The sequence below is a fragment of the Halomonas sp. NO4 genome (assembly GCF_010994375.1).
GTDB lineage: Bacteria > Pseudomonadota > Gammaproteobacteria > Pseudomonadales > Halomonadaceae > Halomonas.
In genome coordinates this window covers 101,217-158,686 of the sequence record NZ_WHMA01000004.1, presented here as the reverse complement: position 1 = coordinate 158,686, position 57,470 = coordinate 101,217, and the positions used below count along the sequence as shown (strand labels likewise).

Genomic DNA, 57,470 nt, shown 5'->3' with positions numbered 1-57,470 from the left:
CCCTCGCTCCAGTGTCTGTCAGAACGAAGGCACGCGAGCCGCGCACAGGCGATGGCAGTCCAGGCGACAACAGCGCTGCACCCTCGACCCTGAGGCCGCCCCGCGGTCTGCGTCCGTCAGCCACGACCCGCGGCTGGTCACGTCGAGCGTCGAGTTCGCCACCCGTCGGTCATCGCACTGAGTGGATGCCTTACCGGGTTCTGAACGCACCCATGCGGCGTACCGTTCTTCATCTCCCGTCGTCACCCCGGCGCCGTGCCGTCACGCTGATATGAGCAACCTCCGAACACACCGATGAATCTTACCGAACTCAAGCAAAAGCCCGTTCCGGAGCTCCTGGATATCGCCCGGGAAATGGGCATCGACAACCTGGCCCGCTCGCGCAAGCAGGACATCATCTTCGCCATCCTCAAGAAGCACGCCAAGAGCGGCGAGGCGATCTACGGGGATGGGGTGCTGGAGATTCTCCAGGACGGCTTCGGCTTCCTGCGCAGCGCCGACAGTTCCTACCTGGCCGGGCCCGACGACATCTACGTCTCGCCGTCGCAGATCCGCCGCTTCAACCTGCGCAAGGGCGACTCCATCTCCGGCAAGATTCGTCCGCCCAAGGAGGGGGAGCGCTACTTCGCCCTGCTCAAGGTCAGCGAGATCAACTTCGACCGGCCGGAGAACGCCAAGCACAAGATACTCTTCGAAAACCTTACGCCGCTGTTCCCCCAGGAGCGGCTGCGCATGGAGATCGGCAACGGCTCCACCGAGGACATCACGGCGCGGATCATCGACCTGGTGGCCCCCATCGGCAAGGGCCAGCGCGGCCTGATCGTCTCGCCCCCCAAGGCGGGCAAGACGCTGATGCTGCAGAACATCGCCACCTCGATCACCCGCAACAATTCCGAGTGTCACCTGATCGTGCTGCTGATCGACGAGCGCCCGGAAGAGGTGACCGAGATGTCGCGTACCGTGCGCGGCGAGGTGGTCGCCTCGACCTTCGACGAGCCGCCGGCACGCCACGTTCAGGTCGCCGAGATGGTGATCGAGAAGGCCAAGCGGCTGGTCGAGCACAAGCGCGACGTGGTGATCCTGCTCGACTCCATCACCCGCCTGGCGCGCGCCTACAACACCGTGGTGCCGAGCTCCGGCAAGGTGCTCACCGGCGGCGTCGACGCCCACGCCCTGGAAAAGCCCAAGCGCTTCTTCGGCGCGGCGCGCAACATCGAGGAGGGCGGCAGCCTGACCATCATCGCCACCGCCCTGGTCGACACCGGCTCCAAGATGGACGAGGTGATCTTCGAGGAGTTCAAGGGCACCGGCAACATGGAGGCGCACCTCGATCGCAAGCTCGCCGAGCGCCGCGTCTATCCGGCGATGAACATCCGCCGCTCCGGGACCCGCCGCGAGGACCTCATCGCCTCCGACGAGGAGATGCAGCGCATGTGGATCCTGCGCAAGCTGCTCAATCCCATGGAGGACACCGCGGCGACGGAGTTCCTCATCGACCGCCTGAAGGATACGAAGACCAACCTCGAGTTCTTCGAGGCCATGAAGCGCCGCTAGTCGGCATCGGGCGGTGAGCGAAGGGGCGGCGTGATATGCTGCCCCTTTCGTTATGGCAGAATCGGGAAACCCAATGAAGTACAAGGATCTGCGTGACTTCATCGCGGCCCTCGAGGAACGGGGCGAGCTCCAGCGGGTGACCGCCGAAGTGGATCCCTACCTGGAGATCACCGAGATCTGCGACCGCACCCTGCGCGCCGGCGGGCCAGCGCTGCTCTTCGAGAACGTCAAGGGCCACGCCATGCCGCTGCTCGGCAACCTGTTCGGCACGCCCCAGCGGGTCGCGCTGGGCATGGGCGAGGCGTCGGTCGAGGCGCTGGGCGAGGTGGGCAAGCTGCTCGCCTTCCTCAAGGAGCCCGATCCCCCCAAGGGCATGCGCGATGCCTGGGACAAGCTGCCGATCTTCAAGCAGGTAATGAGCATGGGGCCCAAGCGGGTGCGCTCGGCGCCGGTGCAGGAGCGGGTGTTCGAGGGCGAGGCGGTCGACCTCGACCGCCTGCCCATCCAGCACTGCTGGCCGGGCGATGCCGCCCCGCTGGTCACCTGGCCGCTGGTGGTGACCAAGGGGCCGCACAAGACGCGCCAAAACCTGGGGATCTACCGTCAGCAGAAGCTCGGTCGCAATCGCCTGATCATGCGCTGGCTCTCCCACCGCGGCGGCGCACTGGACTTCCAGGAGTGGCAAGCCGCCCATCCCGGCGAGCCCTTCCCCGTGGCGGTAGCGCTGGGCGCCGACCCGGCCACCATCCTGGGGGCGGTGACCCCGGTGCCGGACACGCTGTCCGAATACGCCTTCGCCGGGCTGTTGCGCGGCTCGCGCACCGAGCTGGTCAAGTGTGGTCACGCCGACCTGGAGGTGCCGGCCTCCGCCGAGATCATTCTCGAGGGCTTCATCTACCCTGACGACATGGCGCCGGAAGGGCCCTACGGCGATCACACCGGCTACTACAACGAGGTCGACGAATTCCCGGTGTTCACCGTGACGCGCCTGACGCAGCGCCGCGATGCCATCTACCATTCGACCTACACCGGAAGGCCGCCCGACGAGCCGGCGATACTGGGCGTGGCGCTCAATGAAGTGTTCGTGCCGATCCTGCGCAAGCAGTTCCCCGAGATCGTCGACTTCTACCTGCCGCCGGAGGGTTGCTCCTACCGCATGGCGGTGGTGACCATGAAGAAGCAGTACCCCGGCCACGCCAAGCGGGTGATGATGGGCGTGTGGAGCTTCCTGCGCCAGTTCATGTACACCAAGTTCGTGGTGGTGCTCGACGACGACGTCAGCGCGCGCGACTGGAAGGACGTGATCTGGGCCATCACCACGCGCATGGACCCGGCCCGCGACACCGTGATGGTGGAGAACACGCCCATCGACTACCTGGACTTCGCCTCGCCCGTGGCCGGACTCGGTTCCAAGATGGGGCTCGACGCCACCGCCAAGTGGTCCGGCGAGACCGACCGCGAATGGGGCACGCCCATCGTCATGGATGAGGCCATCAAGGCCCGCGTCAGCGAACGCTGGAACGAGCTGGGCATCGCGCTCCCCGACACACACGACAAGAGGCATTCATGACGGCAAGGACCCTGACCTGCCAGGTGACGGCGGTGGAGGACCTGACCCCCGACGTGTTCCGGGTGCGCCTGGAAGGGCGCGCCGAGGCCATGGCCCACGCGCCGGGCCAGTACCTGCAGCTCAAGCTCGACGACGACACCTGGGTGCCGTTCTCCATCGCCAACGCCCACGCCGGCGACGGCACCCTGGAGCTGCACATCCAGCACTGGCCGGAGCGCGGCAACTCGGCGCGCCTGCGCGAGCTCGTCCAGGTCGCCGAGCGGCTCACCCTGCACCTGCCTGGCGGCGACTGCGTGCTGGACAGCGAGAGTACGCGCCCGCTGCTGCTGATTGCCGCCGGCACCGGCTTCGCCCAGATGAAGGCGATCATCGAGGCCTCCCTGCACGAGGCGCCCGAGCGCCCCATCGAGCTGTGGTGGGCCGCCCGCGAGCGCCGCGACCTCTACCTGGAGAGCCTGCCGCGGCAGTGGGCCGCGGAGTACCCGACGTTCCGCTTCCATATGGTGACCGAACGGGCCCCGGAGACCCCGGTCGCCGGCGAGCGGGTGATCGCCCACCGCGGGCGCATCGACGAGGCGCTGGCCCTGGATCTCGCCGATGCCGGCGACCACGACGTCTACCTATCCGGCTCGCCGGGCATGGTCTACGCCTGCGTGGACGTGCTCGCTTCGCTCGGTCTCGAGGCCTCGCGCACCTTCTCCGATGTCTTCGCCTACGCCCCGCGCCGCCCTCTGGTGCCCACCGTGGGCAGCCTCAAGCGGGAGACCGGCTCGTGAGCGCCGCGCCGATTCTCATCACCGGCGGTGCCCAGCGGCTGGGCCGCCACTGCGCCGAGCGCCTCATCGACGACGGCCATCCGGTGATCATCAGCTACCGCCGCGAGCGGCCCGCACTGGACGAACTGCGTCGTCGCGGCGTGGTCACCCTGCAGGCCGACTTCGCCACGGAGGCGGGCATCCTCGACTTCCTCGCTCGGCTCAAGGCCGAGACGGGGGCGCTGCGCGCCATCGTGCACAACGCCAGCGACTGGGCGCCGGACTCCGTCGGCGACGAGGCGGGCGCTAACTTCGAGCGGCTGTTTCGTATCCATATGCAGGCGCCCTACCTGATCAACCTCCACGGCCGCGAGCTGCTCGAGGCGTGCCGCGAGCCCCAGCGCGATATCGTCCACCTGACCGATCATGTAGTGCAGAAGGGCTCGAGGAAGCACGCCGCCTATGCCGCTACCAAGGCGGGGCTGGCCAACCTGACGCTCTCCTTCGCGGCGATGTACGCCCCGTCGATCCAGGTCAACGCCATTGCCCCGGCACTGATCATGCTCAACGAGGGTGACAGCGACGCCTACGTGGCCAAGGCCAAGGCCAAGTCGGCCATGGAGATGGTCCCCGGTCCCGGGGTGATCTACCAGAGCCTGCGCTACCTGCTCGACAACCGCTACGTCACCGGCATCACCCTGCCGGTCGACGGCGGGCGCCACCTGCGCTGATTGCCCAAGGCAATCGCAAGTTGGTCATGCCCTGACATGGCCAGGCAGCAGGAGTGGGAGGCCGGCTCTGCCGGGCGAAGGCGCCGAAAGGCGCCCCGTTTGGGCAGCGCTGCGCGCTGCTTCGCGAGCTGAAGCTCCCTCCCACACTATCTATGATTGCCTCTGGGTTGCCGCCCCATGCGGTCGATGGCCGGCGTCGCCTGCGGTAAACTGATGCCCCTGACGAGAAAACGAGGTATTCCCCATGGCGCATCATGACGACTTTCGTGACGACAGCGGGCTGCTGTCGCTGGTGCTGGGTCTGGTGGTGGTCGTCGGCATGGCTGCCCTGCCGGCGACCATCGGCTGGGTGCAGGTGGTCAGCGGCTAGCCGCTCTTGCCAAGCCCGCGGCGATGCGGCACGATGAAAGCCGACTTCAGGAGAGTGCCATGACCCGACAGCGCCCTGCCAACCCTGCTTCCCTCGCCGCCTCGTGTGGCGTAGAGGCCGTGGCCGGTCGCGGTGGAAAGGGCATGCAGGGCGTGTCACCTCGTGGCTATTGGTTCGGCTACTGGTTTATGACCGGTGTGCCGGCGGCCATGTCCTGAACGCAAGACGCGACATCGCCGGGAGGCACACCCCACCAGGGCCGCCTCCGCAGAGAACCCCCGGACGGCCGCCCGCCCGGGGGTTCTGCGTTTCCGGCCGCCAAGCAACCTGAAGCGAGACACGACAATCAGGAGAAGCACCATGACCGCACCCATCGCCGTCGCCCATCGCCCGCAGCCCGGTTTCGCTGGCTACTACGGCTATTGGCGATTTAGCGAGCCGCGGTCGGTCCAGTGCGCCACCTCCGACCGTGAGACTGCCGGTGGCATGACCTCGACACGATGTTTGCCGACCTCACGGAGTTGATTGCCATGAATGCCCCGCTTTCCCTGGCCGAACGCCAGCCCCTCGACACTGCCACCGACACCGGCCGCGAGACGCGGCTGCCCACCCCCGCCGAGCTGCATGCCCGGTTGCCCCGCTCGCCCCAGCTCGCGTCTCAGGTCGCCGCCCAGCGCGACGCCGTCAAGCGCATCCTCAGCGGCGAGGACGATCGCCTGCTGGTGGTGGTGGGCCCCTGCTCGATCCACGACCCGGCGGCGGCCCTGGCCTATGCCCGACGCCTCGCCGAGCTGACGTCCGCCGTTTCCGACCGGCTGTTGCCGGTGATGCGCGTCTACGTCGAGAAGCCGCGTACCACGGTGGGCTGGAAGGGGCTCGTCTACGATCCCGATTTGGACGGCAGCGGCGACATGGCCCGCGGCCTGGCCCTGTCGCGCCAGCTGATGCGCGAGATCGCCGCCCTCGGCCTGCCGGTGGCCACCGAGCTGCTGCAGCCGATGCTGGCGCCTTACCTGGAGGATTTGCTGGCCTGGGTGGCGATCGGCGCGCGCACCACCGAATCGCAGCTGCATCGTGAGCTGGCCAGCGGCCTGGAGGCCGCCGTGGGCTTCAAGAACGCCACCGGCGGCGATATCGGCGTGGCGCTGGACGCCATGCGTGCCGCCGCCCACCCCCATCAGCACTTCGCCCTGGACGCCGCCGGCCAGCCGGTGGTGCGCGACACCGCCGGCAACGCCCATGCCCAGCTGGTGCTGCGCGGCGGCCACGGCGGCCCCAACCACGATGCCGCCTCGGTGCGCGCGGCGCGCGAGGCGCTGGAGGGCGCCGGGCTCCGCCCGCGCCTGATGGTGGACTGCAGCCACGCCAACGCGCGCAAGGATCACTGTCGCCAGGCGGCGGTATTGCGCGACGTGCTCGCCCAGCGCCGGGACGGGGAGACGGCGCTGGCCGGGGTGATGCTCGAGAGCCACCTGAACGCGGGCAAGCAGCCGCTGGAGCCCGGTGCGTTGCGCTACGGCGTCTCCATCACCGATGCCTGCCTGGGCTGGGAGGAGACCGAGGCGCTGCTGCGCGAGGCCGCCGAGCAGTTGCGCTGAGTCGCCACCGCTGTGAGCGGCGCCGGGAACAGGCCAGAGGGAAGGTCCGACGCCAGGGATGGCGTCGGTAGCGTACAGGGAGGTATTCACAGCGCCTCCCCGTAGGCCTGTTGCCGGAGCCAGTGGTTGGCCCTGTACCCGGGCGGACGATGTCGGGATAATCCCGCCAGTCCCGTCCGCCCGAGGAGCCCCGCATGCCGTTTCACTTCGAACACCACGACCCGGCGACCTACCGCCGCAAGGCGCGCATCATCAGCGTTGCCATGGCCGGCCAGCTGATCGTCTTCGGGCTGGTGTTCGCCCAGTTGCTCACCGCGACGTTCGGCTCCAGCCTGTGGCTCAACGCCCTGGGCGTGCTGCTGGGGCTGATGGCCACCAGCCTGGTGTTCGCGGTGCTGCGCGAGCGCCCCTGGATGGCGGAGATGCGCTACGTCTGGCAGCTCAAGCACCACCTCTCGCGGCTCAGCGGCTACCTCTCGACCCTGCGCCAAGCCGTGGACGAGGGCAACGACGTCGCCCTGCATCTGCTGACCGCCTACCACCAGGGCATGACGCAGCTCGCTGAGCTCAACGGCCGTACCCTCGACGACGACAGCGAGCGGGCGGCCGAGCGGGTGCGGGTGCGTCAGCTGCGCCGCGACAAGGGGCTGCCCGAGCAGGTCGAGGGCTTCGATCCCGAGGATCTGCGCGCCTTCCGCAAGAAATGAGCATCACGCCTTGGCGGCATAGGCGTAGAGCAGCGTCTCCTGGGCGCTGATCGGCGCGCTGTCGCCGCGCTCCGGGCGGTGGTAGGTGCCGTCGGGCTGCAGTAGCCAGCTCTGGCAGTTGTCCACCAGGTATGTCTCCAGGTCCTTGCGCACTCGGGCGGCAAGCTTCTTGTCGCGCAGCGGGAAGGCGGTCTCCACGCGGTGGAACATGTTACGCGCCATGAAGTCGGCACTGGAGCACCAGGTCTCCGGCTTGCCGTCGTTGTGGAAGTGGAAGACCCGGGTGTGTTCCAGAAAGCGTCCCACCACCGACCGCACGCGAATGCTTTCCGAGATGCCCGGCACGCCGGGGCGCAGGCAGCACATGCCGCGGATGATCAGGTCGCATTCCACCCCCGCCCGGGAGGCCCGATAGAGGGCCTGGATCAGCTTGGGCTCGGTCAGCGAGTTGCACTTGATGATCAGGCGCGCGGTGCGCCCGCGACGGGCGTGCTCCGCCTCGCGGTCGATCATCGCCACCAGCCGTTCGTGCAGGGTGAAGGGGGCGTGCAGCAGGCGGTCGATGTGCCGCGCGCGGCCCATGCCGGAGAGCTGCTGGAAGACCTTGTGCACATCGGCGCACAGCGTCGGGTCGGCGGTGAGCAGGCTGTAGTCGGTGTAGAGCTTGGCCGTCCGGGCGTGGTAGTTGCCGGTGCCCAGGTGGGCGTAGTGGCGCAGCTTGCCGCGCTCGCGGCGAACGATGTGCATCATCTTGGCGTGGGTCTTGTAGGCCATCACGCCGTAGATGACGATGGCGCCCGCCTCCTGCAGCCGCGAGGCGAGTGCCAGGTTGTCGGCCTCGTCGAAGCGTGCGCGCAGCTCGATCACCACGGTCACTTCCTTGCCGTTGCCGGCGGCTTCCACCAGGGCGCCGACGATGGCCGAGTCGGCGCCGGTGCGGTAGAGCGTCTGCTTGATGGCCAGCACGTCGGGGTCGCGGGCCGCCTCGCGCAGCAGGTCCTCCACCGGCGAGAAAGCCTGGAAGGGGTGGTGGAGGAGGATGTCGCCGCCGGCGATGGCGGCGAACAGGCTCTCCTTGCGCAGCAGCGACTTGGCCATGCCCGGGGTGAAGGGGCGGTAGAGCAGGTCGGGGCGGTCGACCTCGCTCAGCACCGACATCATGCGCGTCAGATTGACCGGCCCGTGGACCCGGTAGAGGTCGCTCGCCTCGAGTTCGAACTGCTTGAGCAGGAAGTCGGCGAGCTCCTCGGGACAGTTGTCGGCCACTTCCAGGCGCACCCCGCTGCCGTAGCGCCGTGCCAGCAGCTCGCCGCGCAGCGCCGAGGCCAGGTCGGACACCTCCTCCGGATCCACCGAGAGGTCGGCGTTGCGGGTGAGGCGGAACTGATAGAGGCCGCGCACAGCCATGCCCGGAAACAGTTCCTCGGCATGGGCGTGGATCATCGAGGAGAGGAACACGAACTCGCGAAAGCCCGCTTCGCACAGCGCCTCCGGCAGGGCGATCACCCGCGGCAGCGAGCGCGGCGCCGGGAGGATGGCCAAGCCCCCTTCGCGCCCGAAGGCGTCCTTGCCCTCGAGCTCGACGATGAAGTTGAGGCTCTTGTTGACCAGCCGCGGGAAAGGGTGGGAGGGATCCAGGCCGATGGGGCTGATCACCGGCATGATCTCGCTCTCGAAGTACTCGCGCACCCAGTCGCGCAGGGCGTCGTTCCATTCGCCGCGACGACGGAAGCGCAGCCCCTGGCGCTCCAGGGCGGGAATCAGCGACTCGTTGAGGATCTGGTACTGACGCGCCACCTGGGCGTGGGCCAGTTGGCTGATCTCGGCAAGCACCGAGCGCGGCGAGCGCCCGTCGGCGCCGGTCGACTCGTCGCCCAGGGCGATCTGGTGCTTGAGGCCGGCCACGCGGATCTCGAAGAATTCGTCCATGTTCGACGAGAAAATCAGCAGGAACATCAGCCGGTTGAGCAGCGGGTGGGCCTCGTCGAGGGCCTGCTCCAGCACACGGATGTTGAACTGAAGGTTGGAGAGCTCGCGGTTGAAGTAGAGGCTCGGGTCGCCGAGGTCCGCCTCGGGGTCGGGAATCGCCTTGGGCTTGATGCCGGTTCCCGTCTGGTTGAGGCGCGGAGTGACGGCGTCGCCGGCCGGTTCGGCCGGCCCACGGCTCTCCCCCTCCGGCACGCTGCCGGAGGGGGGGGGTGTGGACGCGCGGCGGCTGTGCGAATCTTCCATGGTCTCTCTCTGTTGTCGGCGGACCGGAAGGGCACAGCCCTCCGGTCACTGGGCGAGCAGTCGAGCGGCCCGCTTGGCGAAGTAGGTCAGCACGCCGTCGGCGCCGGCGCGCTTGAAGCAGAGTAGCGATTCGAGGATCACCGTGTCGGCATCCAGCCAGCCGTTGTCGAAGGCAGCCATGTGCATGGCGTACTCGCCGCTCACCTGGTAGGCGTAGGTGGGCACCCGGAGCTCTTCCTTCACGCGGTGCACCACGTCCAGGTAGGGCATGCCGGGCTTGACCATCACCATGTCGGCCCCCTCGGCCAGGTCCAGGGCCACCTCGTGCAACGCTTCGTCGCCGTTGGCCGGGTCCATCTGGTAGGTGCGCTTGTCGGCCTTGCCCAGGTTGGCGGCGGAGCCCACGGCGTCGCGGAAAGGGCCGTAGTAGTGCGAGGCGTACTTGGCGCTGTAGGCCATGATGCGCACGTTGCTCAGGTGCTCCTGCTCCAGCACCTGGCGGATCTCGCCGATGCGACCGTCCATCATGTCCGAGGGGGCGACCACGTCGGCGCCGGCCTCGGCGTGGGAGAGCGCCTGCTTGAGCAGCGTCTCCACGGTGCGGTCGTTGAGCACGTAGCCGCGCTCGTCGACGATGCCGTCCTGGCCATGGCTGGTGTAGGGGTCGAGTGCCACGTCGGTGATCACGCCGAGCTCGGGCAGCGCCGCCTTGAGGGCGCGCACGCTGCGCTGAACCAGCCCCGAGGCATTGTAGGCCTCCTCGGCCAGCTCGCTCTTCTGCGCGGCGTCCACCACCGGGAAGAGCGCCAGGGCGGGGATGCCCAGGTCGAACGCCTCGCGCGCCTCCTCGATCAGCAGGTCCAGCGACAGCCGCTCGACGCCGGGCATGGAGGGCACGGCCTCGCGGCGATTTTCTCCCTCCAGGACGAAGACCGGCCAGATCAGGTCGGCGGCGGTCAGGGTGGACTCGCGCATCAGGCGGCGCGAGAAGTCGTCGCGGCGCATGCGCCGCATGCGCGTGGCGGGATACTGGCGCGGGGTCATGAAGCTCAAGGTGTCTCTCCGGCTGGGGCCATGATCGCCACCCGACAAGCTTAGCCGTGGCGGATGACGGTTCGATGACAGGGTGGATGCTTTCCCCGAGTATATCAGTGTCGTGCGGTGCCGGAAGCCGCGCCTTGTCGCACCCGTCGGGACTCTCTACAGTGTTGCCTTTCAGGCGAGAGGCGCGGGCCTGCCACGGGCGGGCCGCTCATTGGAGGAGAGAGGCATGAGTAAACAGGTGGCGGTCATCCTGTCGGGCTGCGGCGTCCAGGACGGCTCGGAGATCTACGAGACCACGCTGACCCTGCTGCGGCTCGATCAGCTGGGCATCAGCTATCGCTGCTTCGCCCCGGATATCCCGCAGCACCACGTCATCGACCATCACAGCGGTGCCGTGGCCCCGGGGGAGAGGCGCAGCGTGCTGGTGGAGGCCGCGCGACTGGCGCGGGGGGACATTGACTCCCTTGAGGGGCTGGACGCCGACGACTTCGACGCGGTGATCCTGCCCGGCGGCTTCGGCGCCGCCAAGAACCTGTCGAACTTCGCTGAGGCCGGCAGCGACATGGTGGTGCACGACGGCCTGGTCGAGGTGGTGGGGGACTTCCACTCGGCACGCAAGCCCATCGGCCTGATGTGCATCAGTCCGGCGCTGGCGCCCAAGCTGCTGGGCCCGGGCATCGCCGTCACCGTGGGCCACGACCCGGGGGTCGCCGGTGCCATCAGCGCCATGGGCGGCCTGCACCGCAGCTGCGGTGTCGAGGATATCGTGGTCGACTTCGAGAACCGCGTGGTGTCGACGCCCGCCTATATGCTCGCCACCCGCATCAGCGAGGCGGCCACCGGCATCTTCAAGCTGGTCGACCGCATCGACGAGATGATGGACCTTTGATCTCGCTTCGTCGGGAGCGGCAAGCGATAACCACAACGCCGCCATGGCAGGGCCATGGCGGCGTTCTCGAGCTCGCTGATTTTCAAGCTTGAAGCGTCGCGCTTACGCCTCGCTGTCCTCGTCCTCCGCGCTCCTGCGGCGGTGCCGCACCAGCCGGCCGAACAGGATGCCCACCTCGTAGAGCAGGTACATGGGCACCGCCAGCAGGCTCTGCGAGATGACGTCCGGCGGGGTGAGCAGCATACCGATCACGAAGCAGCCTAGAATGATGTAGGGGCGCTTCTTCGACAGGCTCTCCACCGTGGTGGCGCCCGAGGCGATCAGCAGGAAGGTGGCGATGGGGATCTCGAAGGCCACGCCGAAGGCGAAAAACAGCTTCAGGACGAAGTTGAGGTACTGGTTGATGTCGGTCATCACCGCCACGTCCTCCGGCCCCGTCTGGGTGAAGAACTCGAACAGCAGCGGAAAGACCACGAAGTAGGCGAAGGCAGCTCCGGCATAGAAGAGCGCCACGCTGGAGGCCAGGATCGGCATGGCCAGCGCCTTCTCGTTGTCGTAGAGGCCCGGGGCGACGAAGGCCCAGGCCTGGTGCAGCACGTAGGGGATAGCGGCGAAGACCGCCACTACCAGGGTCAGCTTGAAGGGGGCCAGGAAGGGCGAGGCCACCTCGGTGGCGATCATCTGCGACCCCTCGGGCAGCAGCGCCATCAGCGGCTGGGCCACGAAGGTGTAGATGTCGTTGGCGAAGGCGTAGAGCGCCAGGAAGATCACCAGGATGGCCACCACCGCGCGCAGCAGGCGCGAGCGCAGCTCCACCAGGTGTTCGATCAGCGGGGTCTGCGCCATTTCCGGCTTGTCATCGGAGTCGCTCATCGGGAAGCGGCATCCCTCTTGTCGTCAGCGGAAGCGGTGTCGTCCTTGACGGTGTCATCCTTGACGCTGGCCAGGGCGTCATCGAGGCGCGCCGAGGCCGGCTTGGGGGTCTCGGCGTCGGCGCCGGATGCCGGGGCGTCGCGCTGCCGCGGGGGCGTCTCCTCCTCGGCGAGTCGCTCCACATCGCGCTTGGCCTTGCCGAGGCTCTTGTCGAGCTTGGTCTGCTGCTCCTTGAGCTTCTGGCGCAGCTCCTCGGCCTCGAGCTGGGCATTGATTTCCTTCTGCATGCCCGAGACGGTGCGCTTGACCTTGCCGATCCAGAGCCCGAGCGTGCGCGCGGCCTTAGGCAGCCGTTCGGGGCCGAGCACCAGAAGGCCCACGACCCCGAGCAGGAGCAGTTCGAGAAAGCCGATATCGAACATGGCGGCTTACTTGCGCTCTTCCCGATCCTCGACCTTCTCCTCGCGCTTCTCTTCGGCGCGCACATCGTAGGTGTTGGGCGTCTCCTCGTGGGAGACCTTGGCCTGGGCGTTCTCCTCCTTGTCCTTCGCCTTGTCTTCCTCGTTGACGGCCTGCTTGAAGCCCTTGACGGCGCCGCCCAGGTCGCTGCCCACGTTGCGCAGCTTCTTGGTGCCGAAGATCAGGATGATGATGCCGAGTACGATCAGCAGCTGCCAGATACTGATACCACCTAACATGAAGGTTACCTCTGGTTCGGGTTTCCGGATGCGCCGGAATGTCGCGTTCACTTTGACCTTGCGGCCTTCTCTTCGTGCCCCGAAATGCCGAAGCGGCGCCCCAACTCGTCGAGCACGTCGCGGTGGTCGAGCCCCAGATGCGAAAGCATCACCAGGCTATGAAACCACAGGTCGGCCGTCTCGGCGATCAACGCCTGGCGCTCGGCATCGCTGCCGCCCTCGGCATCCTTGGCTGCCAGCAGGGTCTCGGTGGCTTCCTCGCCCACTTTCTCGAGTATCTTGTTCAGACCGCGGTGATGCAAGCTGGCCACGTAGGAGTCGGCAGGGTCGGCGTGGCGGCGGCTGGCCAGCACGTCGAAGAGTTCGTCGAGAATATCACGCATGACGGGCGCTCCGATTGCGGTGGATCAAGATCAGTGCCAGAGCAGCAGGGCCAGGCCGATGGCGCCCGCGCCGAGCACCGTCCAGGGTTGATCGCCAGCCCACTGGGTGAGCGGCTGCCAAGCCAGGGCGACGGCGATGAGCAGCAGGCCCAGGCGCAAGCGGCGCCGGCTGCGCCGCCCCTGTTCGAGCTCGGCGCCGATGCGGGTCACCGCGATCGCCTGGCGGCTGCGCTGGCGCCGCTCCTGGTCGACCTGGCTGAGTGCCTGATGGGCGAGCACCGGCAGCTCGGGCAGTTGGCGCGACAGCTCCGGGGCCTGGCGCTTGAGCGACTCCCAGAGCCCGCCGGCGCCGGCGCGCTCCTTCATCCAGCGCTCCAGGTAGGGTTTGGCGGTGGTCCAGAGGTCGAGGTCGGGATAGAGCTGGCGGCCCAGCCCCTCGATGTTGAGCAGGGTCTTCTGCAGCAGCACCAGCTGTGGCTGCACTTCCATGTTGAAGCGTCGTGCGGTCTGGAAGAGCCCCAGCAGCACCTGGCCGAAGGAGATGTCCTTGAGCGGTTTCTCGAGAATCGGTTCGCACACCGTGCGGATGGCGGCGGCGAACTCGTTGGCGCGGGTCTCTTCGCCCACCCAGCCGGATTCGATATGCAGCGCGGCGACCTCGTAGTAGTCCTGGTGGAAGAAGGCCAGCAGGTTGCGCGCCAGGTAGTCCTGGTCCTCCCGGGTGAGACTGCCGACGATGCCGCAGTCGATGGCGATGTACTGCGGGTCATGAGGGTGTTCGCGGGCGACGAAGATGTTGCCCGGGTGCATGTCGGCGTGGAAGAAGTTGTCGCGGAACACCTGGGTGAAGAAGATCTCCACGCCGCGCTCGGCGAGCTTCTTGAGATCGGTGCCCTGGGCCTTGAGCGCCGCGGTGTCGGCGACCGGGATGCCGTAGATGCGCTCCTGGACCATCACCCGGCGGCGCGTGTGGCTCCAGTGGATGCCGGGCACGAAGAGCAGGGGCGAATCCTTGAAGTTGCGCTTGAGCTGGGAGGTGTTGGCGGCCTCCTTGTGCAGGTCTAGCTCGTCGAACAGCGTCGCCTCGTAGTCGCGCACCACCTCCACGGGGCGTAGCCGACGCGCCTCGGGGATATGCGCGACCACGGCGGCCACGCGATACATCAGCGCCATGTCCTGGCGCATCACCCGCTCGATGCCGGGGCGAATGATCTTGACCACCACCTCCTCGCCGCTGTGCAGCCGGGCGGCATGCACCTGGGCGATGGAGGCGGACGCCAGCGGTTCGGCCTCGAAGTGAGCGAATGCGAGGTTCAGCGGCAGTTCGAGCTCTTCCTCCACCAGCGCCCGCGCCTCGATGCCGGGGAAGGGCGGGACCTGGTCCTGGAGGCGCCGGAGCTCGTCGGCGATGTCCTCGGGCAGCAGGTCGCGGCGCGTGGAGAGCAGCTGGCCGAACTTGACGAAGATGGGGCCGAGCGCCTCCAGTGCCAGGCGCAGGCGCTCGCCGCGCGAGTGGCGCCCCAGGGGTACCAGGCGCAGCGGCGAGAGCGCGAAGAGCAGGCGCAGCAGCCAGGGCAGGCGCGCCAGTGGCAGCAGGGTGTCGAGGCGATAGCGGGTGATCACCCAGAAGATGCGCACAAGTCGCAGGGCCATCATCACGAGGCGGTCTCGCTCTCCAGGCGGCGACGCAGCCGAGCCAGCCGGGCCTCCAGGCGGTCGGTGGTCACCTCGAGTTCGGTGAGGTGGTCGCGCAGGTTCTCGAACTGGTGGCGCCCGGGGAGCAGGCGCGCCTCCTCGAAGACGTACTCGGCGAGGTCGGCGGTCAGCTCGTGGCGGGCCCGCAGCCCCCAGCGCGCCATGCGGCGCAGCCCCTCGGCCAGGCTGTGGGCCGGCATGTCGCCGAGCCACTGGGCCAGTTCGCCCTCCCAGTCCAGGTCGAGGTCGAGGAACAGCTCGCGGACCGCCTCGAGCAGATGAACGCGGCCGCGCACCGCGAGCCGCCCCTGGAACATCAAGCGCTCCACTGAGGCGCCGCCGAGCAGTTCGCCCAGGGCTTCGGCGTCGACTTCCACCACGGCGTCGGCGGCCGGGTCGTCGCCGTCGTCGAGGCGCAGCAGGTCCACGCCCTGGGCGTGGAAGGAGAGCAGCAGGGCCAGGGGCGGGTGCTCGAGGCGCAGCAGCACGCGGCTGCCGGCCAGCCGGGCCAGTCGCGAGGGGGCCGCTGGGTCGCGGGCGAGCAGGGCGTTGAGCGTGCGCTCGATGGCGGCTAGCACTAACATTATAACTTGATGCCGCGGTGCAGGGCGACGATGCCGCCGGTGAGATTGGTGTACTCCACCCGCTCCAGGCCGGCTGCCTCCATCATGCCCTTGAGGGTCTCCTGGTCGGGGTGCACGCGGATCGACTCGGCCAGGTAGCGGTAGCTGTCGGCGTCGCCCGCCACCAGCTCACCCATTTTCGGCAGCAGGCGGAAGGAGTACTCGTCGTAGGCCTTGGAAAGCAGGGGGTTGACGGGCTGGGAGAACTCCAGCACCAGCAGGCGGCCCCCCGGCTTGAGCACGCGGGTCATGGAGCGCAGGGCGGCGTCCTTGTCGGTGACGTTGCGCAGCCCGAAGGCGATGGTGATGCAGTCGAAGGTGTTGTCGGGAAACGGCAAGGTCTCGGCATTGGCCTGGACATACTCGACGTTGCCGCCCACGCCGTTGTCGAGCAACTTGTCGCGGCCCACCCGCAGCATCGATTCGTTGATGTCGGCCAGCACCACGCGACCGCGCGGCCCCACCAGGCGCGAGAACTTCAGTGTCAGGTCACCGGTGCCGCCGGCGATGTCGAGCACGCTGTGGCCGGGGCGCACGCCGGCGCGCTCGATGGTCAGCCGCTTCCACAGGCGGTGGATGCCCAGCGACATCAGGTCGTTCATGACGTCGTAGCGGGCCGCCACGGAATGGAAGACATGGGCCACTCGCGAGGCCTTCTCCTCGACCGGAACTTCCTGGTAGCCGAAGTGGGTGGTGCGCTTGTCGCTGGGGCTCATGCCGTGGGCTCCCGAATCGCTGCGGTGATCGACAGGACTGCCTGCCTCGAATGCGCGATATTGTAGCCTTCCCCGGCGGCGATTGTCTTGACGGGAGTGGGGGCGGCGCCCCTCGCGGTGCGCTACAGCTGCTTGATCTCGATGCCCAGCGGCTCGCGGCTGGCGCCGGCCTCCTCCAGGCGGTGCAGATAGTCGGCCCAGTTGGCTTCGCGATTCTCGATCAGCCACCACAGGTAGTCCCAACTGAACAGGCCACTGTCGTGGCCGTCGTCGAAGTGCAGCTTGAGCGCGTAGCGCCCCGTGGGGGTGATGTTCTGGAGCCCCACGTACTTCTTGCCCACCTGCAGGGTGGCGCTGTCGGGGCCGTGGCCGCGCACCTCGGCGGAGGGCGAGAAGACCCGCAGGTACTCCACCGGCAGCCGGTAGCTTTTGCCGTCCGGGTAGGTGAGCTCCAGCTCGCGGGCCTGCTTGTGATAGTGGACGTTGCTGGGGATGGGGGCGGTCATGATGGCCTCCTGTGTTGCATCATCGCTGTGGGAGGCCGGCTCTGCCGGGCGAAGGCGCCGTCAGGCGCCCGGGCTGCTGCTTCATCACGAGCTGAAGTCGAACCGCCTCCCACAGGGCCAATCAGCATGGCCTCATGCTAGAGGATATACCGCGACAGGTCCTCGTCCATGGCCAGCTCGCCGAGCTGCGAGTCCACGTAGGCGGCGTCGATGGTCAGAGGGTTGCCAACGCCGGTGCCCTTGAACGACGCCTCCTCGAGCAGGCGCTCCATCACCGTGTGCAGGCGCCGGGCGCCGATGTTCTCGGTGCCCTCGTTGACCTTCCAGGCGACCTCGGCGATGCGCTCGATGCCGTCCTCGGTGAACTCGACGTCGAGCCCCTCGGTGGCGAGCAGCGCCTGGTACTGCTTGGTCAGCGAGGCGGACGGCTCGGTGAGGATGCGCTTGAAGTCCTCGGGGGAGAGCGCATCGAGCTCGACGCGGATCGGCAGGCGACCCTGCAGTTCCGGGATCAGGTCGGAGGGGCGCGAGAGGTGGAAGGCGCCCGAGGCGATGAACAGGATATGGTCGGTGCGCACCATGCCGTGCTTGGTGGAGACCGTGGAGCCCTCGATCAGCGGCAGGAGGTCGCGCTGCACGCCCTCTCGGGAGACCTCGCCGCCGCTGGACTGGCCGCTGCCCTTGGCCACCTTGTCGATCTCGTCGAGAAAGACGATGCCGTGCTGCTCCACCGCCTCGATGGCGCGGTGCTTGATCTCCTCCTCGTTGACCAGCTTGGCGGCCTCCTCGTCACGCAGCAGGGCGAAGGCGTCCTTGACCGCCACGCGGCGGGTCTCGGTCTTCTGCTTGCCCATGCCGGCGAACAGGCTCTGCAGCTGGCTGGTCATCTCCTCCATGCCGGGCGGGGTCATGATGTCGATGCCCGGGCCCTGCGGGGTGATCTCGACGTCGATCTCCTTGTCGTCGAGCTGCCCCTCGCGCAGCTTCTTGCGGAAGGTCTGGCGCGTGGAGCTGTCCTGGCGCGGCTGGTCTTCCTGGCCGCGAGGCGGCGGCAGCAGGGCGTCGAGGATGCGGTCCTCTGCGGCGTCCTCGGCGCGGTGGCGCACTTCCTCCTTGGCCTGCTCGCGCACCAGCTTGAAGGCGGCCTCGGTGAGGTCGCGCACGATCGATTCCACGTCGCGGCCCACGTAGCCCACCTCGGTGAACTTGGTCGCCTCCACCTTGATGAAGGGCGCCTTGGCCAGCTTGGCCAGGCGGCGGGCGATCTCGGTCTTGCCCACCCCGGTGGGGCCGATCATCAGGATGTTCTTGGGCGTCACCTCGGCGCGCAGGTCCTCGTCGAGCTGCATGCGCCGCCAGCGGTTGCGCAGGGCGGTGGCCACGGCACGCTTGGCCTCCTGCTGACCGATGATGTACTGGTCCAGGGCGTGGACGATCTCGCGGGGGGTCATCTGGGTCATGATCAGAGCTCTTCGAGGGTGACGTGGTGGTTGGTGAACACGCAGATGTCGCCGGCGATCGCCAGCGACTTCTCGGTGATCTCGCGGGCCGGCAGCTCGGTGTTCTCGAGCAGGGCGCGGGCGGCGGCCAGGGCGTAGTTGCCGCCCGAGCCGATGGCGATGATGCCGCGCTCGGGTTCCACCACGTCGCCGTTGCCGGTGATGATCAGCGAGGCGTGCTTGTCGGCCACCGCGAGCAGCGCCTCGAGGCGGCGCAGGGCGCGGTCGGTGCGCCAGTCCTTGGCGAGTTCCACGGCGGCCTTGACCAGGTTGCCCTGGTGCTTCTCGAGCTGTGCCTCGAAGCGCTCGAAGAGGGTGAAGGCGTCGGCGGTGCCGCCGGCGAAGCCGGCCAGCACCTGGCCGCGGTAGAGGCGACGCACCTTGCTGGCGTTGCCCTTCATCACGGTATTGCCCAGCGATACCTGGCCGTCACCCGCCAGGGCGACCTGGTCGCCGCGGCGCACGGAAACGATGGTGGTCATGGAGAGAACTCCTTGAGGGAGCAGGGAAGAGCGCGCTCCCGATGACTTTCGGCGCCCGAGGGCGCCGTGAATGAGCTGGTGAAAAGGTGCGGGCGCCCCGGGTGGAATTCAAGGATATGCGCCATTCGAGGCGGCCGGCGATCAGGATAGCGAGGTTCGTTCCCGACGAACCTACGCACTTCTCGCGTCCTTGTGGGTCGTCGAGCGCCGCAATGAATCAGTGGCTTCCTAGTTCTGCAGGCGGATCAGCAGCGGCTCGATCCCCTGTGTCACCATCAGGTCCTGGGCGCGGTTGAGCTCGCGGGTGTCGTCGTAGGGGCCCACCTGCACGCGGTGCCAGGTCTCGCCGCCGCTGGTCTGCACCTGGCTGACCTGGGCCACCAGGCTCAAATTACGCAGGCGGCTTTGCAACTGCTGGGCGTCGCTGGGCTCGCGGAAGGAGGCGGCCTGAAGCATGTAGCGGGTTCCCGCTTCGCTTGCGGTCTCGGTGGCCGCCGCGGGGGGCTCGGCATCCGCCGCCGAGGTATCCGTCACCTGGTTGGCGGCGATGATCCGGGCGATGGGGTCGTCGCCCGGGGGCTGCTCGCCTGTGTTCGGCGGGGGCGACGGGGGTGCGGGAGCGCCCACCTCACCGCGCGGGGCGATCACCTCCGACTCCGGCAGCAGGGTGTAGAACTCGAAGGTGGGCATGCGCGGCTCTGTCGGCTCCTGCTCCTGGGGGCGTGCGGCAGGCTCGGGCGCCTCCGGGGGCGCCGAGCGGGGCAGCAGGGTGGCCAGCGGCGAGTCGCTGCCTTCCTGCCAGGGCGCCGTGCCGTGCTGGTGCTGGGCGAGCAGGAAGCCTGCCACCAGCCCGCCGATGCCCCACAGCCAACCGGGCAGGCGGAACCCGTCGCGACGCTGCGGGGTGCGCCGGCGGGTGCTGGCGCCGCGCTTCTTGGGGGCCGGACGGCGAGCCATGGTTTACATCTCCTCGGGTGCGCTGACGCCCATCAGGTCGAGACCGTTGCGCAGTACCTGACGGGTGGCCAGGCCCAGGGCCAGGCGGGCGTTGCGCAGTTCGTCATCCTCGACCATCACCTTCACCGCGTTGTAGCAGGTGTGGAAGTCGGCGGCGAGGTCGAGCAGGTACTGGGCCACCTGCTGCGGCTCCCGCGCGGCGGCGGCATGAGTCACCACCTCGGGGAAGCGCGCCAGGCGGTTCATCAGCGCCTTCTCCTGGTCGGCGTCGAGGCGTGCCAAGCTGACCATGGCCAGGTCGGCATCGAAGGGCAGGCCGTCGCTCTCGGCCTTGCGCGCCATGCTGCACACCCGGGCATGGGCGTACTGCACATAGTAGACCGGGTTGTCGTTGGACTGGGAGCGGGCCAGGTCGATGTCGAAGGTGAGCTGCGAGTCGGCGCGGCGGGCGGCGAGGAAGAAGCGCGTGGCGTCGCGACCCACTTCCTCGATCAGGTCGCGCACCGTGACGTAGCTGCCGGCGCGCTTGGAGAGCTTCACCTCGACCCCGGAGCGGGTCACCATCACCATCTGGTGCAGCACGTAGTCGGGCCAGCCCTGGGGAATGCCCGCTTCCAGCGCCTGCAGGCCGGCGCGCACCCGGGTCACCGTGGAGTGGTGGTCGGCGCCCTGTTCGTTGATCACGGTGGTGAAGCCGCGCTGCCACTTGTCCAGGTGGTAGGCGACGTCGGGCAGGAAGTAGGTGTAGCTGCCGTCGGACTTGCGCATCACCCGGTCCTTGTCGTCGCCGAAGTCGGTGGTGCGCAGCCACAGGGCGCCGTCCTGCTCGTAGGTGTGGCCGCCGGCGATCAGCCGCTCGACCGTGGCCTCGACCTTGCCCTCCTGGTAGAGCGAGGACTCCAGGAAGTAGACGTCGAACTCGACGCCGAAGGCCTTGAGATCGAGGTCCTGCTCGCGACGCAGCCAGGCCACGGCGAACTCGCGGATGGCCTCGAGGTCGTCCGGGTCGCCCTTGGCGGTCACGTGGCGGTCGTCGGCGTGCACGGTCTGGCCGGCCAGGTAGTCCCTGGCCACTTCGACGATATAGTCGCCGCGGTAGCCGTCGGCGGGCCAGGCGTCGCTGTCGGGCTCGATGTCCTTGGCGCGCGCCTGGACGGAGAGCGCCAGGTTGGCGATCTGGGCGCCGGCGTCGTTGTAGTAGAACTCGCGGGTGACGTCATGGCCGGTCGCCTCGAGCAGGCGGCACAGACAGTCGCCGATGGCGGCGCCGCGGCCGTGGCCCACATGCAGCGGGCCGGTGGGGTTGGCGGAGACGAACTCCACCTGCACCTTGCGGCCCTGGCCGGTGAGGCTGCGCCCGAAGGCGTCGCCGGCGTCCAGCACCTGGCGCACGACCTGGGCGGCGGCGTCGGTGGCGGCGAAAAAGTTGACGAAGCCGGGGCCGGCGATCTCCACCTTGGCCACGGCGTCGCTGGCGGGCAGCGCCGCGACTAGCGCCTCGGCCAGGTCGCGCGGTTTCTGGCCGGCCGGCTTGGCGAGCATCAGCGCCAGGTTGGTGGCGTAGTCGCCGTGGGCCTTGTCCTTGGTCGGGTCGACCTTGATGGTCGGGGCGGTCTCGGCGGGCAGCGTACCCTGCTGCTTGAGCGTCTCGAGGGCGTCCTCGAGCAGTGCAACGATGGTCTCTTTCATGAAGCGTCCGGTATCGGGTGGCGCGGGTCGCCCTCGGCGTCCGCTTGGCATGGCGGGGTATTATCGGCAATCGGGCGCGGGCTTTAAAGGTGTGTGGCGCAGGCCATAAGAGGGCCGGCTCAGGCCAGCGTCTGTGGGTCGATATCCAGCGACCAGCGCACCCGGCGCGCCGCGGGCGTGGCCTCGAGCCAGGCGGCGAGCCAGGCGGTGGCCTCGTGGAGCCGGCTGCGGCGCTCGGCGGCGAGCATCAGCTGCAGATGGTAGCGCCCCTGGCGTCGCTCCATGGGCGCCGGTACCGGCCCCAGGCAGTCGACGGCCAGGGCGCGCTCGGCCAGCCAGGCGCGCAGCGCCTCGGCGGCCTGCCGGGCGAGGTCGACGGCGCTCTCCTCGCGCGGGCTTTCCAGGCGCAGCAGGGCAAGGAAACGAAACGGCGGCAGCCCGGCAGCGCGCCGCTCGGCGAGCAGTTGCACGGCCAGGGCGTCGTAGCCCGAGTCGGCCAGCAGGCGCAGGTGCGGGTCGTCGCCGTGCAGCGTCTGCACCAGCACCCGGCCCGGGTGGCTAGCCCGCCCGGCGCGCCCGGCGACCTGCTCGAGCAACTGGGCGCTGTGCTCCAGGGCGCGGAAGTCGCTGGCGTAGAGGCCGGCGTCGGCATTGACCACCACTACCAGGGTGACATGCGGCAGGTGATGGCCCTTGGCCAGCATCTGGGTGCCCACCAGCAGGCAGGGTTCGCCGCGGCGCACTTCGCCGAGCATCCGTTCCAGGGCGTCGCGGCGCCGGGTGCTGTCGCGATCGATACGGTGCACGGGCACCTCGGCAAAGTGCGCGGCAAGCGTCTCCTCGGTGCGCTCGGTGCCGCTGCCCAGGGGGCGCAGGTCGGCGCTGCCGCAGCTCGGGCAGGCGGCAGGCAGGGGGCGGCGCCGGTCGCAGTGGTGGCAGGCGAGCATGGCGGGCTGGCGGTGCAGGGTCAGGCGCGCGTCGCAGGCCTCGCACTCGGCCAGCCAGCCGCAGGCGTGGCAGGCCAGCGTCGGGGCGAAGCCGCGGCGGTTGATGAACACCAGTACCTGGTGGCCGGCGGTGAGGGTCTCGCTAATGGCTGCGAGTACCGGCGGGATCAGCCCGCCCTGACGGGGGCGGCCGCGCAGGTCGACCAGCTCCAGGCGTGCCGGGGCGTGGCGGGTGGCGCGGCGGGTGAGACGCAGGTGGCGGTAGTCGCCGCCCTGGGCGCGGTGCAGGCTCTCCAGCGAGGGCGTGGCGCTGCCCAGCAGCAGCGGGATGGCGTGGCGCTGGGCGCGCGCCACGGCCAGGTCGCGGGCGTGGTAGCGCAGCCCCTCTTGCTGCTTGAAGGAGCCGTCGTGCTCCTCGTCGACGATGATCGCTCCGGGCCGGGCCAGGGGGGTGAAGATCGCCGAGCGGGTGCCGATGACGATGGGCGCGCGGCCGCTGGCGGCGGCTTCCCAGGCATCGAGGCGCTCGTGATCGGTGAGCCCGGAGTGCAGGGCGACGATGGGCACCTGGAAACGGCGCCGAAAGCGCGCCAGGGTCTGGGGGGTGAGGCCGATCTCCGGCACCAGCACCAGCGCCTGGCGGCCACGCGCCACCACGGACTCGATCAGCTGCAGGTAGACCTCGGTCTTGCCGCTGCCGGTGACGCCGTGCAGCAGGCAGGGATGGAAGGCTTCCAGGCCCTCGTGGAGCGCCGCCAGGGCCGCGGCCTGTTCGCGGTTGAGCGGCAGGGCCGGCTCGCCGAGCAGGTGCTTGCCGGCCGGGGAGTCGGCCGCCGTGCGTGGCGTCTCGCGGCGCGCCACCAGCCCCTTGGCGGCCAGTGCCTTGAGCTGCTCGCGGCTGTAGCCCTGGGCCAGCACCGCTTGGGTGGCCAGCCCGTGGGGGTGCTGGGCGAGCATTGTCAGCAGCTCGGCCTGGCGGGGGGCGCGCTTGAGCCCCTCGGCATCCCCAGAGCGAGCGCTGTCGGTGAGCTGCCACTCCTCGCGCACCCGGCCGGCCAGCGGGCGGCCCTGGCGCAGCAGCACCGGCAGGGCCTGGTGCAGGGTGTCGCCGAGGGGGTGCTGGTAGTAACGCGCCGTGAAGCGGCACAGCCACAGCCAGTCGGTGGGCAGCGGGGCCTCGTCGAGGCAGGCCGCCACCGGCTTGAGCTCGCCGAGAGGCAGCTCGCCCTGCTCGCGGCACTCCACCACCACGCCGACGACCTGGCGGCGCCCGAAGGGCACGCGCACCCGCAGGCCCGGCTGCCAGCCGGCCGCCGGTGGGGCGATGGCACGGTAGTCGAACAGCCGGCGCAGCGGCGTGGGGACGGCCACGCGCAGCACGCGAATGGCGCCAGGGGAAGGGGTGTCGTGCAATTGGCCTCCGGCCCGGGGTCTGCTAGAATGCTTCGCCGCCGTGGCGCCTGGGGCGCTTCGTCGGCTACCGGTTAGCATGTACAGTTACGACGGATTAACCCGTATGCGGTGCCTGGCAATGGATCAGGTGGCGGCATACCGCTCGAGAGGCTCAAGATGAAACAAGGTATCCACCCGGATTACAAGATGGTCACTGCAACCTGCTCCTGCGGTGCGACCTTCGACGTCGGCACCACCGCCGGCCAGGACCTGTCGCTGGACGTCTGCTCCCAGTGTCACCCCTTCTACACCGGCAAGCAGAAGCAGGCGACCACCGGCGGTCGCGTCGAGCGTTTCAACAAGCGCTTCGGTGCCGCCCTCAAGCGCGGCTGAGGGCTTGCCCCCGGCCGGCGGTGTCCGGTTCATTGCGAGAAACCCGCCACTTGGCGGGTTTCTTGCTGTCGGGCCAGTGCCCGCCGGCGATAAGTCAAACGTTATACCTGGCCTTTCAAATATAAGTTACAGCAAATGGCGGCGATCATCCGGCAACGGTCGTGAAAGAGGCATGAAATGCGAGTCGTTGAGGTATGGAAGGTTTTTCTATACTCTAATGTGCCCCGCTCGTTTTACGTTCTGACACAGATACCGGATCACAGCATGACAGACGCCAAGAAGCAGGCCGCGCTGGACTATCACGCCAAGCCCATTCCCGGAAAGCTCTCGGTGGAGCTCACCAAGCCCACGGCCACCGCCCGCGACCTTTCCCTGGCCTACAGCCCGGGCGTGGCCGAGCCGGTGCGCGAGATCGCCCGCGATCCCGAGAACGCCTACCGCTACACCGGCAAGGGCAACCTGGTGGCGGTGATCTCCGACGGCAGCGCCATTCTGGGGCTGGGCAATCTGGGGCCGCTGGCCAGCAAGCCGGTCATGGAGGGCAAGGGCGTGCTGTTCAAGCGCTTTGCCGGTATCAACTCGGTGGACGTCGAGGTCAATGCCGAGAGCCCCCAGGCCTTCATCGACACCGTGGCGCGCATCGCCGATAGCTGGGGCGGCATCAACCTCGAGGACATCAAGGCGCCGGAGTGCTTCGAGATCGAGCAGACCCTCATCGAGCAGTGCAGCATTCCGGTCTTCCACGATGATCAACACGGCACTGCCATCGTCACCGCAGCGGGCATGCTCAATGCCCTGGAGATCGCCGGCAAGCGCCTGGAAGAGGCGAAGATCGTGTGTCTCGGTGCCGGAGCGGCGGCCATCGCCTGCATGAAGCTGCTGGTCTCCTGCGGGGCGCGCTCGGAGAACCTGGTGATGCTCGATCGCCGCGGGGTGATCCACGCGGGGCGCGAGGGGCTCAATCCCTACAAGGCGATGTTCGCCATCGATACCGACAAGCGCACCCTGGACGACGCCATCGACGGGGCCGACGTCTTCATCGGCCTCTCCGGCCCGAACCTGATGACCGCCGAGCATATCCGCAAGATGGCCGACAACCCGGTGGTCTTCGCCTGCACCAACCCCGACCCGGAGATCCATCCCGACCTGGCCCACGAGGCGCGCCCGGACGTGATCATGGCCACCGGCCGTTCCGACTACCCCAACCAGGTCAACAACGTGCTCGGCTTCCCCTTCATCTTCCGCGGGGCGCTCGACGTGCGCGCCACGCGCATCAACGAAGAGATGAAGGTGGCCGCGGTGCACGCCCTCAAGGACCTGGCCCGCGAGCCGGTGCCCCAGGCGGTGCTCGACGCCTACGAGAAGGAATCAATGGCGTTCGGCCGCGACTACATCATTCCCACCCCGGTGGATGTGCGCTTGCTCGAGCGGGTCCCCTCGGCAGTGGCCCAGGCGGCGGTGGATTCCGGCGTGGCGCGTCGCCCCTACCCGGCGCACTACCCGCTGAAGACGGTGGACGACGTCTACGGCGGCTGACCGCTCGGCGCCGCATCGCGGTAGACATGACGCCGCCGGCCTTCGGGCCGGCGGCGTCTTGCCGTGGGGTTCACCAGCTGTAGAGCAGCGAGGCGCTGGTGGTGTGATCGGTGTGGGCGTCGGCGCTTTCCGGCGGTCGTGAATTGTGCTTCACCTCGTGGGAGAACTTCAGTGCCAGCCGCGAGTTGAGGCGGGCGGTGAGCGCCGAGAGTGCGCGCGAAGTGGTATTGTCGTCGGTGGCCTCTACCGACAGCTCCTGGTCGAGGCTGGCCGACTCGGAGACGTTCCAGCGATAGTCCAGAGCGCTGTAGGCTACGGCAAAGGTCTCGTCCGCGGCGTCGCGAATGCGGTCGTTGCGAAAGCCGGGGCCGGCCTCGAGGGAGAGGCGATGACGCTCGCCGTCGATGAGCTGCCGGCCGTAGCCGCTGATGGCGGTGAACTGCTGGTCGTAGCCGCTGAAGCGATCCTTTTCCCAGCGGGCAAAGCCGAACAGGTAGTGGGGGCCCTGGAAGTCGTAGCGCTCCCGGGCACCGAGCAGGTAGTGCTCGGCGCTGGTCTCGCCGTGGCGCGATACGTGGCGTACCTCGCCGCGCAGGGTGTGCATCCACTCGCCGGTCAGCCAGGTGAGCCGGGTCTTGCCGATCAGCGTCTGGCTGTCGGTGTTGCCGGCGAGGTGGGTATAGCCGAGCTCGGCATTGCCGGTGAAGGTCTCGGCATCCGCGGCGGGCGGGGGCGGTGCATAGAAGGGGCTGGCCGACGCGCTCCCGACGACTGCCAGCAGGCCATAGAGCGGCAGCCGCAGAAGTCCCCGGCGGCGGGTCGCTGGATAGCGCATGTCGGACTCTCGCGTTACGCAGTGGCGGGCATCGCCGGAACCGACGGTGCCGGGCCGGGCGGCGCGGCCGGCCGCCCGGTCGTTGCCGTTGATTAGAAGATCGCCTCGTAACTGCCGGTGCCCTGGGAGCCGCTGCGCTGCTCGACCTCCTGTTCGATGCGCCGCGGTTCGCGGTCCGGCAGGTGGTCGGGGTGGAAGATCTCGGTGATCCCGCCGGGCTGGTCCTCGGCGAGCAGGCGTCCCGTGCGGGCGTCGACGCGGGCGCGCACCAGCTCTTCGGGGGGCTCGGGCATGGCCTCGGGGCGGTCCGCCAGGGCGCTGCCCATGAAGTCGATCCACACCGGCAGGGCGGCATTGGAGCCGTACTCGGCAATGCTGTCGTTGTCGTCCTTGCCCACCCAGACGGTGGCCACCAGGTCGCTGTTGAAGCCGGCGAACCAGGCGTCGCGTTGGTCGTTGGTGGTGCCGGTCTTGCCGACCACGTCCTGGCGGTCGAGCGACAGGGCGGCGCGGCCGGTGCCGTTCTCGATGACGTCGCGCAGCATGTCGCGCAGGATGTACACCGCCGTGGAGTCGGCGACGCGCGGCGCCACGGGATAGCGCTGGCCATTGCGCTCTATCGTCTCTTGGTCCGACGCGCAGTCGCGACAGGCGACGGCGGGGCGCGCCTGCTCGATCACCTCTTCGTCACCGCCGCGGGTGATGCGTTCGATGAACCAGGGCGAGACCTGGAAGCCGCCGTTGGCCAGCACCGCATAGGCGTTGGTCATCTCCAGCGGGGTCAGGCTGGCGCTGCCCAGCGCCAGGGAGAGCCCGTTGGGCAGGCGGCTCTCGGCGAACCCAAAGCCCTGCAGGTAGTCGATGGTGGGCTCCAGACCCAGCCGCTGCAGGATGCGGATGGTGACCAGGTTGCGCGACCGCGCCAGGGCCTCGCGCAGCCGCGTGGGGCCGAGGAAGTCGCCGCTGGAGTTCACCGGGCGCCACAGCTCGTTGCTGCCATCCTCGACCACCACCGGGGCGTCGTTGACCACGCTGGAGGCGGTCATCATGCCGCTGTCGAGTGCCGCCAGGTAGACGAAGGGCTTGAAGATGGAGCCGGACTGGCGTTCGGCCTGCACGGCGCGGTTGAACTTGCTCGCCGAGAAGCTGAAGCCGCCCTGCAGCGCGAGGATGGCGCCGCTGTCGGGCTCCATCACCACCAGCGAGCCTTCGGCGCCGGGCCGCTGGGAGAGGCGCCAGCTGCCCTCCTCGGTCTCGAGGATGCGGACCAGGTCGCCCCGCTCGGCGATCTCGGCGGCGGCGCTCGGTTCGGGACCGCGCGAGCGTGGGCTGCGGTAGGGGTGCGCCCAGGCGAGCCCCTCCCAGCCGAGGGTGTGCAATTCACCGCCGCGGGTCATGACGCGCATTTCGCGGCCTTCGCTCTCTACCACGATGGCGGGCTGAAGCGGGCCGTAGCCGGGGGTGCGCTCCAGAACGCCGAGCCAGTTGCTGACGTCGCCATCGATGCCCTCCACCCGCGTCTGGCTGCGTTCGGCGGCCTGCTGGGCGGTCTCCATGATCTCCGGCGATTCGTCGAGCTCCTCCTCCAGGCCCTGGCGTTCGGTGCGCGCCTGAGCTTCGACGAGCCCGGGCGGGATGTCCTGCTCCTCGGGGCCGCGCCAGCCGTGCCGGGTGTCGTAGTCGATCAGGCCGCGAGCCAGGGCCTGGCGCGCCTGGGGCTGCAGCTCGCTGTCCAGGGTGGTGTGGATGCGGTAGCCGCCGGTATAGGCGCTGTCGCCGAAGCGCTCGATGGCGTATTGACGGGCCATTTCCGCCACATAGTCTGCCTCCACCTCGGCCTGAGTGAGGTGGCGACGGGCGGTGATCGGCTCCTGCACTGTGGTGTCGTAGGTGGCCGGGTCGATGTAGCCGAGCTCGCGCATCCGGTAGAGAATCCAGTTGCGGCGGATCAGTGCGCGTTCGGGGTTGGCCAGCGGGTTGAACGACGAGGGCGCCTTGGGCAGGCCGGCGATCATCGCCTTCTGCGCCAGCGTCAGTTCGGCCAGCGGCTTGTCGTAGTAGACCTCGGCGGCGGCGGCGATGCCATAGGCGCGGTGGCCGAGAAAGATCTTGTTGACGTAGAGCTCGAAGATCTCCTCCTTGGAGAGGATCTGCTCCATCTGCAGGGCCAGCAGGATCTCGCGGATCTTGCGGGTAAAGGTGCGGTCCAGGCTCAGCAGGTAGTTGCGCGCCACCTGCATGGTGATGGTGGAGCCGCCCGACTGGATGTCGCCGCTGGCGGCAAGCTCCAGGGCCGCGCGCGCCAGCCCCATGGGGTCGACGCCGCGATGGTTGAAGTAGGCATCGTCCTCGGCGGCGAGCAGCGCCTGGATGAAGTCCTCGGGAACCTCGTCGAAGGTCACCGGCTTGCGTCGCTCGTTGCCGTATTCGCCGATCAGCTTGCCGTCGCGGGTGAAGATGCGCAGCGGGGTCTGCAGTTCGAAGTCCTGCAGTTGCCGCACGTCGGGCAGGCCGGGAGCAAAGTAGAGCGCTGCGCCGGCGACGCCCAGCAGGGAGGCCGTGAACAGCGACACCAGCAGCCAGGCGACGGAGAAGATCAGGGTTTTAATCCACTTCATGAAAATGCGGTATCCGTGGTGAAATCCGTGGGGCAAGGCGGGTGGCGATGGCGTGCCGTCACTGGCGCTCGCCATTATAGGAAGCCGAGCCGCGCGTCACCAGCGTTGACGGGACTGGGCAACGATATTGTCCCCTCGTGGGGAATATCATGTAACCTCCTGCTGACAGGACAAGGTATGATGTGCCTGAGCCGTGCTGCTTAGCCGGCCAATAACACAACGAGCGGGCAACCCGCATCATGATTGGGCAGGGGCATGCGATAGATGCGATTCAGGACCTCCGGCAAGGGACTGATCGGTGTCGATATCACGTCGGCCACCGTCAAGCTGATCGAGCTCAGGCGTGCGGGCGGCACCTTCCAGATCGAGAGCTACGCGGTCCGGCCGCTGCGCGAGGGCGCCGTGGTCGAGCGGCGCATCCGCGACATGGGCGAAGTGGCCGACGCTCTGCGTCGCGCGGTGGAGAGCGCCCGCCCCGCCTCGAAGCAGGCCGCCGTCGCCGTGCCGGCCAGCGCGGCCATCACCAAGACGCTGACGCTGCCCGCCTCGCTCAACGACGACGAGATCGCCACGCGCATCCAGCTTGAATCCGACAAGCACATCCCCTTTCCGTTCAGCGAGGTCGCCTTCGATTTCCAGCGGCTCGGCCTCAACGCGCGCTACGGCGACCAGCAGGATGTCCTGCTGGTCGCCTGCCGCGAGCAGGACGTGCGTCAGCTCACCGATGCCCTGCTGCAAGCCGGCCTCACGCCGGGGGCGGTCGACGTGGAGACCTTCGCCATGGAGCGCGCCTTCGAGGAGGTGCGTGCCCAACTACCCACGGCCGGCAACGCGGAGTGCGTCGCTCTGGTCGATATCGGCGCCACCATGAACGCTTTCCACGTGGTGCGCAACGGGCGCATCACCTACAGCCGCGATACCGTGTTTGGCGGCCGTCAGCTCACCGACGAGATCCGCAACCGCTATGGGCTGAGCCTGGAGGAGGCGGGGCTGGCCAAGAAGCGCGGCGGGCTGCCGGAGGACTACCAGACCAGCGTGCTCGACCCCTTCCTGGACACCCTGGTGCAGCAGGTGGGGCGCTCCCTGCAGCTCTACTACACCGCAGGGCGCAAGCACGAGGTGCAGCGCATGGTGCTCGCCGGCGGCTCCAGCGTGATTCCTGGCCTCGCTGAGCGCCTTGCCCAGGACAGCGGCATGGAAGTGTCCATCGCCAACCCCTTCCTACGCATGCGGATCAACCCGCGCATCGACGTCCAGACCCTGGCCGGCGATGCCCCGGCCATGCTCACGGCCTGCGGACTGGCAATGAGGGCCCGCTCATGAGCATCGAGATCAACCTGCTCCCCTGGCGCGAGAAGCAGCGCACCCGTCGCAGTCGGCGCTTCTATCTGGCCCTTGCCCTGATGGCGGCGCTGGGGGTGGGCGGCGGCCTGGGTATCACCCAGTTCTACCAGGCGGAGGTGGTGGCGCAGCAGCAGCGCAACGCCCACATCCGCGAGGCGATGACCGCCCTCGACCAGGACATCCGCTCGATCACCGAGTACGAAACGATCCGTGAGCGCATGGCCGGCCAGCTCGCCGTCTTCGGTGAACTGCAGCAGGGGCGCTCGCAGACGGTGGCGGTGCTGCGCGACCTGACTCGCAGCCTGGAGGAGGGCGTGCACTATACCTCCCTGGATCGGCAGGGGGGGCGGCTGCGCCTCACCGGCCTGGCCGAGACCAATCGCCAGGTCTCCGACCAGCTGCGCGCGCTCGCAGCCGCGCCCTCGCTGGCCGAGCCCGTGCTCTCCGAGGTGGAGTCGACCAACGGGGCCGAGCGGCGCTTCGCCCTCAGCGTCACCCAGCTCACGTCGGGCGAGTCACCGGATGACGGCGAGGGAGAGGGCTCATGAGCGTTCGCGGCGAGTGGCGGCGTCTGCGCGAGCTTGACTGGCGCGAACTGGACATCAAGGAGTCCGGGGGCTGGCCCTGGTCGCTTCAGCTGATCTGCTGCGTGCTGGTGCTCGGGCTGACGCTGGCCGGCATGCATTGGTACCTGGCGCGTCCCCAGGCCGCGGCGCTGGCTGAGGCCCAGGCCGAGGAGGGCACGCTGCTGCGTGACTACCGGCGCAAGGCGGCCCAAGCTGCCCGCCTGCCTACCATGCTCGAGGAGATGGCGGTTCTCGACGCGCGCATGGAAACGCTCATGGCCATGCTGCCCACTGGCGCCGAGATTCCCTCGCTGCTCGACAGCATCAGCGAGAACGCCCTCGATCACCAGCTCTCCATCGACTTCATCCGGCTGCGCAGCCCCGAGACGCGCGACTTCTATATCGAGCGCCCCTTCGATATCCAGGTCGAGGGCGACTACCATCGCCTGGCCGCCTTTCTCGCCGATATCGCCGCCCTGCCGCGCATCGTCACCCAGCACGACTTCTCGCTGACGCCTGGGGAGCAGGGCGATACCCTGACGCTCTCCATGCTGGCGCGCACGTACAGCTACCGCCAGTCCGCCGAGGGCGGCGAGGAGGCGACGCCATGAGCAGGTGGCTGGGTGGCGCGGTGACCCTGGCGACGCTGCTGCTCGTCGGCTGTGCCGACCCGCAGCTGGCGTCCCTGGATCGCGAGCTGGCGGCGATCCGCGACGACCCGGGGCCGACGCCCGAGTTCGATTTACCGGCAGTGCCGCGCTACGAGGCCACACCCTACCGCGAGGCCGATCGTCGCAGCCCCTTCCGGCCGCAGCGTCCCGAAAGCGACCCCACGGCGGCCGGCGAAGACCAGCTGGCGCCGGACCCGGAGCGGCCGCGCGAACCGCTGGAGGCCTATGCGCTGGAGGAACTGGTGCTGGTGGGTGTGCTCACGGTGAGCGGCGAGCGCTCGGCACTGGTGCGGGCCCCGGGCGGTCAGGTGCACCGCCTGCGCGTCGGCAACTACCTGGGCGGCAATCACGGGCGCATCGTCGCCATCACCCCGGCGTCGGTGCAGCTGGTGGAACTGGTGCCCACCGGTGGCGGCGGCTGGGTGGAGCGCACCACACGACTTTCGCTGGACGACGAGACATGACGGCAGCACCGCGGCGACGCGATCGACGCCGAACGGTATCAGGCAGGGGGACGACAGGATGATGTGGATACGGCGTGCACTGGTGGGATTCTGCCTGCTGCTGGTTTCCGCGGCCGCGGCGGCCGCGACGCTCACCGACCTGGACTTTCGCCAGGGCGAGAGCGGGGAGCTGCAGGTGGATCTCGCCTTCGACGAAGGGGTGCCGGAGGTGCGCGGCTACCGCCTCGACGAGCCGCCGCGGCTGACCATCGACCTCATGGCGACCGGCAATCGCCTGGCGCAGCGCCGCTATGACCTGGGTATCGGCGGTGTCGCCCAGGTCACCGCCCTGGAGGCGGGTAGTCGCACCCGGCTGGTGTTCAATCTCGAGGGGCCGCTGCCCTACCGGACCGAGGTGCTGGGCGATCGCCTGCGCCTCTCCATCGGTGGCGAGGTGGTGCGCCGCGAGGACTCGGCCAGCCCCGTCCGCGAGGTGCCCGCCAGTGAGCGTGAGCGCGCTGGCCGTGAAGCCGCCGCCAGCGAACCCGGCGATGTGCCGCGGTTCGAACTCGACACCTCGCGCAGGCATGATGCCACCCTCGAGGACATCGACTTCCGTCGCGGGGAAGACGGTGCCGGGCGGCTTGTCGTGACCTTCGATCGTGCCGGTGTCGACGCCCGGGTGCGCGAAGCGGGTGATGAGATCATCGCTGAGTTGCGTGGGGTTGCGCTGCCCGATACGCACAACCAAGTGCTCGACGTCAGTGACTTCGGCACCCCGATTCAGCGCATCACGCCGCGTCGTGGCGAAGAAGGCGTCAGGCTTGATATCGAAGGCGAGGGCGACTTCGCCATGGTCTCCACCCAGAGCGGTCGCCAACTCGTCATCGAGGCGCAGCCGGTCACCCAGGCCGAGCGCGAGCAGCGCATTCGCGAGCAGTTCCCCTATACCGGCGAGCGCATCACTCTGAACTTCCAGGACATCGAGGTGCGCTCGGTGCTCGCCATCATCGCCGACTTCACCGGGCTCAACCTGGTGGCGAGCGACAGCGTTACCGGCAGCGTCACCCTCAACCTGGAGGACGTGCCCTGGGACCAGGCGCTGGACCTGGTGCTCAAGAGCCACGGCCTGGCCAGCCGCCAGGAGGGCAACGTCATCCTGGTGGCGCCGGCCTCGGAGCTGGCCAACATCGAGCGCCAGGAGCTCGAGGCGCGCACCGAGATGGAGACCCTGGCGCCGCTGACCACCGAGTATGTCCAGGTGCGCTACGCCCGGGCCGAGGACTTGGCTAGCCTGCTGCGCGGCGAGGGGGGCTTCGGTCTGCTCAGCGAGCGGGGTCGCGTGGCCGTGGACGCGCGCACCAACACCCTGCTGATCCAGGATACCGCCGACCAGGTGCAGGAGATCCTCGCCACCCTGGATCAGCTCGACGTCGCGGTGCGCCAGGTGCAGATCGAGGCGCGTATCGTCATCGCCCGGGACGGCGTGACCAAGGAGCTGGGGGTGAACTGGGGCGTTTCCGGGGAGGGCAGCCGCTTCAACCTGGGGGGTGCCTCCTCGGGCAGCCCGGTCGCCACCTACGGCGACGACTTCAGCGGCCAGCGTGAGTCGCGCGGGGAGTTCACCGGCGGCTTTGACGACCCCTCGGGGAGTCTGTTCGAACGTGGCGGCCTGGCGGTCGACCTGGGCAGCGGCAACCCCATGACCAGCTTCGCGTTCGGCTATCTCTCCGGCGATATCCTGCTCGACCTCGAGCTGCGCGCCCTGGAGAGCGAGAACAAGAGCCAGACCATCTCTCAGCCGAGGGTGATCACCGCCAACCAGCGCACGGCGGTGATCAAGCAGGGCCAGGAAATCCCCTACCAGGAGGCCACCTCCAGCGGGGCGACCAACGTGGAGTTCAAGGAGGCGGTGCTGTCGCTGGAGGTGACCCCGCAGATCACCCCCGACAATCGCATCATCATGGACCTGCTGATCAACAACGACACCGTCGCCGAGCAGGTCTTCGGCGGCGTGCCGGCCATCGACACCAACCAGATCGAGACCCAGGTGCTGGTCGACAATGGTGAAACCGTGGTGCTGGGTGGTATCCTCACCACGGAAGAGCTGCGTCGGCTGGCCAAGACGCCACTTCTCGGCGACCTGCCGGTGCTGGGCAAGCTCTTTCAGTACAATGAGCAGAACAACCAGAAGGTGGAGCTGCTGGTCTTTATCACGCCCCGGATACTGGACGACAACCTGGCCATTCGCTGATGCAGGCACTACCCAACCTCATCCTCGTCGGCCCCATGGGGGCCGGCAAGAGCACCATCGGCCGCCTCCTGGCGGCCGAGCTGTCACGCGACTTCCTCGACAGCGATCACGAGATCCAGGCACGTTGCGGTGCCGACATCCCGTGGATCTTCGACGTGGAGGGTGAGGCCGGGTTTCGCCAGCGCGAGGCGCAGATGATCGAGGAGATCACCGCTCTGGAAGGGGTGGTGATCGCCACCGGGGGCGGCGCCGTGCTGCGCGAAGAGAACCGTCGCCGCCTGCGCGAGCGCGGCACCGTCATCTACCTCTTCACGACCGTGGAGCAGCAGCTCAAGCGCGTCGCCAAGGACCGCAACCGGCCCCTGCTGCAGCGCGGCGACCGCGAGCAGCTGCTGCGCGAGATGTTCGCGCTGCGCGACCCGCTCTATCGCGCCACCGCCGACATCGTGGTGCGCACCGACCGGCGCAGCCCGCGCGCCGTGGTGGGCGAGATCGTGCGCCGCGTGGAGCGACTGGTCGACCCCCTCCAAGCCAAGGCCTGAATCCCATGTCCCTTTCTCCGCTCTCCGCTGCCCCCTGTCGCCTGCAGGTGGCACTGGGCAGTCGCAGCTATCCCATCCACATCGGCCCCGGCCTGCTTGGCGATCCGCAGTGGCTCGCCCCGCATCTTGCTGGCCGGCAGGTAATGGTCGTCACCAACGAGACGGTGGCGCCGCGCTACCTGGCGCGGCTCAAGGCCGGGCTGGCCGACGACCTCGAGGTGCACGAGCTGGTGCTGCCCGACGGCGAGGCCACCAAAACGCTGGAGAGCGTCGAGCGGATCTGGGATGCCCTGCTTGAAGCCGGCTTCAACCGCCGCTGCACGCTGATCGCCCTGGGTGGCGGGGTGATCGGCGACATGGTGGGCTTCGCTGCTGCCTGCTACCAGCGCGGGGTGGCCTTCATCCAGGTGCCGACCACGCTGCTCGCCCAGGTGGATTCCTCGGTGGGCGGCAAGACCGGCGTCAACCACCCGCTGGGCAAGAACATGATCGGCGCCTTCTGGCAGCCGCGGGCGGTGCTCATCGACACCGACACCCTCACCACGCTGCCGCCGCGGGAGCTCTCCGCGGGGCTCGCCGAGGTGATCAAGTACGGCTTGATCCGCGATGCCGCCTTCCTCGGCTGGCTGGAAACCGCCATGCCGGCGCTCCGCGCCCTCGACGCCGCGGCCCTGACCCAGGCGATCGAGCGCAGCTGTGCCATCAAGGCGGAGATCGTCGCCGCCGACGAGACCGAACAGGGCGTGCGGGCACTGCTCAACCTGGGGCACACCTTCGGCCACGCCATCGAGGCGCACCAGGGCTATGGCGCTTGGCTGCACGGCGAGGCGGTGGGCGCCGGCATGCTGATGGCCGCCGAGCTCTCGGCGCGCCTGGGTTGGCTCACGCCGGATGACGTGACCCGGGTGCGCGCCAGTCTCGAGGCGGCGGGGCTGCCGCAGGCGGCGCCGCGGGCGATGAGTGCTGCCGACTTCCTGGCCCGCATGCGCCTGGACAAGAAGAACGTCGACAGCCGGCTGCGGCTGGTGCTGCTGCGTGGCCTGGGCGACGCCTGTGTCCATGACGCCACGCCGCCGGAAACCCTCGAGGCGCTGCTCGACGATTTCCCCCGGCAGCCGTGACGCCCTTCCGGTCCGCCGTTTCCGACGCCCGCCCTCGAGCGGGCGTCCTCGTTCCAGCAACGTTGCTCCCATGAAATTCGCATGCCTTATGCCGTATCGGCATGGAGGAAATCGCCGATTCTCGACGAAAGTCTAGTATTTTTCGCGGGCGTTCACTTTCCGTTGATGGCGGCTGCAAGTCCTTGACACGGTGGCGTTTTTTGACGGCTGCTGGGTGCCAAGTGGTGGATTTGGCGAGGCTTTTGGCCGAATGGGGGCGGGTCGGTGATTGCGTGGTGGGCGCCGGTCTGGCTATCCTTGCCGTCCTTTGTCCGCGACAGCAGTGGGCGCCGCTATGCCCGATAATCAATAAGAAAACCCATCAGAATATTGCTTTACTGCTGACTAGTCAATCGTTATAGCGAGAGGCACGCCCATGAACCGAGGCCTACACCATCCCGGCGAGTACCGTGACAACTGCGGGTTCGGCTTGATTGCCCACATGGAGGGGCAGGCCAGTCACGATCTGCTGCGTACCGCCATCGAGTCGCTGACCTGCATGACCCACCGCGGCGGGATTGCCGCCGACGGCAAGACTGGCGATGGCTGCGGCCTGCTGCTCAAGATGCCCGAGGCCTTTATGCGCGACGTCGCCGCCGAGGCGCTGGACGTGCAGCTCGGCGAGCGCTATGCGGTGGGGGCTGTCTTCGTGCCCGACGACGACGCCCGCGAGGCGCGGGCACGCGGCATCCTCGAGGGCGAGCTGCGCGCCTGCGGCCTGGTGATCCGTGGCTGGCGCGAGGTGCCCGTCGATCCCAGCTGCTGTGGCCCCATGGCCCAGGCGTGTCTGCCGCGCATCCGCCATCTGTTCGTCGAGCCGGGCAAGGGCAGCGATGCCGAGCGCTTCGATGTTGACCTCTTCATGGCGCGTCGCCGTGCCGAGCAGATGCTGCTCGACGAGGAGGAGTTCTACGTCTGTTCGCTCTCCTCCCAGGTGCTCTCCTACAAGGGCTTGATGATGCCGGCCGACCTGCCGACCTTCTATCAGGACCTGGGCGACGAGCGCCTCGAGACGGCGATCTGCGTCTTTCACCAGCGCTTCTCCACCAACACGGCACCGCGCTGGCCGCTGGCCCAGCCCTTCCGCCTGCTGGCCCACAACGGCGAGATCAACACCATCGAGGCCAACCGCGGCTGGGCCAACTCGCGCAAGGAGAACTTCGTCACCGAGCGGTTGCCCGACATCGCCGAGCTCGACGAGATTGTCAACACCGTGGGCTCCGACTCCTCGAGCATGGACAACATGCTGGAAGTGCTGCTGATGGGCGGCATGGAGCTGCACCGTGCAGTGCGCATGATGGTGCCGCCGGCGTGGCAGAACGTCGAGACCATGGACGGCGAGCTGCGCGCCTTCTATGAGTACAACTCCATGCACATGGAGCCCTGGGACGGCCCCGCCGGCGTGGTCATGACCGACGGTCGCCAGGCGGTGTGCATGCTCGACCGCAACGGCCTGCGCCCGGCGCGCTGGGTGATCACCAAGAACGGCTATATCACCCTGGCCTCGGAGATCGGCACCTACGACTACGCTCCCGAGGACGTGGTGGCCAAGGGGCGTGTCGGGCCGGGCCAGATTCTCGCCGTGGATACCCAGACGGGCGAGGTGCTGCACACCGAGGACATCGACAGCCGCCTCAAGTCGGCCTACCCCTACAAGCGCTGGCTCAAGCAGGAGGCTCACTACCTGGAGTCGGCGCTCACCGAGCTCGCCAGCTTCCAGAACATGGACGCCGATGCGGTCAAGGCCGGTCAGAAGATGTTCCAGGTGAGCTTCGAGGAGCGCGACCAGGTACTGCGTCCGCTGGCCGAGAGCGGCCAGGAGGCAGTGGGCTCCATGGGTGACGACACCCCGGTGGCGGTGCTCTCCGGCAAGCCGCGGCTGCTCTCCGACTACTTCCGCCAGAAGTTCGCCCAGGTCACCAACCCGGCCATCGATCCGCTGCGCGAGGCGATTGTGATGTCGCTGGAGACCTGCATCGGCGCCGAGCTCAATGTCTTCAAGGCGACGCCGGAGCACGCCCACCGCATCATCCTCACCACGCCGATTCTCTCGCCGCGCAAGTTCACCGCGCTGATCGACCAGAACGACCCGGCCTTTTCCAGCCACACGCTCTCGCTGGGCTACGATCCGGAGTCGATGGGGCTCAAAGCGGCCCTGGCCGAACTGTGCCGCCAGGCGGAGCGCGCGGCCCAGGAGGGCAAGGTGATCCTGGTGCTCTCCGATGCCCAGCTCGCCCAGGGCGAACTGCCCATCCAGGCAGCACTGGCGGTGGGGGCGGTGCACCACCACCTGGGCCGCCTGGCGCTGCGTCCGCGCGTCAACCTCGTGGTGGAGACGGGGTACGCCCGCGACGCCCACCAGATGGCGGTGCTCTTCGGCGTCGGCGCCACCGCGGTCTTCCCTTGGCTCGCCTACCAGGTGATGGCCGACATGCACCGCACCGGCGAGCTCACCGGCAACCCCGCGGACACCCGCGAGAACTACCGCAAGGGCCTGCAGAAGGGCCTGTTCAAGATTCTCTCCAAGATGGGCATCTCCACGCTCGCCTCCTACCGTGGCTCGCAGCTCTTCGAGGCGGTGGGGCTCGACAGCGAGGTGATGGAGCTGTGCTTCACCGGCATGGCCTCGCGCATCCAGGGCACCGGCTTCGCCGAGCTGCAGCTGCAGCAGGAGCTGCTCGCCCGCCAGGCGTGGACGCCGCGCAAGCCCATCGCCCAGGGCGGGCTCTACAAGTACGTCCACGACCACGAGTACCACTCCTACAACCCCGACGTGGTCAAGGCGCTGCAGGAGGCGGTGCAGGAGGGCGACTACGCCAAGTGGAAGAAATTCGCCCAGCTCGTCAACGAGCGGCCGGTGGCCACGCTGCGCGACTTGCTGCGGCTCAAGGCCGCCGAGGCGCCGCTGCCGATGGAGGAAGTGGAGTCGGTCGACGACCTCATTCCGCGCTTCGACAGCGCCGGCATGTCGCTGGGTGCGCTGTCGCCGGAGGCCCACGAGGCCCTGGCCCAGGCCATGAACGAGGCGGGCGGGCGCTCCAACTCCGGCGAGGGCGGCGAAGACCCGGCGCGCTACGGCACCATTCGCAGCTCCAAGATCAAGCAGATCGCCTCCGGGCGCTTCGGCGTCACCCCGGCCTACCTGGTCAACGCCGAGGTGCTGCAGATCAAGGTGGCCCAGGGCGCCAAGCCCGGCGAGGGCGGCCAGCTGCCCGGCGGCAAGGTCAACGAACTGATCGCCCGACTGCGCTACTCGGTGCCCGGTGTGACGCTGATCTCGCCGCCGCCGCACCATGACATCTACTCCATCGAGGACCTGGCGCAGCTGATCTTCGACCTCAAGCAGGTCAATCCCGACGCCCAGGTCTCGGTGAAGCTGGTCTCCGAGCCGGGTATCGGCACCATCGCCACTGGCGTGGCCAAGGCCTATGCCGACCTGATCACCGTATCCGGCTACGACGGCGGCACGGCGGCGAGTCCGCTCACTTCGATCAAGCACGCGGGCTCCCCCTGGGAGCTGGGCCTGCCCGAGGTGCACCAGGCGCTGCGCATCAACGGGTTGCGCGACAAGATCCGCCTGCAGACCGACGGCGGCCTGAAGACCGGCCTCGACGTGGTCAAGGCGGCAATCCTTGGCGCCGAAAGCTTCGGCTTCGGCACCGCGCCCATGGTGGCGCTGGGCTGCAAGTACCTGCGTATCTGCCATCTCAACAACTGCGCCACCGGCGTGGCGACCCAGCACCAGTACCTGCGCGACGAGCACTTCCTCGGCACCGTGGATATGGTCAAGCACTACTTCCGTTTCATCGCCGAGGAGGTGCGCGAGCTGATGGCGATGCTCGGGGTGCGCCGGATCACCGACCTGATCGGTCGCACCGACCTGCTCGAGGTGCTGGAGGGCGAGACGGCGTCGCAGCGCAAGCTCGACCTCACTGGCCTGCTCACCAACGACTTCGTGCCGGCCGACGCCCCGCAGTTCTGCCAGGTGAGCCGCAACGTGCCCCACGACCCGGGCGCCAAGAACCAGGAGGTGCTCGAGGCGCTCAAGGACGCCATCGAAGCGAAGTCGGGCGGCGAGTTCCATTTCGCCATCACCAACTGCGACCGCAGCGTGGGGGCGCTCAGCTCCGGGGCCATCGCCAAGCGCCACGGCGAGGCGGGCCTCGAGGAGGCGCCGATCACCGCGCGCTTCACCGGGGTGGCCGGCCAGAGCTTCGGCGTATGGAACGCCCGGGGCCTCAACCTCTACCTGGAGGGCGATGCCAACGACTACGTGGGCAAGGGCATGAACGGCGGCAAGGTGGTGATCGTGCCGCCGGCGGGCAGCCGTTTCGAGAGCCACAAGACGGCGATCGTCGGCAACACCTGCCTCTACGGCGCCACCGGCGGCAAGCTGTTCGCCGCCGGCACCGCCGGCGAGCGCTTCGGGGTGCGCAACTCCGGCGCCCATGCGGTCATCGAGGGGGCGGGCGATCACTGCTGCGAGTACATGACGGGCGGCTTGATCGCCGTGCTCGGCGAGACCGGCATCAACTTCGGCGCGGGCATGACCGGCGGCTTCGCCTACGTGCTCGACGAGGATCGCACCTTCGTCGACCGCTACAACCACGAGCTGGTGGAGATCCACCGTATCAACACCGAGGCCATGGAGGCCTACCGGCGCCACCTGCGGGAGGTCATCGAGGAGTTCGTTGCCGAGACCGGCTCGGCGCGTGGCAGGGCCATCCTCGAGGACTTCAGCGACTTCGTCCGCCATTTCTGGCTGGTGAAGCCCAAGGCCGCGAGTTTGAACAGCCTGCTCGCCGAATCCCGTCGGCGTCCCGAGTAAGCCGGACTTCCAGGAGAGACGATCATGGCCAACCGTTTGAATAACGACTTCCAGTTCATCGACGTGGGTCGCGCCGACCCGCAGAAAAAGGACGCTCGGACGCGCTCGCGCGAGTTCGCCGAGATCTACGAGCCGTTCAAGCCCCAGGAGGCGGCGGCCCAGTCGCACCGCTGCCTGCACTGCGGCAATCCCTACTGCGAGTGGAAGTGCCCGGTGCACAACTACATCCCCAACTGGCTGCAGTTGGTCAGCGAGGGCAACATCCTCGAGGCCGTGGAGATGTGCCACCGCACCAACTCGCTGCCCGAGGTGTGCGGTCGCGTGTGTCCGCAGGACCGCCTCTGCGAGGGTGCCTGCACCCTCAATGACGGCTTCGGCGCGGTGACCATCGGCTCGGTGGAGAAGTACATCACCGACACCGCCTTCGCCATGGGCTGGCGTCCGGACATGTCCCAGGTCGCCTGGACCGACAAGAAGGTGGCGATCATCGGCGCCGGCCCGGCGGGGCTGGGCTGCGCCGACATCCTGGTGCGCAACGGCGTGCGCCCGGTGGTGTTCGACAAGTACCCCGAGATCGGCGGGCTGCTCACCTTCGGTATCCCCGAGTTCAAGCTCGACAAGACGGTGATGGAGCGTCGCCGCGCGGTGTTCGAGGAGATGGGCATGGAGTTCCGCCTCGAGACCGAGGTGGGCAAGGACGTGACCTTCGACGCCCTGCTCGAGGAGTTCGATGCCGTCTTCCTGGGCATGGGCACCTACAAGTACATGGAGGGCGGCTTCCCCGGTGAGGATCTGCCCGGGGTGCACAAGGCGCTCGATTACCTGATCGCCAACGTCAACAATTGCCTGGGCTTCGAGAAGGACCCGGCCGACTACGTCTCCCTGAAGGGGCGGCGCGTGGTGGTGCTGGGCGGCGGCGACACCGCCATGGACTGCAACCGTACCGCCATCCGGCAAGGGGCGGCCGCGGTGACCTGCGCCTACCGCCGTGACGAAGAGAACATGCCCGGCTCCAAGCGCGAGGTGGCCAACGCCCGCGAGGAGGGCGTGGAGTTCCTGTTCAACCGCCAGCCGGTGGCGGTGATCGGCGAGGAGAAGGTCGAGGGTGTCAAGGTGGTGCGCACGCGCCTCGGCGAGCCGGACGAGAACGGCCGCCAGCGCCCCGAGGTGGTGCCGGGCTCCGAGGAGATCCTGCCCGCCGATGCGGTGGTCATCGCCTTCGGCTTCCAGCCGAGCCCCTCGCCCTGGTTCGAGACGGTGGGCATCGAGATGGACGAGCGCGGTCGTGTGCTGGCCCCGGAGAAGGGTGGTGCCTATCCTTTCCAGACCACCCACGAGAAGATCTTCGCCGGGGGCGACATGGTGCGCGGCTCCGACCTGGTGGTCACCGCCATCTACGAAGGCCGCCAGGCCGGCGAGGGCATCCTCGACTATCTGGGGGTGTGAGGAGGCATCAGCAATACCCTGGTGGGAGGCCGGCTTTGCCGGGCGAAGGCGCCGAGAGGCGCCCGGTTTGGCAGCGCTGCGCGCTGCTTCGAGAGCTGAAGCTCCCTCCCACAACACCTCATCGCCTGGGGTAAGAGCGGCCTGAAATTGAGCCAAAGGTCGCAATCTGCTAGTCTGTCGACCCATCCGGGCGCGGCTCCCTGCCGGGCCTACCGATCACGTTTCGACAGGTTCTCCATGACACGATATATCTTCGTGACCGGCGGCGTTGTGTCCTCACTCGGCAAGGGCATCGCGTCGGCCTCGCTGGCGGCGATTCTCGAGGCGCGTGGCCTCAAGGTCACCATGCTCAAGCTCGACCCGTACATCAACGTGGACCCGGGCACCATGAGCCCCTTCCAGCACGGCGAGGTGTTCGTCACCGAGGATGGCGCCGAGACCGACCTGGATCTCGGCCACTACGAGCGCTTCATCCGCACGAAGATGACCCAGGCCAACAACTTCACCACTGGCCGCGTCTATGAGCACGTGCTGCGCAAGGAGCGCCGTGGCGACTACCTGGGTGGCACCGTGCAGGTGATCCCCCACATCACCGACGAGATCAAGCGGCGCGTCTACGCCGGCGGCGAGGGCTTCGACGTGGCGCTGGTGGAGATCGGTGGCACTGTGGGCGACATCGAGTCGCTGCCCTTCCTCGAGTCGATCCGCCAGATCAGAAGCGAGCTCGGCGCCAGCCGGGCCATCTTCATGCACCTGACCCTGGTGCCCTACATCAAGACCGCCGGCGAGACCAAGACCAAGCCCACCCAGCACAGCGTCAAGGAGCTGCGCTCCATCGGCATCCAGCCCGATATCCTGATCTGTCGCAGTGAAGTGGAGCTCGAGGAGACCGAGCGTCGCAAGATCGCTCTGTTCACCAACGTCGAGGAGCGCGCCGTCATCCCCCTGCAGGATGCCGACACCATCTACCGTATCCCGCTGATGCTCTGCGAGCATGGCCTCGACGACATCGTCTGCGACAAGCTGCGCCTGGAGGCGGACGAGGCCGACCTCGGCGAGTGGGTCCACGTGCTCGACGCCAAGCTCAACCCGCTCAAGTCGATCAACATCGCCATGGTCGGCAAGTACATGGAGCTGCTCGACGCCTACAAGTCGCTCAACGAGGCACTGATCCACGCTGGTATCCAGACCCGCGTGAAGGTCAACGTCGACTACATCGACTCCGAGGACATCGAGCGCCACGGCACCGAGCGCCTGGCCGGCAAGGACGCCATCCTGGTGCCCGGCGGCTTCGGCGAGCGCGGCGTGGAGGGCAAGATCGACACGGCGCGTTTCGCCCGCGAGAGCGGCATTCCCTACCTCGGCATCTGCCTCGGCATGCAGGTGGCGGTGATCGAGTTCGCGCGCCACGTGGCTGGCTGGGCCGACGCCAACTCCACGGAGTTCACCCACGACACCCAGCACCCGGTGGTGGGCCTGATCACCGAATGGCTCTCCCCCGAGGGCAAGGTCGAGCTGCGTGACGAAGCCTCCGACCTGGGCGGCACCATGCGCCTGGGCGGCCAGGTGTGCCAGCTCAAGGCGGGCTCGAAAGCCCGCGAAGCCTACGGAGCCGACGAGATCGTCGAGCGCCACCGCCATCGCTTCGAGGTCAACAACCAGTTCATCGATGACCTCGAGCAGGCTGGCCTGGTGGTTTGCGGCAAGAGCGTCGACAATTCCTTGGTGGAGATGATCGAATTGCCCGACCACCCCTGGTACCTGGCCTGCCAGTTCCACCCCGAGTTCACCTCCACGCCGCGCGATGGCCATCCGCTCTTCACCGGCTTCGTCAATGCGGCGCTGGAGCACAAGGCGGCACGCACTCGAGCCCAGACCGCCCCCCAGGAGTGAGGCCCTTGTCTGACATGACGCACTCTGCCCCCGAACGGCGTATCGCCTTTGCCGACCGGGAAGCCGGCAACACCCTGCCGCTGATGCTGCTCGGCGGCATGAACGTGTTGGAGTCCCGCGAGCTGGCCCTCGAGGTTGCCGAAGCCTATGTCGAGGTGACCGGCAAGCTCGACATGCCCTACGTCTTCAAGGCGAGCTTCGACAAGGCCAACCGCAGCTCCATCCACTCCTTTCGCGGCCCAGGCCTCGAGAAAGGGCTCGAGATACTCGCCGATGTGAAGGCGCGCTACGGGGTGCCGATCATCACCGACGCCCACGAGCCCTGGCAGGCCGCGCCGGTGGCCGAGGTGGCCGACATCATCCAGCTGCCCGCTTTCCTGGCGCGCCAGACCGACCTGGTGGTGGCCATGGCGAAGACCGGGGCGGTGATCAACATCAAGAAGCCGCAGTTTCTCGCTCCCCACGAGATGCGTCACATCATTCGCAAGTGCGAGGAGGCGGGCAACGACCGCCTGCTGCTCTGCGAGCGCGGCTCGAGCTTCGGCTACAATAATCTGGTGGTCGACATGCTCGGCTTCGGCGAGATGAAGCAGACCGGCTACCCGGTCTTCTTCGACGTGACCCATTCGCTGCAGCGCCCCGGCGGGCGCGCCGACAGCGCCGACGGACGGCGTGCCCAGGTGGCCGAACTGGCCCGTGCCGGCGTGGCCGTGGGGCTTGCCGGGCTCTTCCTCGAGGCGCATCCCGACCCCGACGCGGCCCTCTGCGACGGCCCCTGCGCGCTGCCCCTCGACAGGCTCGAGCCCTTCCTCGCCCAGCTCAAGGCCCTCGACGACCTGGTCAAGGGCTTCACGCCGCTCGAGGTCCAATAACACTCCACTCGCTGACACCCAGAAGGAAACTCGTATGACCCAGATCGTCGATATACACGCCCTCGAGGTGCTCGATTCCCGCGGCAACCCCACCGTGCAGGCCGAGGTGCGTCTGGCCAGCGGCGCCGTGGGCATGGCCTGCGCCCCGAGCGGCGCTTCCACCGGTTCGCGCGAAGCCCTGGAGCTGCGCGACGGCGACAAGGCACGCTACCTCGGCAAGGGCGTGCTCAAGGCCGTGGCGGCGGTCAACGAGACGATTCGGGCCCGTGTCGTCGGCATGGATGCCCGTGACCAGCGCGGCCTCGATGCCGCCATGCTCGAGCTCGACGGCACCGACAACAAGGCGAGCCTGGGCGCCAACGCCATCCTGGCGGTGTCGCTGGCCGCCGCCAAGGCCGCGGCCAACGCCAAAGGGGTGCCGCTCTACGCCCATATCGCCGAGCTCTACGGCCAGCCGGGTCAGTACCGCATGCCGGTGCCGATGATGAACATCCTCAACGGGGGCGAGCACGCCGACAACAACGTCGATATTCAGGAGTTCATGATCCAGCCGGTGGGGGCTCCGAACTTCCGCGAGGCGCTGCGCACGGGTGCTGAGATCTTCCACGCCCTGAAGAAGGTGCTCTCAGGCCGTGGCCTCTCCACCTCGGTGGGCGACGAGGGCGGCTTCGCGCCCAATCTGGCCTCCAACGCCGAGGCTTTGGCGGTGATCCAGCAGGCGGTGGAAGATGCCGGCTATGCCCTGGGCCGCGACGTGACCCTGGCGCTCGACTGCGCCTCGTCCGAGTTCCACGAGGCCGGACGGTACACTCTCGCCGGCGAGGGCAAGGCCTTTGACGCCGCCGGCTTCGTCGACTATCTGGCCGAGCTGTGTGACCAGTATCCCATCGTCTCCATCGAGGATGGCATGGACGAGTCCGACTGGGCGGGCTGGAAGGCGCTGACCGAGAAGTTGGGCGACCGGGTGCAGCTGGTGGGCGACGATCTTTTCGTCACCAATACCCAGATTCTCCAGCGCGGCATCAGCGAGCAGATCGGCAACTCCATCCTGATCAAGTTCAACCAGATCGGCTCGCTCACCGAGACCCTGGACGCCATTAAGATGGCCCAGGACGCCGGCTTCACCGCGGTGATCTCGCACCGCTCCGGCGAGACCGAGGACACCACCATCGCCGACCTGGCCGTGGGCACCAGCGCCGGCCAGATCAAGACCGGCTCGCTGTGCCGCTCAGACCGCGTGGCCAAGTACAATCGGCTGCTGGTGATCGAAGAACAGCTGGGCACAGCAGCAACCTATCCTGGCCGCGGCGCCATCCAGGGGCAGTGAGGCATGGGCCCTGCCGAGGTGATTGGTGACCTCTTTTGTAAGAGATTGCCTACATGACCGCGGCGAAGGATGCTGAAAAGTCGTGACTCCGACCGGCGCCCTGGGCGCCGGTCGTTTTTTGTTGCCTTTTTTTCAAGAGGTTGCGCGGGATTGTCGACAGCAGGACAAGCCGCGGGGCAAGACGGTGGCGTCTTGAGCTGCAGTGCAGAAATGCCACAATGCAGGCGGGACAAGAGGAGAGCGCTCGCGCTCTCCGGCAGGATGCAATGGGATGCATGCGTGGTGCGCCCGGTGTGACAGGATGTCGCCTCCGGGCAGGGAGGTCACCACTGGAGTCCGGACGGAAGGACCCGTCCAAAGGAACAGCTAGGAGCGGGCGGCCCTTGGGCCGCCTTTTTTGCACCTGCCGGTTGCGCCAGGCCGGACGGTGTTGCCGACCACGAGGGACACAAGAGAGAGCGCCGAGCGTCATGCAACGCTCGGCGCTCTCTTGTAGGTGGCGGATGGTGTGACGGGCGTGACGAGGCGCTGAGGGCGCTCAGCGTTCCAGGTACTCCAGCTTGCCGGGCTTGCCGTCCCACTCCTCGGCATCGGCGGGCGGGTCCTTCTTCTCGCTGATGTTGGGCCAGACCTCGGCCAGCTCGGCGTTGATCTCGAGAAACTGCTCCTGCCCGTCGGGAATCTCATCTTCCGAGAAGATTGCCTCGGCGGGGCACTCCGGCTCGCACAGGGCGCAGTCGATGCATTCGTCCGGATGAATCACCAGGAAGTTCGGGCCTTCGTAGAAGCAATCCACCGGGCAGACCTCGACACAGTCGGTGTACTTGCACTTGATGCAGTTTTCGGTGACGACGAATGTCATGCCAGTCTCCCTCCTCGGGGGCCGGGACCTGCGGCACCCGGTACTGTGATTGATAAATGGCTGGGCTTGGTAGGTGCGGCCGGTTGGTTATAAAAACACTGGCTCTTATAATATAGTTTTGATTAAACGCCCCATTTTAGTCATGCGCTGAGAGCGGGGCAAGCCGCCGTCCTGCGGTGACGTCACGCCAGGCGGTCGCGCCACTCGTAGAGCAGATCGAGCGCCTGACGGGGCGTCAGCGCATCCGGATCCAGCTCAGCCAGCGCCTCGAGCAGCGGATGCGGCGCCGTGGCGAACAGATCGTTCTGCACCGGCGGTGGGTCGCCGTCGCCGCGGGCGGGGCTACGCTGGCCCTGGTCAACCTCCTGCTGCTCGAGCTGGGACAACTTGTCGCGGGCCCGGGCGATCACCCCCTGGGGCACTCCTGCGAGCTGTGCGACCTGCAGGCCGTAGCTCTGGCTGGCCGGTCCCTCCTCGACGCGGTGCATAAAGACGATGCCCTCGCGATGCTCTGCGGCAGTGAGATGCACGTTGGCCACCTCCGTGATCTGCTCGGCCAGCGCTGTCATCTCGAAGTAGTGAGTGGCAAAGAGCGTAAAGGCGCGCGTGCGGGTCAGGTGCTCGGCGCTCGCCCAGGCCAGCGACAGGCCGTCGAAGGTGCTGGTGCCCCGGCCGATCTCGTCCATCAGCACCAGGCTCTGGTCTGTGGCATTGTGCAGGATGCTGGCGGTCTCGGTCATCTCCACCATGAAGGTGGAACGCCCCCCGGCCAGGTCATCGGAGGAGCCGATACGGGTGAAGATGCGATCCACCGGCCCGATCTCGGCGGCGTCGGCCGGGACGAAGCTGCCGGTGTGGGCGAGCAGCACGATCAGCGCCGCCTGGCGCATGTAGGTCGACTTGCCGCCCATGTTGGGGCCGGTAATCACCAGCATGCGCCGTTCGTCGTCCAGATGCAGGTCGTTGGGCACGAAGGGGGTCTCGCTGACGTGCTCGACCACCGGGTGGCGCCCGCCGCGGATGACGAGACCCGGTGCCTCGGGCAGGTGGGGGCGCACGAGTTCCAGCGCCTGGGCGCGCTCGGCGAAGGCGCACAGCACGTCGAGCCCGGCGAGCGCCCGGCCGGTGGCCTGAAGGGCGGCGAGCTCGGCGTTGAGGGTGTCGAGCAGGCCGTCGTAGAGCAGCTTCTCGCGGGCCAGGGCGCGCGACTTGGCGGAGAGCGCCTTGTCCTCGAATTCCTTGAGCTCGGGAATGATGAAGCGCTCGGCGTTCTTCAGGGTCTGGCGGCGGATGTAGTCGGCCGGGGCGTCGCGGGCCTGGGCGCGGGGAATCTCGATGTAGTAGCCGTGGACGCGGTTGTAGCCCACCTTGAGGCCGGGCAGCCCGGTGCGCTCCCGCTCCCGGCGCTCCAGCTCGATCAGGTAGTCGCCGGCGTGCTCGGCCAGCCCCCGGTGCTCGTCGAGTTCGGCATCGAAGCCCTCGGCGATCACCCCGCCGTCGCGGATCACCACCGGCGGGTTCTCCACCAGGGCCCGGTTCAGGGTGTCGGCAAGCGCGGGGTAGGGGCGAATGTGCGGCTTGAACGCATCGAGTGCGGTGTCCTCGCCGTAGGGGGCGAGCTCGGCCTCGAGCTCGGGCAGGGCAGTCAGGGCGTCGCGCAGTCGCGCCAGGTCGCGGGGGCGGGCACTGTAGAGTGCGACGCGGGCCAGAATGCGCTCGATATCGCCGATCGCCTTGAGCGTCTCGCGCAGGGCGGCGAAGCGCGCCTCGTCGAGCAGCACCGCCACCGCTCCCTGGCGGGCGCTCACCTGGTCGCGGTCACGTAGCGGGCGGTTGAGCCAGCGCTTGAGCAGCCGCGAGCCCATGGCCGTGGCGGTGGTGTCGAGCACGCTGGCCAGGGTGTTGTCGGTGCCGCCCCCCAGGTTCACGTCGATCTCCAGGTTGCGGCGGCTGGCGGCATCGATCACCACGGCGTCGTCGCGGCTCTCCACGCCGATGGCGGTGACGTGGGGCAGCCGCGAGCGCTGGGTGTCGCGGGCATACTCCACCAGCACGCCGGCGGCGGTAATGGCGGCGGTGAGATGGGCGCAGCCGAAGCCGCGCAGGTCCTGGACGCCGAACTGGTCGCACAGCAGGCGGGTGGCGCTCTCGGTGTCGAACAGCCAGTCACTCTGGCGGCGCAGGCCGCGCCGTTCGGCGAGGGCGGGGGGCAGGGCGAGGCTATCCGCCGCCAGCAGCTCGGCGGGGTCGAGGCGCGCCAGCTCGGCGAGCATTTCTGCCTCGCCCTCCACCTCCAGCACGCTGAAACGGCCGCTGGAGAGCTCCAGCCAGGCCAGCCCCCAGCGTTCGGCCTGGGGGTGGATGGCCACCAGCAGGTTGTCGCGACGGGCGTCGAGCAGCGCCTCGTCGTAGAGGGTGCCGGGGGTGACGATGCGCACCACGCGGCGCTCCACCGGGCCCTTGGCGGTGGCCGGGTCGCCGATCTGCTCGCAGATCGCCACCGACTCGCCGGCGGCGACCAGGCGGGCCAGATAGCCCTCGGCGCTGTGATAGGGCACCCCGGCCATGGGGATCGGAGCCCCGGCCGACTGGCCCCGCTGGGTCAGGGTGATGTCGAGCAGCGTGGCGGCACGCTTGGCGTCATCGTAGAAGAGCTCGTAGAAGTCGCCCATGCGGTAGAAGAGCAGCACCTCGGGGTGCTCACGCTTGATCTTCAGGTACTGGACCATCATCGGCGTATGCTGGGCGCTGGCCTGGGACATGGGTTTCCTTTGCTGCTCCGTGGGACTCGTGGGGAACGGGACAAGGGCCGCCTGCATCTCACGACCAAAGGCAGTATTCTACGCACAAGCCCGGCCGGCGTCAGGAACCGGCTGTTCGCTTCCGATGCCACGCCCCTCAGGAGGGATAGCATGCCCCATACGGCTTCTCATCTGGCCAACCTCGATCTGACCACCCTCGCCGAGCGCCTGGGCCGCGCCTGCCGCGCCCGGGAGGTGTCGATCACCACCGCCGAATCCTGCACCGGCGGCGGCGTGGCCAGCGCCATCACCGCCGTGGCCGGCAGCTCCGACTACTTCGAGACCGGCTATGTGACCTACGCCAACGCCGCCAAGACGCGCCTGCTTGGCGTGCCGGAGACCCTGCTCGTCGAGCAGGGGGCGGTGAGTCGCGCGGTGGTGGAGGCCATGGTGGCCGGGGCGTGCCGCGAGAGCGGGGCCCAACTCGGCGTGGCCATCAGCGGTGTCGCCGGGCCCGGCGGCGGCAGTCCCGAGAAGCCGGTAGGCACCGTGTGGCTCGCCTGGGGCAGCGCCGAGCGCCAGCAGGCCGAGTGCCACCGCTACCCCGGCGACCGCCGTGCCGTGCGCGAGCGGGCGGTGCGCGAAGCACTGATCGGGCTGCTGCTGAGGCTCGAGTCGCACGGGGAGTAGGCGAGCGGCGATTTTTGCGCCATACTACTGGCCAACCATACAGTACTCGGGTGGCGTCACGGCCTGACCCACCGACCAAGCATCTGCGAGGAGAATCCATGGCACAGGACGACAACCGCTCCAAGGCGCTGAACGCCGCGCTCAGCCAGATCGAGCGCCAGTTCGGCAAGGGTACCGTGATGCGCCTGGGCGATGCCCCGCGCGTAGTGATGCCGTCGGTTTCCACCGGCTCGCTGGGCCTGGATATCGCCCTGGGGATCGGCGGCCTGCCGCTGGGCCGGGTGGTCGAGATCTTTGGCCCCGAATCCTCGGGCAAGACCACGCTCACCCTGTCGGTGATCGCCCAGGCCCAGAAGCAGGGCAAGACCTGCGCCTTCATCGATGCCGAGCATGCCCTGGACCCGAGCTACGCCGAGAAGCTCGGCGTCAACCTCGACGACCTGCTGGTCTCCCAGCCGGATACCGGCGAGCAGGCCCTCGAGATCTGCGACATGCTGGTGCGCTCCGGCGGTGTCGACGTGATCATCATCGACTCGGTGGCTGCGCTCACGCCGCGGGCCGAGATCGAGGGCGAGATGGGCGACTCCCACGTCGGCCTGCAAGCGCGCCTGATGTCCCAGGCCTTGCGCAAGATCACCGGCAACATCAAGAACGCCAACTGCATGGTGGTGTTCATCAACCAGATCCGCATGAAGATCGGCGTGATGTTCGGCAGCCCCGAGACTACCACCGGCGGCAATGCGCTCAAGTTCTACTCCAGCGTACGCCTCGACATCCGCCGCACCGGCTCGGTCAAGCAGGGCGACGAGGTCACCGGCAACGAGACCCGTGTCAAGGTGGTGAAGAACAAGGTGGCACCGCCGTTCCGCCAGGCCGAGTTCCAGATTCTCTACGGCAAGGGCATCTACCACGCCGGCGAGGTGGTCGACCTCGGTGTGCAGTGCAAGCTGATCGACAAGGCGGGCGCCTGGTACAGCTACCAGGGCAACAAGATCGGCCAGGGCAAGGCCAATGCCGCCCAGTTCCTCGAGGACAACCCGGCGGTGATGGAGGAGATCGAGAGCCAGATCCGCGCCCAACTGCTCAACGTGCCCGGCCCCAAGGAGGAGAAACCGGAGGAGGCCGTGGCCGATACGGGCGATCGCGAGGACGACCTGCTGTAAACCATGCCGGAAACCTCAGCCGACGCTGCCCCCCGTGAGGACGCCATTCGCCTGCTGGCGCGGCGCGAGTACGCCCGCGCCGAGCTGGCAGCGCGACTGGCCGCCAAGGGGCACACGCCCGAGGCCGTGGCGGAGTGCCTCGACGCCCTGGCCGCGGAGGGGTTGCAGTCCGACGCGCGTTTCGCCGAGAGCTTCCTGCGCGCGCGCCTTGCCCGCGGCCAGGGGCCGGTGAAGATTCGCCTCGAGCTCGAACAGCGCGGGGTCGAGCGCGAGCGGGTCCGGGCGGCCTTTCACCAGGCCCAGGCGGACGGCACCGACTGGTTCGCCCTGGCCGCCGCGGCGCTGGCACGGCGTTTCAGTGGCCCCGGCGACACCCCCCGCGAGCGCGCTCGCCGCGAGCGCTTCCTGGCCGGGCGCGGCTTCGATGCCGACCAGGTGCGCCACGCCCTGGACCACGCCTGGGACAGCGCCTGACGCCGTCCATCGCTCCCATCCCCTTCAGTCGCTTGACGACTGCGCTATAATGACTCCCTTTGCGAACACCCCGGGTAGCACGCCCGTGGCGACGCGACGCGCCCCGCCGCGGTTCGCCGCGTTGCCGGAGTAAGCCCGACTGCCCGCCGGGATGCCATGTTCATTGCCACGGATACCCCATGAAAAGCGCAGAGATCAGACAGGCCTTTCTGAGTTACTTCGAGGAAAACGGCCATACCGTCGTGCCGTCGAGCTCGCTGGTGCCGGGCAATGACCCGACGCTGCTGTTCACCAACGCCGGCATGGTGCCGTTCAAGGACGTCTTCCTGGGTCGCGACCCGCGTCCCTACGTGAGGGCGGTGTCGTCGCAGCGCTGCGTGCGTGCCGGCGGCAAGCACAACGACTTGGACAACGTCGGCTACACGGCGCGTCACCACACCTTTTTCGAGATGCTGGGCAACTTCAGCTTCGGCGACTACTTCAAGCGCGACGCCATCCGCTTCGCCTGGACCTTCCTCACCGAGATCCTGGGGCTGCCCAAGGAAAAACTGTGGGTCACGGTCCATGTCAGCGACGACGAGGCCGAGGCGATCTGGAAGGAGGAGATCGGCGTCGACCCGGCGCGCTTCTCCAAGCTCGACGAAGACAACTTCTGGCAGATGGGCGACACCGGCCCCTGCGGGCCGAGCTCGGAGATATTCTTCGATCACGGCCCCGAGGTATGGGGTGGGCCCCCCGGCACCCCCGAGGAGGACGGCGATCGCTACATCGAGATCTGGAATCTCGTCTTCATGCAGTTCGACCGCGATGCCGAGGGCACCCTGTATCCGCTGCCCAAGCCCTCCATCGACACCGGCATGGGGCTGGAGCGCATCGCCGCGGTGATGCAGGGCGTGCATTCCAACTACGAGATCGACCTCTTCCAGAACCTGCTGGCGGCCGCCGCCGAGGCCACCGGCCACGCCGACACCGCTGCACCGTCGCTGCGCGTGATCGCCGACCACATCCGCTCCTGCGCCTTCCTGATCGCCGACGGCGTGCTGCCCTCCAACGAGGGGCGTGGCTACGTCCTGCGCCGCATCATCCGGCGCGCCATTCGCCATGGCCACAAGCTGGGCGCCGCCGAGCCCTTCTTCCACCAGCTGGTGGCGGCGCTGGACGCCGAGATGGGCGAGGCCTTTCCGGAACTGCGCCAGGCGCGTGGCCAGATCGAGCGCGTGTTGCTCAAGGAGGAGGAGCAGTTTGCCCGCACCCTGGACCACGGCATGGGCCTGCTCGAGGCGGCGCTGGCCGACCTCGACGGCGAGATGCTTCCCGGCGAGACGGTGTTCAAGCTCTACGACACCTACGGCTTCCCCTATGACCTCACCGCCGATGTCTGCCGCGAGCGGGGCGTGACCCTCGATGAGGCCGGCTTCGAGCGCGAGCTGGAGGCTCAGCGCGATCGCGCCCGGGCGGCCAGCCAGTTCGGCGCCGACTACGGCGCGGCACTGCAGCTTCCGGGCGAGACCGACTTCACCGGCTACGAGCGCCTGGAGGATCGTGCCACCGTCACCGCGCTGCTCGACAGCGCCGGCAACGAGCTCGCCGGTCTCGAGGCCGAGCAGAAGGGCATCGTGGTGCTCGACCGCACCCCCTTCTACGCCGAGTCGGGCGGCCAGGTGGGCGATACGGGCTACCTCTACGTCGACGGCGGGCGCTTCCAGGTCACCGACACCCAGAAGCAGGGCGGCCACCACCTGCACCACGGCGTGATGGTCGAGGGCGAGCTCGCGGTGGGTGGCGCCGTGCGTCCCCAGGTGGACGCCAGCCTGCGGGCCGCCACGGTGCGTAACCACTCGGCCACCCATCTGCTGCACAAGGCGCTGCGACTGGTGCTTGGCGACCATGTCCAGCAGAAGGGGTCGCTGGTTACCGCCGAGAGGCTGCGCTTCGACTTCAGCCACTTCGAGGCGATGACCCCGGAGCAGCTTGCCGAAGTGGAGCGCCTGGTCAACAAGCAGGTCCTGGCCAATGCCCCGACCAAGATCGAGCTGATGACCCTCGATGAGGCCAAGGCCAAGGGGGCGGCGGCGCTCTTCGAGGCCAAGTACGCCGACAGCGTGCGGGTGCTGACCATCGGCGCCGACGACTTCTCCATCGAGCTGTGCGGCGGCACCCATGTGGCGCGCAGCGGCGACATCGGCTGTTTTCATATCGTCAGCGAAACCGGCATCGCCGCCGGGGTGCGCCGCATCGAGGCGATCACCGGCGAGGGCGCGCTGGCCTACTTCCGCGAGCAGGAGGCGCGCCTCGCGCGTCTCGGCGAGCGCCTCAAGGCCAAGCCCGAGCAGGTCGAGGAGCGCGTCGTCTCGCTGGTCGAGCGCAATCGCAGCCTGGAGAAGGAGCTCGAGCGCTTGAAGGCCAAGCTGGCCAGCGCCGCGGGCAGCGACATGCTCGCCGAGGCGCGCGAGGTGGGCGGCATCAAGGTCCTCGCCACCCAGCTCGAGGGTGTCTCCGGCAAGGAGCTGCGTGGCGTGCTCGACCAGCTAAAGAACAAGCTGGGTTCCGGCATCATCGTGCTCGGCGTGGGCGACGAGGCGGCCGGCAAGGTGAGCCTGATCGCCGGGGTCACCAGCGACCTGACCGGCAAGGTCAAGGCGGGCGAGCTGGTCAACCACGTGGCCGCCCAGGTGGGCGGCAAGGGCGGCGGTCGCCCCGACATGGCGCAGGCCGGCGGCAGCGACGTCGCGGCACTGCCGGACGCGCTGGCCAGCGTGCCTGACTGGGTGGAGGCACGACTCCACTAATCGTTCAGCAGGGCCGGCGACGCAATGTCCCGGCCCTGCTTGCATGGCTTACCTTTCACTCATCCGAGCGCCCCTGGCACTCGCACCACGAGGGAAAAACGGCAAATGGCACTATACGTACAGAAATTCGGCGGCACCTCGGTGGGCTCCGTGGAGCGCATCAAGGCCGTGGCCGAAAGGGTCAAGGGCTTCCGCGACCAGGGTCACCAAGTGGTCGTGGTGCTGTCCGCCATGAGCGGCGAGACCAACCGCCTGATTGGCCTGGCCAACGAAATCAACGACGAGCCGACGCCGCGCGAGATGGACATGCTGGTCTCTACCGGCGAGCAGGTCACCATTTCGCTGCTGGCGCTGGCGCTGCACAAGCTGGGCGTCCCGGCCACCTCCTATACCGGCTCCCAGGTGGGCATCCTCACCGACAGTGCCCACACCAAGGCGCGCATCCAGCGCATCGAGACCGAGGAAATGCGCCAGGACCTCGATGACGGTCAGGTAGTGGTCGTGGCCGGCTTCCAGGGCGTCGACGAGGAGGGCAACATCACCACCCTCGGACGCGGTGGCTCCGATACCACCGGGGTGGCGCTGGCCGCGGCGCTGGGCGCCGACGAGTGCCAGATCTACACCGACGTCGACGGCGTCTACACTACCGACCCGCGGGTCTGCTCCAAGGCGCAGCGTCTCGACACCATCACTGTCGAGGAGATGCTGGAGCTGGCGAGCCTCGGCTCCAAGGTGCTGCAGATTCGCGCCGTCGAGTTCGCCGGCAAGTACAATGTCGCGCTGCGCGTGCTGTCCAGCTTCGAGGACGGCCCCGGGACCCTGATCGTTGCTGATTCCGACCAAGACGAGGACTCCATGGAAGAACCGCTGATTTCCGGTATCGCCTTCACCGCCAACGAGGCGAAGTTCACCCTGCTCAACACCCCGGACGTGCCCGGCGTGGCCTCGCGCATTCTCGGTCCGATCGCCGATGCCAATATCGAGGTCGACATGATCGTGCAGAACGTGGCACCGGCCGGCGACTACACCGACTTCACCTTCACCGTGGCCAAGGGCGACTACAAGCAGACCCTGAAGATCCTCAATGAGCAGGTGCTGCCCGAACTGGGTGAAGGCGAGGTGAAGGGCGACGACAACATCGCCAAGGTCTCCCTGGTGGGCGTTGGCATGCGCTCGCATGCGGGCGTGGCCTCCAAGATGTTCCGCGTGCTCTCCGAGGAGAACATCAACATCCGCATGGTCTCCACTTCCGAGATCAAGATTTCGGTGGTCATCGACGAGAAGCACATGGAGCTGGCGGTCAAGGCGCTGCACAAGGCGTTCGGCCTGGACAAGAGCGACATCGAGCGCGAATGAGGGCGACCGGGAGCGCCGCAACCTTCTACGCTTGTGGGAAGGCCCTGACGGTGGCGTTGGCCGGCTTTTCTTCAACGCCCCCATGCGCTGTCATGGGGCGCGTCGTTGGAGCCCGACGGCGTCCTGTCACATACTGAACACAGCGTCGTCCGGGGCGGCGTGCGTCCCGTTGCCAGTCGTCTGAGAAGGAGATCAGTCATGCTCATCCTGACCCGCCGCGTCGGAGAAACCCTGATGATCGGTGATGACATCACCGTGACCGTCCTGGGCGTCAAGGGCAATCAGGTTCGTATCGGCGTCAATGCCCCCAAGGATGTCGCCGTGCATCGCGAGGAGATCTACCAGCGTATCCAGCGCGAGAAGACCGATGAGGAAGGCGGTGCGAATTCCTGAGACCCGGCCCCGGGGCCGGGGAGCGGAAATCAAATTCCTGAATGCACTGGACAAAGTGGTGCAGACCCGATAGGATGTGCGCCGTGTCGATGAGGGAGAGGTGGCCGAGTGGCTGAAGGCGCTCCCCTGCTAAGGGAGTATGGGGTTTATAGCCCCATCGAGGGTTCGAATCCCTCCCTCTCCGCCATGTCGACGCCGTGTGACGTGTGCGCCCGTAGCTCAGCTGGATAGAGTACCTGACTACGAATCAGGTGGTCGGAGGTTCGAATCCTCCCGGGCGTGCCATCTCCACGACAGCGTCAAGACGGCGTGCGAGCCGAGGCGAGGTTCGCGATATGCGCCGACAGGCGGTCACGCCGCCCAC

The 57,470-nt window shown here is 68.1% G+C and carries 48 protein-coding genes and 2 tRNA genes; 31 read left to right on the top strand and 19 right to left on the bottom strand.

Annotated features, from left to right (window positions below):
• Positions 1–294: 294 nt before the first annotated feature.
• The 8 genes from rho to FEF15_RS05175 all read left to right on the top strand — a co-directional run bounded on the left by rho (position 295) and on the right by FEF15_RS05175 (position 7,285).
• Complete coding sequence (gene rho / locus FEF15_RS05205; protein WP_163558092.1) at positions 295–1,554, top strand: transcription termination factor Rho; 1,260 nt, start codon at positions 295–297, stop codon at positions 1,552–1,554.
• A 73-nt stretch (positions 1,555–1,627) separates the two neighbouring features.
• Entirely contained in the window at positions 1,628–3,124 is a 1,497-nt protein-coding gene (ubiD, locus tag FEF15_RS05200; RefSeq protein WP_163558091.1) for a 4-hydroxy-3-polyprenylbenzoate decarboxylase, read from the top strand.
• The gene (locus tag FEF15_RS05195; protein ID WP_163558090.1) at positions 3,121–3,900 is read left to right on the top strand and encodes an NAD(P)H-flavin reductase; all 780 of its coding nucleotides are present in this window, start codon (positions 3,121–3,123) and stop codon (positions 3,898–3,900) included. Before ubiD ends, FEF15_RS05195 begins: the two co-directional genes overlap by 4 nt.
• Positions 3,897–4,610 carry a dihydromonapterin reductase gene (gene folM / locus FEF15_RS05190; protein WP_163558089.1) on the top strand — a complete coding sequence of 238 codons (714 nt, stop codon included), beginning with the start codon at positions 3,897–3,899 and terminating at the stop codon, positions 4,608–4,610. Before FEF15_RS05195 ends, folM begins: the two co-directional genes overlap by 4 nt.
• 244 nt (positions 4,611–4,854) lie before the next feature.
• Positions 4,855–4,980 carry a hypothetical protein gene (locus tag FEF15_RS19600; RefSeq protein ID WP_276208192.1) on the top strand — a complete coding sequence of 42 codons (126 nt, stop codon included), beginning with the start codon at positions 4,855–4,857 and terminating at the stop codon, positions 4,978–4,980.
• Between the two features lie 59 nt (positions 4,981–5,039).
• Positions 5,040–5,198: a hypothetical protein gene (locus FEF15_RS05185; protein ID WP_163558088.1), complete on the top strand. Its 159-nt coding sequence runs from the start codon at positions 5,040–5,042 to the stop codon at positions 5,196–5,198.
• 312 nt (positions 5,199–5,510) lie between these two features.
• Positions 5,511–6,578, top strand: a complete 1,068-nt coding sequence (locus FEF15_RS05180; RefSeq protein ID WP_163558087.1) for a 3-deoxy-7-phosphoheptulonate synthase — start codon at positions 5,511–5,513, stop codon at positions 6,576–6,578.
• A 194-nt stretch (positions 6,579–6,772) separates the two neighbouring features.
• Entirely contained in the window at positions 6,773–7,285 is a 513-nt protein-coding gene (locus FEF15_RS05175) for a DUF3087 family protein (RefSeq protein WP_163558086.1), read from the top strand.
• Between the two features lie 3 nt (positions 7,286–7,288).
• On the opposite strand, the gene ppk1 is transcribed toward FEF15_RS05175, so the two are convergent.
• A complete protein-coding gene (gene ppk1 / locus FEF15_RS05170; RefSeq protein WP_163558085.1) occupies positions 7,289–9,517 on the bottom strand; it encodes a polyphosphate kinase 1 in 2,229 nt (742 codons plus the stop codon).
• 45 nt (positions 9,518–9,562) lie between these two features.
• On the bottom strand, positions 9,563–10,570 hold the full coding sequence (gene hemB, locus FEF15_RS05165) for a porphobilinogen synthase (RefSeq protein WP_163558084.1): 1,008 nt from the start codon (positions 10,568–10,570) through the stop codon (positions 9,563–9,565).
• A gap of 217 nt (positions 10,571–10,787) precedes the next feature.
• Here hemB and elbB point away from each other — a divergent pair, with 217 nt between their 5' ends.
• Positions 10,788–11,450 carry an isoprenoid biosynthesis glyoxalase ElbB gene (elbB, locus tag FEF15_RS05160; RefSeq protein ID WP_163558083.1) on the top strand — a complete coding sequence of 221 codons (663 nt, stop codon included), beginning with the start codon at positions 10,788–10,790 and terminating at the stop codon, positions 11,448–11,450.
• A gap of 102 nt (positions 11,451–11,552) precedes the next feature.
• Here the strand turns inward: elbB and tatC are convergent, their stop codons facing one another.
• From tatC to FEF15_RS05095, 13 genes are all read right to left on the bottom strand, one after another.
• Positions 11,553–12,323, bottom strand: a complete 771-nt coding sequence (tatC, locus tag FEF15_RS05155) for a twin-arginine translocase subunit TatC (RefSeq protein ID WP_163558082.1) — start codon at positions 12,321–12,323, stop codon at positions 11,553–11,555.
• Positions 12,320–12,745, bottom strand: a complete 426-nt coding sequence (gene tatB / locus FEF15_RS05150) for a Sec-independent protein translocase protein TatB (RefSeq protein ID WP_163558081.1) — start codon at positions 12,743–12,745, stop codon at positions 12,320–12,322. Before tatB ends, tatC begins: the two co-directional genes overlap by 4 nt.
• Before the next feature lie 6 nt (positions 12,746–12,751).
• Positions 12,752–13,021, bottom strand: coding sequence for a Sec-independent protein translocase subunit TatA (tatA, locus tag FEF15_RS05145; protein WP_163558080.1), 270 nt, complete (start codon positions 13,019–13,021; stop codon positions 12,752–12,754).
• Positions 13,022–13,068: 47 nt separating this feature from the next.
• The gene (locus FEF15_RS05140; RefSeq protein ID WP_163558079.1) at positions 13,069–13,404 is read right to left on the bottom strand and encodes a phosphoribosyl-ATP diphosphatase; all 336 of its coding nucleotides are present in this window, start codon (positions 13,402–13,404) and stop codon (positions 13,069–13,071) included.
• 30 nt (positions 13,405–13,434) lie between these two features.
• Positions 13,435–15,057: a ubiquinone biosynthesis regulatory protein kinase UbiB gene (ubiB, locus tag FEF15_RS05135; RefSeq protein WP_163558078.1), complete on the bottom strand. Its 1,623-nt coding sequence runs from the start codon at positions 15,055–15,057 to the stop codon at positions 13,435–13,437.
• A gap of 2 nt (positions 15,058–15,059) precedes the next feature.
• The gene (locus FEF15_RS05130; protein WP_163558077.1) at positions 15,060–15,683 is read right to left on the bottom strand and encodes an SCP2 sterol-binding domain-containing protein; all 624 of its coding nucleotides are present in this window, start codon (positions 15,681–15,683) and stop codon (positions 15,060–15,062) included.
• On the bottom strand, positions 15,683–16,438 hold the full coding sequence (gene ubiE / locus FEF15_RS05125) for a bifunctional demethylmenaquinone methyltransferase/2-methoxy-6-polyprenyl-1,4-benzoquinol methylase UbiE (protein WP_163558076.1): 756 nt from the start codon (positions 16,436–16,438) through the stop codon (positions 15,683–15,685). The genes FEF15_RS05130 and ubiE overlap by 1 nt, the downstream gene beginning before the upstream one ends.
• 122 nt (positions 16,439–16,560) lie before the next feature.
• Complete coding sequence (locus FEF15_RS05120) at positions 16,561–16,944, bottom strand: DUF971 domain-containing protein (RefSeq protein ID WP_163558075.1); 384 nt, start codon at positions 16,942–16,944, stop codon at positions 16,561–16,563.
• A gap of 137 nt (positions 16,945–17,081) precedes the next feature.
• Complete coding sequence (gene hslU, locus FEF15_RS05115; RefSeq protein ID WP_163558074.1) at positions 17,082–18,404, bottom strand: ATP-dependent protease ATPase subunit HslU; 1,323 nt, start codon at positions 18,402–18,404, stop codon at positions 17,082–17,084.
• A gap of 2 nt (positions 18,405–18,406) precedes the next feature.
• Positions 18,407–18,925, bottom strand: coding sequence for an ATP-dependent protease subunit HslV (gene hslV / locus FEF15_RS05110; RefSeq protein WP_163558073.1), 519 nt, complete (start codon positions 18,923–18,925; stop codon positions 18,407–18,409).
• Positions 18,926–19,153: 228 nt separating this feature from the next.
• The gene (locus FEF15_RS05105) at positions 19,154–19,882 is read right to left on the bottom strand and encodes an SPOR domain-containing protein (protein WP_163558072.1); all 729 of its coding nucleotides are present in this window, start codon (positions 19,880–19,882) and stop codon (positions 19,154–19,156) included.
• Between the two features lie 3 nt (positions 19,883–19,885).
• The gene (gene argS / locus FEF15_RS05100) at positions 19,886–21,571 is read right to left on the bottom strand and encodes an arginine--tRNA ligase (RefSeq protein ID WP_163558071.1); all 1,686 of its coding nucleotides are present in this window, start codon (positions 21,569–21,571) and stop codon (positions 19,886–19,888) included.
• Between the two features lie 119 nt (positions 21,572–21,690).
• Positions 21,691–23,931 (bottom strand): primosomal protein N', encoded by a 2,241-nt coding sequence (locus FEF15_RS05095; protein ID WP_240454074.1) that lies wholly within the window; start codon positions 23,929–23,931, stop codon positions 21,691–21,693.
• A 156-nt stretch (positions 23,932–24,087) separates the two neighbouring features.
• On the opposite strand from FEF15_RS05095, the gene rpmE reads away from it, so the two are divergent.
• Positions 24,088–24,303 carry a 50S ribosomal protein L31 gene (gene rpmE / locus FEF15_RS05090; RefSeq protein ID WP_163558069.1) on the top strand — a complete coding sequence of 72 codons (216 nt, stop codon included), beginning with the start codon at positions 24,088–24,090 and terminating at the stop codon, positions 24,301–24,303.
• Positions 24,304–24,567: 264 nt separating this feature from the next.
• Complete coding sequence (locus tag FEF15_RS05085; RefSeq protein ID WP_163558068.1) at positions 24,568–25,839, top strand: malic enzyme-like NAD(P)-binding protein; 1,272 nt, start codon at positions 24,568–24,570, stop codon at positions 25,837–25,839.
• Positions 25,840–25,909: 70 nt separating this feature from the next.
• Here the strand turns inward: FEF15_RS05085 and FEF15_RS05080 are convergent, their stop codons facing one another.
• Both FEF15_RS05080 and FEF15_RS05075 read right to left on the bottom strand, forming a co-directional pair.
• Positions 25,910–26,674 carry a DUF481 domain-containing protein gene (locus FEF15_RS05080; protein WP_163558067.1) on the bottom strand — a complete coding sequence of 255 codons (765 nt, stop codon included), beginning with the start codon at positions 26,672–26,674 and terminating at the stop codon, positions 25,910–25,912.
• Between the two features lie 92 nt (positions 26,675–26,766).
• Positions 26,767–29,292: a penicillin-binding protein 1A gene (locus FEF15_RS05075; protein ID WP_163558066.1), complete on the bottom strand. Its 2,526-nt coding sequence runs from the start codon at positions 29,290–29,292 to the stop codon at positions 26,767–26,769.
• 264 nt (positions 29,293–29,556) lie between these two features.
• On the opposite strand from FEF15_RS05075, the gene pilM reads away from it, so the two are divergent.
• From pilM to eno, 12 genes are all read left to right on the top strand, one after another.
• The gene (pilM, locus tag FEF15_RS05070) at positions 29,557–30,615 is read left to right on the top strand and encodes a type IV pilus assembly protein PilM (protein WP_163558065.1); all 1,059 of its coding nucleotides are present in this window, start codon (positions 29,557–29,559) and stop codon (positions 30,613–30,615) included.
• Positions 30,612–31,184 carry a PilN domain-containing protein gene (locus tag FEF15_RS05065; protein WP_163558064.1) on the top strand — a complete coding sequence of 191 codons (573 nt, stop codon included), beginning with the start codon at positions 30,612–30,614 and terminating at the stop codon, positions 31,182–31,184. The genes pilM and FEF15_RS05065 overlap by 4 nt, the downstream gene beginning before the upstream one ends.
• Positions 31,181–31,813 carry a type 4a pilus biogenesis protein PilO gene (locus tag FEF15_RS05060; protein ID WP_163558063.1) on the top strand — a complete coding sequence of 211 codons (633 nt, stop codon included), beginning with the start codon at positions 31,181–31,183 and terminating at the stop codon, positions 31,811–31,813. Before FEF15_RS05065 ends, FEF15_RS05060 begins: the two co-directional genes overlap by 4 nt.
• Complete coding sequence (locus FEF15_RS05055) at positions 31,810–32,337, top strand: pilus assembly protein PilP (protein WP_163558062.1); 528 nt, start codon at positions 31,810–31,812, stop codon at positions 32,335–32,337. Before FEF15_RS05060 ends, FEF15_RS05055 begins: the two co-directional genes overlap by 4 nt.
• A 61-nt stretch (positions 32,338–32,398) precedes the next feature.
• On the top strand, positions 32,399–34,570 hold the full coding sequence (locus tag FEF15_RS05050; RefSeq protein WP_163558179.1) for a type IV pilus secretin PilQ family protein: 2,172 nt from the start codon (positions 32,399–32,401) through the stop codon (positions 34,568–34,570).
• Positions 34,570–35,112: a shikimate kinase AroK gene (gene aroK / locus FEF15_RS05045; RefSeq protein ID WP_163558061.1), complete on the top strand. Its 543-nt coding sequence runs from the start codon at positions 34,570–34,572 to the stop codon at positions 35,110–35,112. Before FEF15_RS05050 ends, aroK begins: the two co-directional genes overlap by 1 nt.
• 5 nt (positions 35,113–35,117) lie before the next feature.
• Positions 35,118–36,233, top strand: coding sequence for a 3-dehydroquinate synthase (gene aroB, locus FEF15_RS05040; RefSeq protein WP_163558060.1), 1,116 nt, complete (start codon positions 35,118–35,120; stop codon positions 36,231–36,233).
• Between the two features lie 415 nt (positions 36,234–36,648).
• Positions 36,649–41,100 carry a glutamate synthase large subunit gene (gltB, locus tag FEF15_RS05035; RefSeq protein ID WP_163558059.1) on the top strand — a complete coding sequence of 1,484 codons (4,452 nt, stop codon included), beginning with the start codon at positions 36,649–36,651 and terminating at the stop codon, positions 41,098–41,100.
• 24 nt (positions 41,101–41,124) lie between these two features.
• Entirely contained in the window at positions 41,125–42,546 is a 1,422-nt protein-coding gene (locus FEF15_RS05030) for an FAD-dependent oxidoreductase (RefSeq protein WP_163558058.1), read from the top strand.
• Between the two features lie 237 nt (positions 42,547–42,783).
• On the top strand, positions 42,784–44,439 hold the full coding sequence (locus FEF15_RS05025; RefSeq protein WP_163558057.1) for a CTP synthase: 1,656 nt from the start codon (positions 42,784–42,786) through the stop codon (positions 44,437–44,439).
• Between the two features lie 14 nt (positions 44,440–44,453).
• On the top strand, positions 44,454–45,311 hold the full coding sequence (kdsA, locus tag FEF15_RS05020) for a 3-deoxy-8-phosphooctulonate synthase (protein WP_163558178.1): 858 nt from the start codon (positions 44,454–44,456) through the stop codon (positions 45,309–45,311).
• Between the two features lie 34 nt (positions 45,312–45,345).
• Positions 45,346–46,638, top strand: a complete 1,293-nt coding sequence (gene eno, locus FEF15_RS05015; protein WP_163558056.1) for a phosphopyruvate hydratase — start codon at positions 45,346–45,348, stop codon at positions 46,636–46,638.
• A 538-nt stretch (positions 46,639–47,176) separates the two neighbouring features.
• Here the strand turns inward: eno and fdxA are convergent.
• Positions 47,177–47,500: a ferredoxin FdxA gene (gene fdxA / locus FEF15_RS05010; RefSeq protein WP_163558055.1), complete on the bottom strand. Its 324-nt coding sequence runs from the start codon at positions 47,498–47,500 to the stop codon at positions 47,177–47,179.
• A gap of 182 nt (positions 47,501–47,682) precedes the next feature.
• Complete coding sequence (mutS, locus tag FEF15_RS05005; protein ID WP_163558054.1) at positions 47,683–50,262, bottom strand: DNA mismatch repair protein MutS; 2,580 nt, start codon at positions 50,260–50,262, stop codon at positions 47,683–47,685.
• Between the two features lie 150 nt (positions 50,263–50,412).
• Between mutS and FEF15_RS05000 the strand changes: the two genes are divergently transcribed.
• The 8 genes from FEF15_RS05000 (at position 50,413) to FEF15_RS04965 (ending at position 57,391) form a co-directional block, all read left to right on the top strand.
• Complete coding sequence (locus FEF15_RS05000; RefSeq protein ID WP_163558053.1) at positions 50,413–50,931, top strand: CinA family protein; 519 nt, start codon at positions 50,413–50,415, stop codon at positions 50,929–50,931.
• A 98-nt stretch (positions 50,932–51,029) separates the two neighbouring features.
• Positions 51,030–52,094, top strand: a complete 1,065-nt coding sequence (gene recA / locus FEF15_RS04995) for a recombinase RecA (RefSeq protein ID WP_163558052.1) — start codon at positions 51,030–51,032, stop codon at positions 52,092–52,094.
• 3 nt (positions 52,095–52,097) lie between these two features.
• Positions 52,098–52,568 carry a regulatory protein RecX gene (locus FEF15_RS04990; RefSeq protein ID WP_163558051.1) on the top strand — a complete coding sequence of 157 codons (471 nt, stop codon included), beginning with the start codon at positions 52,098–52,100 and terminating at the stop codon, positions 52,566–52,568.
• A gap of 179 nt (positions 52,569–52,747) precedes the next feature.
• Positions 52,748–55,357, top strand: a complete 2,610-nt coding sequence (gene alaS, locus FEF15_RS04985) for an alanine--tRNA ligase (protein WP_163558050.1) — start codon at positions 52,748–52,750, stop codon at positions 55,355–55,357.
• Positions 55,358–55,462: 105 nt separating this feature from the next.
• Positions 55,463–56,713, top strand: a complete 1,251-nt coding sequence (locus tag FEF15_RS04980) for an aspartate kinase (RefSeq protein ID WP_163558049.1) — start codon at positions 55,463–55,465, stop codon at positions 56,711–56,713.
• 198 nt (positions 56,714–56,911) lie between these two features.
• Entirely contained in the window at positions 56,912–57,106 is a 195-nt protein-coding gene (gene csrA, locus FEF15_RS04975) for a carbon storage regulator CsrA (protein WP_163558048.1), read from the top strand.
• A 94-nt stretch (positions 57,107–57,200) separates the two neighbouring features.
• A tRNA-Ser gene (locus tag FEF15_RS04970) sits at positions 57,201–57,293 on the top strand.
• Between the two features lie 21 nt (positions 57,294–57,314).
• Positions 57,315–57,391: transfer RNA gene (locus FEF15_RS04965), tRNA-Arg, on the top strand.
• The last annotated feature ends 79 nt before the right edge of the window (positions 57,392–57,470 follow it).

Coding starts and splice junctions, on each gene's coding strand:
- fdxA (WP_163558055.1), bottom strand. CDS start 47,500: ATGACATTCGTCGTCACCGAAAACTGCATCAAGTGCAAGTACACCGAC.
- kdsA (WP_163558178.1), top strand. CDS start 44,454: ATGACGCACTCTGCCCCCGAACGGCGTATCGCCTTTGCCGACCGGGAA.
- FEF15_RS05195 (WP_163558090.1), top strand. CDS start 3,121: ATGACGGCAAGGACCCTGACCTGCCAGGTGACGGCGGTGGAGGACCTG.
- rpmE (WP_163558069.1), top strand. CDS start 24,088: ATGAAACAAGGTATCCACCCGGATTACAAGATGGTCACTGCAACCTGC.
- argS (WP_163558071.1), bottom strand. CDS start 21,571: ATGAAAGAGACCATCGTTGCACTGCTCGAGGACGCCCTCGAGACGCTC.
- tatB (WP_163558081.1), bottom strand. CDS start 12,745: ATGTTCGATATCGGCTTTCTCGAACTGCTCCTGCTCGGGGTCGTGGGC.
- tatC (WP_163558082.1), bottom strand. CDS start 12,323: ATGAGCGACTCCGATGACAAGCCGGAAATGGCGCAGACCCCGCTGATC.
- aroK (WP_163558061.1), top strand. CDS start 34,570: ATGCAGGCACTACCCAACCTCATCCTCGTCGGCCCCATGGGGGCCGGC.
- FEF15_RS05120 (WP_163558075.1), bottom strand. CDS start 16,944: ATGACCGCCCCCATCCCCAGCAACGTCCACTATCACAAGCAGGCCCGC.
- FEF15_RS05175 (WP_163558086.1), top strand. CDS start 6,773: ATGCCGTTTCACTTCGAACACCACGACCCGGCGACCTACCGCCGCAAG.
- hslU (WP_163558074.1), bottom strand. CDS start 18,404: ATGACCCAGATGACCCCCCGCGAGATCGTCCACGCCCTGGACCAGTAC.
- recA (WP_163558052.1), top strand. CDS start 51,030: ATGGCACAGGACGACAACCGCTCCAAGGCGCTGAACGCCGCGCTCAGC.
- FEF15_RS04980 (WP_163558049.1), top strand. CDS start 55,463: ATGGCACTATACGTACAGAAATTCGGCGGCACCTCGGTGGGCTCCGTG.
- FEF15_RS04990 (WP_163558051.1), top strand. CDS start 52,098: ATGCCGGAAACCTCAGCCGACGCTGCCCCCCGTGAGGACGCCATTCGC.
- ppk1 (WP_163558085.1), bottom strand. CDS start 9,517: ATGGAAGATTCGCACAGCCGCCGCGCGTCCACACCCCCCCCCTCCGGC.
- mutS (WP_163558054.1), bottom strand. CDS start 50,262: ATGTCCCAGGCCAGCGCCCAGCATACGCCGATGATGGTCCAGTACCTG.
- alaS (WP_163558050.1), top strand. CDS start 52,748: ATGAAAAGCGCAGAGATCAGACAGGCCTTTCTGAGTTACTTCGAGGAA.
- FEF15_RS05130 (WP_163558077.1), bottom strand. CDS start 15,683: ATGTTAGTGCTAGCCGCCATCGAGCGCACGCTCAACGCCCTGCTCGCC.
- FEF15_RS05185 (WP_163558088.1), top strand. CDS start 5,040: ATGACCCGACAGCGCCCTGCCAACCCTGCTTCCCTCGCCGCCTCGTGT.
- aroB (WP_163558060.1), top strand. CDS start 35,118: ATGTCCCTTTCTCCGCTCTCCGCTGCCCCCTGTCGCCTGCAGGTGGCA.
- FEF15_RS05030 (WP_163558058.1), top strand. CDS start 41,125: ATGGCCAACCGTTTGAATAACGACTTCCAGTTCATCGACGTGGGTCGC.
- FEF15_RS05050 (WP_163558179.1), top strand. CDS start 32,399: ATGTGGATACGGCGTGCACTGGTGGGATTCTGCCTGCTGCTGGTTTCC.
- FEF15_RS05025 (WP_163558057.1), top strand. CDS start 42,784: ATGACACGATATATCTTCGTGACCGGCGGCGTTGTGTCCTCACTCGGC.
- FEF15_RS05000 (WP_163558053.1), top strand. CDS start 50,413: ATGCCCCATACGGCTTCTCATCTGGCCAACCTCGATCTGACCACCCTC.
- hslV (WP_163558073.1), bottom strand. CDS start 18,925: ATGACCACCATCGTTTCCGTGCGCCGCGGCGACCAGGTCGCCCTGGCG.
- FEF15_RS05060 (WP_163558063.1), top strand. CDS start 31,181: ATGAGCGTTCGCGGCGAGTGGCGGCGTCTGCGCGAGCTTGACTGGCGC.
- rho (WP_163558092.1), top strand. CDS start 295: ATGAATCTTACCGAACTCAAGCAAAAGCCCGTTCCGGAGCTCCTGGAT.
- FEF15_RS05085 (WP_163558068.1), top strand. CDS start 24,568: ATGACAGACGCCAAGAAGCAGGCCGCGCTGGACTATCACGCCAAGCCC.
- FEF15_RS05075 (WP_163558066.1), bottom strand. CDS start 29,292: ATGAAGTGGATTAAAACCCTGATCTTCTCCGTCGCCTGGCTGCTGGTG.
- elbB (WP_163558083.1), top strand. CDS start 10,788: ATGAGTAAACAGGTGGCGGTCATCCTGTCGGGCTGCGGCGTCCAGGAC.
- pilM (WP_163558065.1), top strand. CDS start 29,557: ATGCGATTCAGGACCTCCGGCAAGGGACTGATCGGTGTCGATATCACG.
- FEF15_RS19600 (WP_276208192.1), top strand. CDS start 4,855: ATGGCGCATCATGACGACTTTCGTGACGACAGCGGGCTGCTGTCGCTG.
- ubiB (WP_163558078.1), bottom strand. CDS start 15,057: ATGGCCCTGCGACTTGTGCGCATCTTCTGGGTGATCACCCGCTATCGC.
- eno (WP_163558056.1), top strand. CDS start 45,346: ATGACCCAGATCGTCGATATACACGCCCTCGAGGTGCTCGATTCCCGC.
- gltB (WP_163558059.1), top strand. CDS start 36,649: ATGAACCGAGGCCTACACCATCCCGGCGAGTACCGTGACAACTGCGGG.
- FEF15_RS05080 (WP_163558067.1), bottom strand. CDS start 26,674: ATGCGCTATCCAGCGACCCGCCGCCGGGGACTTCTGCGGCTGCCGCTC.
- FEF15_RS05065 (WP_163558064.1), top strand. CDS start 30,612: ATGAGCATCGAGATCAACCTGCTCCCCTGGCGCGAGAAGCAGCGCACC.
- FEF15_RS05140 (WP_163558079.1), bottom strand. CDS start 13,404: ATGCGTGATATTCTCGACGAACTCTTCGACGTGCTGGCCAGCCGCCGC.
- FEF15_RS05180 (WP_163558087.1), top strand. CDS start 5,511: ATGAATGCCCCGCTTTCCCTGGCCGAACGCCAGCCCCTCGACACTGCC.
- ubiD (WP_163558091.1), top strand. CDS start 1,628: ATGAAGTACAAGGATCTGCGTGACTTCATCGCGGCCCTCGAGGAACGG.
- ubiE (WP_163558076.1), bottom strand. CDS start 16,438: ATGAGCCCCAGCGACAAGCGCACCACCCACTTCGGCTACCAGGAAGTT.
- tatA (WP_163558080.1), bottom strand. CDS start 13,021: ATGTTAGGTGGTATCAGTATCTGGCAGCTGCTGATCGTACTCGGCATC.
- FEF15_RS05055 (WP_163558062.1), top strand. CDS start 31,810: ATGAGCAGGTGGCTGGGTGGCGCGGTGACCCTGGCGACGCTGCTGCTC.
- csrA (WP_163558048.1), top strand. CDS start 56,912: ATGCTCATCCTGACCCGCCGCGTCGGAGAAACCCTGATGATCGGTGAT.
- FEF15_RS05105 (WP_163558072.1), bottom strand. CDS start 19,882: ATGGCTCGCCGTCCGGCCCCCAAGAAGCGCGGCGCCAGCACCCGCCGG.